Consider the following 57,357-nt stretch of genomic DNA (forward strand, 5'->3'; position numbering starts at 1 on the left):
GCGACCGCTCCGAATGCCGATACCGTGCGAATTACATTTACCGACGATGCTGCATGGAGAGACAACATTACCGGAGTTTATCTAAATGGCAACTCGGCTCCCATCCACAGCTCCAGGGTGAACAGATCTACCGCAGGAATGATTGAAATCAATCTTTCTGGTGCTTCGCTAAAACCAGGAACGCATCAATTTCTCATTAAAGCCGAAGGATATGCGGACGCCGTGGTTACGATTGAAGTGCCCGTACCGCTTTCAGCGCCGAATTTGACGGGGACCGCTCCGAACGCCGATACCGTGCGAATTACTTTTTATGATGATGCTGCGTGGAGAGATAACATTACCGGAGTTTATCAAGATGGAAACTCGGTTCCCATCCACAGTTCCAGAGTGAACAGATCTACTGCAGGAATGATTGAAATTAATCTCTCTGGCGCTTCGCTAAAACCAGGAACGCATCAATTTCTCATTAAGGCCGAAGGGTATGAAGATGTTACGGTATTGATTATTATGGATCGTTGATTATAATAAAGCATAGTTTTTATGATCGATATACTTGCTTCATTCGTGCGTACATTCAATTCAATTTCTATATGAATCAAATCGAGTTTGGAGATGTTCTAACTGAAAAAAAGAGGCCGACAAATCGGAGCGGATGGAGAAAAAAGCAGGGAGCTGCTTTTGAAGATCGCGGCAAAACAATTTGCTTTATATGGATTCCATGATACGAAAATCAGTGCGATCGTAGAAGAAGCCAACGTGACGCAGCCAACGTTTTATCTGTATTTCAAAAGCAAAGATGCCATTTTTCAAGAATTGGTTGATTTATTTAAAGCTAAGTTGCACGAACGGGTTGAGCAAAGCAGACTCGCTTCGGGTATTGAGACTGCAGGGCTGCTGCAACGAATCGCCAACAATATTGCCTTGATTTTTCAGCTGTTTCAAGAGAATGAACAGGTCGCACGGATTGGTTTTTTTCTCTCGGAGGATGCTGTCGAAATCAAAGAACGAATGGCAAAGCAAATTGAAGCAAACCTTGCTGCAGAAGTAGAAAATGGCTACTTCCATGCTGACATTGATTTAAGCATCGTTGCCTCAGCCATCGTTGGCGTGATCGGACATCTTACGTTAACAAAATTATGGGCAGGTTTAAAGACGCCGGACGAGCTTGCCCAGGAAGTAACCAGGCTCTTTTTGTATGGATTAATAAGAGAACATTAAATTGCCCCCCTGCTCTTGAATGACTAGATGCAAAAGACGCAAAGGAATTCTATTCCCTAGCGTCTTTTTTGCCCTGGTCATGTATATTCAGCCAAGTCTTCTTTTAAACGTCACTTATTTATTACCCAGTTGTTCCGCCAAACCGATTAGAAGTCCTTCATGGCTGCGAATGTAGCAGAGCCGATACGAGTCCCCGTACTGAACCACTTCGCCTACGAGCTGCGCACCATGCTTCGTGAGTCTGGATACCATTTCGTCAATGTCTTCAACGGTGAACATAACCCGTAGATAACCGAGGGCATTTACTGGAGCGGTTCGGTGATCGGATATCGTAGGTGGGGTGAGAAATCGCGAAAGTTCAAGCCGGCTGTGGCCATCCGGGGTAACCATCATAGCAATCTCTACAGACTGTGAACCCAGCCCGGTTACGCGACCAGCCCATTCGCCTTCGACAATAGTCCGCCCTTCGAGCTTCAAGCCGATCTCCTCGAAGAAAGAGATGGTGTCATCAAGGGATTCTACAACGATGCCAACATTGTCCATTCTTAGCAATTTGTTTTTGGCCATGGTTCGATCTCCTTATGTGTACAAATGGTATTACCTGATCATTTTCATATTTATTGCATCAAGAATCAATCTTTATTTCAAACATCCCTCCGTTGGCGGACTTGCTGCCGATTTCGTATTGGACCGTTCCAGCAGGACGAGACGCAACCAGTATCATTGCTCCACTTCGACTGTCGATTCCAACAGCTCATTCATGCATTCATAATACTCTTTCGTATTGGCCAGATATACATAGTGATCCGTATCCGACAGCTCGTAAAAACCTAAGCATTTACAAACCAGATAGCCATTTTCAAATTCTGCATCGTATGCACGAAAATGGAATGTGCAATAATGTCGGTTCAGATGATATGTTTGAGACAGGACTAAATATTACTATCTCAGGAATTGAACAATTAACTTATAAATTCCCCCCAACGATCTGACTCCCCAAGTACGCATTCCTCCAGCCATGTACAAGTGCGATTCCGTGCGCAACAACAAAAAAAGCCTGGCCGCTTCGCCCAGGCTTCGTTGCAAAACCTTCGAATTTTTTTGAATGTCGAATGGATGGGATCGCCCTTCCGCTTTGACCCCATTTTTTAAAAAACGGACTCTATCTCGTCACGGATTCGGGTCTACAGGATAAAACCCTAACTTTTTTAATGTATTCAAATAAATGACCAATTCATCAGTATGCATAATACTTTTTATATTCATTAAAGACTTCAAACAACTTGAGATTACGGCTTTCCGCGGATTCTCCGACATTGCTTCATTTTGCACAAATTGTAACAAATCAAGGGCGTGCTGCTTATTATCGTTATTCGCAGGAAGCTTCTCAATTAATTTCTTTAAATTCCCAGTACTTAACATAAGGTCATTATAAGGGAAATCTACTTGTCCTATGCTAAGTAAAGACTGTTCAAAGTCTTCAATATTAAAAAGCCGTATACGCTTATGTTTGAGTAATGGAAGTACTTCATCCACCAGACTAAAACAATAATTGCAAATTTCAATCATGGGTTTGGGTCGGATTTGAACATTATTTATTTCGTTGGCATTGTGCAGAATCCCCGTTAAAAAAATGGTAGCATCCGCAATATAATCCCGATATTCCGGGTAAATCTGCTTCATCCTTGTGAAGAACCAATAGGCCCATTGTTGCCTAATCTCTTTTAAGAAAGCAATAATTTCATTATCGTTGGAAACTAAAGCATCCATGAGCAATGCATCGACTTTTTTTTCTATGCGATAGCTCATCATAACTTCCAACTGACGAATAAAGATATCTTTGTTCGTTTCATCCTGTCCGATTAAAAGTTGATCCCGCTCCACATACATTTTTTCTTCGGAATACACCAGTACATCCCTAAATAGTTCTCCTTTGGTTTGAAAGTGTTTATAAAAGGTTCCTCTTGAAATATTGGTTTGGTCAAGAATGTCCTGGATCGATGTGGCATGATAACCTTGTTCAATAAAAAGACGGAGAGCCGTCATTAATATATCGGATTTTTTCACCTGCACCATTATCATCCTTTCTGTTAACATTATACACTACAAACTTCCTATTCAAATATATACCCTGAGTATATTTAGTGATTGATTTTTTGCTCATTCAAGTATAATATAGACCGAGTAAACTATGAGTTTAAAAATATACCCGTAGTATAAATAGCGAAAGCCGTAGCTCATTTCGCTGTACCGTGATGATGCTAGGCACTGTAATGGGTGTCATTTATTCCATTTTGAATAGGAGGAAACCAACATGGAGAAAGAACAGTCTCTCCCAACGTTTAAGCGGACTGTACTTGTGGTCGTTATGCTTGCAGGTGCATTTGTTACCATGTTAAATCAGACGCTACTCAATACTGCTTTGCCACAAATCATGAAGGATCTATCCATTTCCGCGAATACAGCTCAGTGGTTAACGACCGGGTTCATGCTTGTCACCGGGGTGTTGATTCCGGTTTCGGCTTTTCTAATAGAAAAATTTTCGACGAGAAGGCTATTTATTACGGCCATATGCCTGTTTGCGGCCGGGACATTGCTGGCTGCTATAGCACCAAACTTTCCTGTTTTAATATTCGGTAGAATTCTACAGGCGGTCAGTGACGGGCTCATGCTCCCGTTAATGCAAACGATTTTTTTAATGATTTTTCCTGTTAAGCAACGCGGGTCAGCAATGGGTATGGTGGGGCTGGTGATGGCTTTTGCTCCTGCGATTGGACCGACGTTTTCCGGTTGGGTTGTTGGCAACTTTTCATGGCGGGCACTCTTTTATATGATTTTCCCAATTGCTGTACTTATAATCATTTTTGCTTCGTTTATGCTTGAAAATGTTACGAAAGTGACTCGTCCAAAAATTGATCTCATGTCCATTATTTTGTCATCCCTTGGATTTGGAGGATTGTTGTATGGCTTCAGCAGCGCAGGTAATCATGCCTGGAACAGTTCAGAAGTGGTCATTGCTTTGATTGTCGGTACGGTCGCAATTGGTTTGTTTATTTGGCGGCAGCTGGCTGTTGAAAAGCCGATGCTTGAGTTCAGGGTGTTAAAAAACCGGACCTTCTCATTGACCTTATTCATCGGTATGGTTGTTATGGTGACGATGATCGGCGTAGAGCTTTTTCTTCCGCTTTATGTACAAACGGCAAGAGGCTTTACGCCGCTGGAATCGGGTTTGCTGTTGTTACCTGGTGCGATTGTGATGGGGGTTATGTCGCCGATTACCGGGAGGATCTTTGATAAAATTGGAGCACGACCGTTGGCTCTTATCGGTTCGGTTATCTTAGTAGGTACGACGTTCTTGTTCAGTAACATGACCGCTTCAACGCCATACATCTATATGATGGTGATTTACGCCATAAGAATGTTCGGAATATCTCTTATGATGATGCCAGTCATGACGGCCGGATTAAACCAACTGCCTGACCATTTGATTCCACATGGAACCGCAATGAGTAACACGTTAACGCAATTGGCCGCTTCTGTTGGAGCAGCCTTGCTGGTTACGGTTATGACGAACACTACAACGGCTGCCGTTCAGCAACAACTTCCCAATCCAATGATTCATGGGGTGTCCGTTGCCTTTACGTTCTCCACCGTTTTGGCCTTCTTTGCTTTAGCATTGTCATTCTTTATTAAACCGATGAACATATCTCAAAAAGAAGATACAAAAAACGAAGGCCGTTCTGCTGCTGAAAGCTAAAACGGCTCTGCGCGCTGCCAAGCGCACAAAAGTCCGCGAGCTTCGCGGACTTTTTGGCATTTATGTTACTCGTCTTTAGCTTGCTGATTTGTCTTTGTTGCTATCTGGTAGATTCTGAAACACTAATCTCTCTTTTACTTAATTTTTTAAATGCCGAGTAATCCTGATCGGACTTAATAAAACTTAATATCTTTTCGGCGCATTCTGTTGGATTCAACTCTTCAGTATTTACTTCAAGGTCATATTCATTAAAAGAATATATTTTGTCGTACTGGGAATTTGCTAGTCCAATCTCTCGATCTCCTCTGATTTGCTCTCTTCTTGTGAGTTCTTCTTTCGAGCATATTACACCAACAAATAATGTAGGATAATCACAAAGCACGTCAAGATAATCATTAAACCGCTTGTCATTGTCGATTACGGTATCGACGATGACATTCAGACCCATTTCTGAAAACAATTTAATTGTTGCATAATACACTGAGACTATGGGATCAAAAATGATTTGTCCGATATTATCCACTTCTTTTGTAGGTTCAGTATCTGGAAATTTATTATTAATAAAATCAAAGTAATTATGAAAAAAATCATCTATGGATAAATGATGAAAGGGAATCTCTTTCTGATTTTTCAGTTCCATAGAAATACTCGTCTTTCCTGCACTTGAAGTTCCGTTCAGAAACACAATAAGTCCTTGCTTCAAACGAATCACCCTTACCTATAAGATTTGCGTATCTTTCAGATAACGTTATAATCACAAAGTTCATAAAATTATCCAACTCAGAAAATATTCGAGAAACGATTCAACAATCCTGCCCTTGGCTAAAAAGGCGTTGATGCCGAATATATTAATGCCTTGCCTTCGACAATTTTTTATACTGAAAGAAACTAAATATACCTTACTGAGTTTAAGTTCATAAAGGAGGCTCTTATGAAGATTACTTGCATGGAGTCGGACTATGCTCATATTGGTTATGTGTATCTACAACCGCCATCCGAGAAAATCTCCCAGCAAACCAACTGCAAATTAAATCAGTCCATTGATATTTCCCAGATCCAAATCCCTTTTGCAAGAAAACCGGAACTGGGAACCTGCCTCGACAACTTGTCTATGCTCCCTTATTCGTTTCGAAGCGGATATGAACAAGAGAAGTTTGAAACGGAATACGGAGTAGATTTTGACCATTCCGGATATATTACCGGCTATGAAATCGGGTTGTCTCCAACGCAATTTATAAAACTCATTAAAAGCCATTCATACAGGCTATACGAATCGGTTTGGAAGAATCAAACCTACCATATCTTCTTATTTGATGAATATGATTCGGTCTTTTCTGAAAATAATATGATTTGTCCCATGAATCAAAAGGACGACGCTTATCTCATGATTCAATTCGTTGAACCTGCGGCGCTCGGCGTAACCTTCTACCCATCGGAAGAAAAGAAAATCGTCTTGATCAAGGGGCTTATCTCAGCGAATCCAGAGCTTTATCCATTGAGCTATTTATTGCACCCCGACTTTGAACTTATCGAAGACAAATAACTCTAAATACATGCTCCTATGCACGATTAGTTCATCCCATAGTATTTTCTCAATTCTGAATCCACAGTGAACCAGCAAAATCGCAAACGAAAAAGCGCTGATTCGAAAGGTAGAGATGAATACCCCTTCGGATCAGCCCCATGAATTCTTTTAAAAAAATATAGATAACCTTACCCGAATCGCACTTGCCCAGTGGTGGCGCCAGCGCGGCCAAACGGGCTATGAATTAAATTGTTCGCTCCCTGTGTTCACTTGGTTTTTCCGCCGTCCGGAACGAATGCCGTAACAAGAAGAAACCGATAAATCCGCAGATCGTGACCCCATACCTCCCCACGTCAGACCATAAACGGCTTGCCCGCTGGAGTGATATTCGCCGGGCACAAGATGCGAAGTAAGCTGTGTCCCAATTGTCACGAAGACTTGACAGCTTTCATCCATTATAGCTATTATAGACTCATAATATCTGTTATATAATCGTACTCACTTTACTAAGAGATCGTTATAAGGAAGAAAGAACATGATGAATCGCAAAACTTCAAAAGACCATGATGATATCTTCGATGTCGCGGTGGTAGGGGCAGGAGCTGCAGGGCTAAGCGCAGCATTGTTTCTCACTCGAGCCCGTCGTCGAACGGTCGTTTATGACGGAGGACCCGTTCGCAATTCAATGATCGTTAAGATTCATGAATACCTTGGGTACGAAGGAAGTACACCGGCCGAATTCCTGGAACGTGGGCGTTCCGAAGTGATAAGCTACGGCGGAGACATTCGCAGTGAGACCGTATTGAAGATCGAAGCAAGGCCCGATGGGCTCTTTGATGTCTGGGGCAGCAAGATGAAGATTACGGCTCGGGCCGTAGTGCTGGCCACAGGGCTAGTCGATGTGCTCCCTATGGTGCCTGGCTTAAAAGAGGGGTTAGGCAAGTACGTTCATCTGTGCCCATGCTTCAGCGGATATGAAGTTCGGGACAAACCTTTCGTAGCCTTTGGACTGCCGGAGCGCCTTGCCCAGCTTGGAAAGTTCCTGACCGCGTGGTCTTCATCCGTAACGGTCGTAAGCCCTCACGAGTTCGACTCCGAAACGCTGACAAGGCTTGATGGATTCGGAGTTAAAACCGTTCAAGACGAGGTGACCGGTCTGGTAACGGAAGGGGACCAACTCGTCTCCATCGCCACAGCGAGCGGCATGCAAGTGCCATGTGAAGCAGTTTTTGTGGCGGCCCCTTTCAAAGCCGCGTCTGAACTGGCTGCCTCTCTCTGTGAAGTAGACGAAGCCGGTTTCGCAATTACCGATACGTACGGAAGAACGAGCCGACCAGGAGTATGGGCGATCGGGAATGCAACTGATCAGCTTGCCCATCTCGTTCATTCAGCTGCATCCGGTGCTAATATTGGACCTTGGGTCGTCGACTATTTGCTTGAAACATCCCTGAATTCGAAAAAGAAAGAATAGGCAGCGATCATTTTTTTCAGCGCGCCCAGGTGCTGACGGTGAATCGGCTGACGGCAGCGCATTTTGGAAACGTAGACCACGCATCGATGGTAAAATTAATCGAGTCGCATACAAAAGTCCGCGAACTTCGCGGACTTTTCGGCATTTATATTACTCGTCTTCAATTGTTGTTGTAGCCCGTTGTTTCAACGACTTAACTAAATTGTTCGCTCTGCGTGTTCACCTGCTTCTCCGCCGTCCGGAACGAATGCCGTAACAAGAAGAAACCGATAAATCCGCAGATCGTGCCCCCGCAACAAATCCGGTACAATACGGAGGCGTCCAGATTCTCGAACATCCAGCCGCCGAGTATACCTGCGACGATGCCGGATACGCCTCCCCATGTCAGACCGTAAACAGCCTGCCCGCTGGAGCGATATTCGCCGGGCACAAGATGCGACGTAAGCTGGGTGCCAATGTAGTAATAACCTCCGAATGTGATGGAATGCAGCAATTGGATGAATATCACCTGTATGGCCGAAACCGCTAAGGACATCAATAACCAGCGCGCTGAAAAGAGCAGGCAGATGACGGTCAACCAGGTCAGCATTGTACGCGAATTTTTCTTCAAATACCGATCCAGCAATAAAAATACGGGTACTTCCAAAATGGCCGTGGCAAAGGCAGACCAACCGACAACCGTGTCCGATCCGCCCAAGCCCTTGATGTAAATACTGAGAAAGGTCGAATTGATCGAATTGGGGATCGATATGAGCACGCCCAAACAAACGAAGATCAAAAAATACTTGTTTCGAAACACCATGAAATAGCCTTTGTTGGTAAACTTCTCGGTCTGTGCTCTTTCATTGCCGCTTGGCATTAGGAAGGTAAAGAAAATGGCGAATAACAGCATCGCATCGAATACGATCCAGAGCTGGCTTATTCCCAGCCAACCGATGACCGGGCCGACTGCGACCGCAATGAGCGCCCACCCCAACGACCCCCACGCACGAAACTCTCCAAACTTCCGGTTCGTTCCTTCGATGACGTTCAGGATCAAGCTGTTGCTTTGCGTGAACAGCGGGCTCTGAAACATGAAATAAACCAGCATCAGACTATAAATCAATGTGTAGGATTCCGTCATAAATACGAATTGCATGCATGTGAAATTACCGATCAGGCAAATAATGAGAATGCGCTTGTTATTGCGAAACCGGTCTGCAAAATACGCCCAGAATGGATTAGCGACCAGCCCGATGAGCGGACCGCCGGCTACCAGAAGCCCGATTTGCACATTGGAAAACCCGGTATCCTTCAAATATAACGCGAAAAACGTGCTATAAATGGCTAAGGCCCCATAAAGCACAAAGTTGAACACCTTCAGCATGCCAAGCATATTCCGGCTAATCGTTCGATCCGACATGATTCCTTCATCCCTTACAATTTGACATTGGTCGACGCGGAATGCGTGATGATCTCATCAAGGGTTACTTCGCGTCCCAGCCGGTCGGACAGGTACACGCCTTCGCTGATCAGCATGGTTTGCAGCGCAATTTCTGCTGTTGGCAGGAGGGGAACTCTTCCCTGCAAGGCTGCGATCCAATGATGTTGCGAAGAACGGTAAGCGTCATAATCCGCCTTGAGCCGGCTCCAGCGAAGCTCCATGTCGTCCAGGTTCACGCTGCTGTCCAGGTCCATGTCCGCCACGGTCGTATGAAAGCTCAGTCCACTGTTCTGAGATGTGGAAGAATACGAAGGGAGCCGAATTCCGCCTTTGCTGCCTACGAGGCTGGACCCTTCAAAACCTCCCATATGTATCGACCACGCCTCGATGAGATCAAGCGTTACCCCGCCTTCGAACCGGATAAATCCAAGACCCAGCTCTTCGACGTCGAACCCGGATTCCGCTCTTCTCGCCGCATCCATATCCATTTCTTGATAGACTTTGCCGGATACGCTTTTTACCTTCGGCAAATCCAACAGATATAACATTTGGGCTATGTGATAAACCCCCATATCGAGCAAGGCGCCCCCTGCCGCGGTTTCCTTCCGGTTGAAAAATTTGGTGCCATAACCATCGACGAACGGACGTCCTCTGCGCCGAAATCCCGTGGATCGGGCATGATAAAGCTTGCCCAAGCTCCCCTCTTCGATCAGCGCTTTGGCGGCTTTCGTCTCTTTTCGATACAACGTGTTCAATTGGATATGAAGCATTTTATTGCACGTTCTGGCCGTTTCCAGCATCGAATTGCCGTCAACATAGGTCCCGGCGATCGGTTTCTCGCAATAGACATGTTTCCCTGCCTCAAGCGCTTCATTGGTTACAGGCGCATGGAAGTTGTTATGGAGGCAAACATCGACCGCATCGATGTCCGTGCGTTTCAGCATCTCCCTAAAATCGGTGTAAACATCCTTGATCTGAAATTCGCCGGCCACTTGTCGAGCCGCTTCTTCATTAATATCGCAGACAGCCACAACCTCGGCATCCGCGATATCCGCATAGTTTTTCAGATGCGTGATGCCGATTAATCCGACACCGACAATGCCGATTCGAATTTTCCCCATTGCTATTCGCTCCTTTAAGCGCAAATTTTCCGAAAGCTGATCTTGGCTCAACTGAAATAAGTTCTTGACATCGTGCGAGGTGACCGCTGTGGTTACGGATCGTTCTTCCGATCGCTGTTGTCTCCGAATTTCTTGATCTTATGTTTCAAAAAGGTAGAAATTCGAAGACAAAGGCGTATGCTTCCGAAGTAACTTTCCTGCGGAAAGTTTTTAGGCGAATGCTACCGCTTCTTCAGATCGATTCCGTTACATAAAATGAAATAAAGTGAGTGGTTTCTTTATTTCATTTTATACACCTCCGCTACTTCCTCTTTTTGTCAAACACTATTTGCGTTGTTGAGCCTTATTCATACCTGTTACTTTACCTTCGACAATACCTTTTTCATGCCGGCAAGAGCCCACTCCACCTCCACGTATTGATTATCCGGCGCATTATGTTCAATGGCCCAATAGTCTTTAAATCCGCTGTCATGCAGCGTCTGCGCAATTCGAATCGCCCGGTCCTCCGCGGCCAGCGTATTGCCTCCAAAATGGACATGGCAGGCCCACGGCGCGATGATCGAGTCTCCAAGTTCAGGATCAACCTTCCAGCGGTCTACATGCAGCAGAACACCGAAATTCGGATGGTTCACGGCCTCTGCGATCTGCTTCAGAAAATGAGGATTGAGCGACGGCCCCATATGATTCTCCGGGCCAACTTTACTGCCAAAATCAGCAGCGATCCGGCAATACTCCTGATATCTTTGTACGATATGCTCAAATTGTTCCTGACTCATATCGAAGAAATCACCATGGGGATCATTCGAATACGAGCCGCCTGTGTCGATTCGCACCGTCTGAGCACCCAGTATTTCCGCCGCGCGCAAATGCTTTAACGCATTTTGATATTGCAGTTCGCGTCTCTCTTTGTCCTGATCCCATAAGGAAGCCGTATCAACGGCTAAGTTCACGACGGTCATTTCTTTCTCATCCAAGGCTTCGCGGATTTTGCGAAGATAATCGTCATCCGCCAATTCCCATACGGGTCCGCTTTTATCGACAAAGAAACCGTTATACAGATCGACGACGTTCAGACCATAACGGTATTTTACCGTTTCCAGGTAGCCAAAAACGTCCATTTTACCTTGTACAAACGTGTTTTGAAACGAATATCCTCCAATCGATATCTTCACCCTAGCTCAACTCCCTGTCTTATTGTTTTTTTTCGCCCATTCATCTAATTGCCTCTGCTTCTCTGCGATCACCTTGTCAATGCCGGCGGCGCGAAGGGCAGCATTGAATTTAGGCAAATTGACTTCCGGATCCAGGGCACCATTCTCCAGACCGCTTTGGAATTGACGAACGACGTTTGTAATCGCTGCCAATTCCGTTTTCACCGGCGACGGGTTGTAGGTGAAACCGAGGGCGGCGGATTTTTTGGATTCCCGATTGTATCGATCCATCTCCTCCCACAGATCAGGATTGTCTGTGACCCAAGTATGGGAGAGAAGCTGATTGCCAAACATCCATCCTTGGCGCATGTTGTAACCGCTGTTCGTCGCATTGACGCCAGGCGGGAAATCGATTTGCTTTTCGCCGACCTTCACGTAGTGCTTGCCCTCAATCCCCCAGTCGATCAGGTTGATCAGATCCCGATCCGAATTCAGCAGGTTCAAGAACATCATCGCGCGTTCCGGATCTTTGGAATTGGCCGGAATGCCGAGCATAATCGCCGTAATATTGGTTGTGCTCGTGATTTGCTGGCCCAGATTAATCATCTCAAGCTTCGTACTCACACGTTGTTCCGTCTGCGCCAGCGCACCCGGCTTGCCTTTTTGAATGACTCCGAAACCGACGTTTGCCTTGATTAAATCGACCGCTGTTTCCTTGCTCGTCGCCGCGTCTTTGCTGATATATCCCGCTTCATACCAACGCCGGGCCGTTTTTACCAGCTTCTCGTACTCCGGCGTTTCGAATAAATTCACGACCTTGAGTTCATCCAGATTATCCAACACGCCAATGTAGTCCCCCAGAATGTCCCAGCTATTTTCCAGAACACGATCCACGATCGATGCCGAGGCGCCTGGTTTGCCTAGCGGCGTAATATTGGGCTCGTTTTTGTGAATGGTCTCCAGAATCGGGTCCAAATCGTCCAGCGTCTTCACTTTACTTGCATCGAGATGATATTTATCAAGCAGATCCTTGCGCATCATCACGGTGGTATTCGAGGCAAAATCCCGGATGCTTGGAATGGCATAGATTTTGCCGTCAACTTTGGTAGCTTCGAGGATTTCCGGCTGGAAGGCTTTCGTGATGTCTTGGCCATGCTTTTGAAGCAGATCGTCCAGCGGCAGCAGCTGCCCTTGCGCGACTTGCCTTGAAAAATCCGTGCCTCCCGTCACGATTAAATCGACTTGTTCATTTCCGGTGAGCATGAGAATGGTTTGCTGATCCCAGGCTGCCGGTTCGATTCGTTCCAGTTTCACGGTCGCATTGATTTTTTCGAGCGTAATTTTGCTCATCTCTTGTTCAACGAGTTCCAAATCCTTCTGAGCCGGTCCATAAAAAACAAGCTTTACCTCATATGGCGGCAGCTTCCCCTCACCGGTTTCGGTCGTTCCCTCCTCTCCCGCAACCGCATCCTTCGTATTCGTGTTCGACTCTTTGCCGCAACCTGCCAGCAGCAAACTGAGCAATGTCATGATCAATAACATCTTACCTGCCCTGTTACGCATATATGCCCCTCCCATTGTAATCATTTCAGATCCATGATAGACGGATGACTGCTTTAGCCTTTGACTGCACCAACGGTAAGTCCCTTGGCAAAATATTTTTGAAAGAACGGGTAGGTCACCAGAATGGGGATCACGCCGATGGCGGCAATCGCCATTTTCAAACCATGATTAGGAATGTCATCGGCCGCGACCATGTCTTCCACAAAATTCGTGTTGCTGGCCAAATATTGCGCATTTAACAGAATCGTATTGAGCAGCACTTGGATGCTGTACAGCTTGCTGTCCGTGATATAGATGAGCCCGTTGAACCAGTCATTCCAGTAATTGATCAATTGGAACAAGCCAACCGCGCCCAATACGGGAGTAGACAATGGAAGAACGATTCGGGCAAATATTTTGAATTCGCTCGCACCATCCATATAAGCGGACTCGATCACCTCGTTCGGAATATTCATGGTGAAAAAGGTCCGGATCAGAATCACAAAGAATGCGCTTACAAGCAATCCGGGAATCAGGAGGGCAAACAGCGTATTTTTGATGTGGAACACGTTCGTATACATTAAGTAGGTTGGAACAAGCCCCCCATTAAAAAGCATCGTGAAAAAGATGAAGAAAGAAACTGCATTCCGCAGCGGCATGTCTCTTCTTGAGATCGGATAAGCCAATAACGTCATCACGATCAAACTGGTCACGGTCCCGACGACGGTTATGAAAACCGATATTCCATAGGCCCGGATCAGCATAGCCGGTTCCTTCAATAAATAACGGTAGCTCTCCAGGCTGAATTCCGTCGGGAACAACGTGTAGCCGTTCCGGATAATCGAAGCCTCGCTCGAAACGGAGGATGCGACAAGCAGGATGAAAGGAATCAGGCAAAGGGATGAGATGGCAATAAAGACGATGTTAATAACCCACTGCTCCGTTTTCCTGGGCATCATGTGATCTCACTCCTTTTTTAGAACAGTGAATTGTCGGGGTTGATTTTTTTAACGACATAGTTAGAAATGAGAATGATCATAAACCCAACGATGGACTGGTATACCCCTGCAGCTGACGACATGCCGATGTCTCCGTTTTTGATCAGGGCCCGGTATACGTAAGTATCGATCACATTGGTGGTGGGCATCAGGACGCCCGAGTCAAGCGGGACCTGATAGAATAGGCCAAAATCGGAATAAAAAATACGGCCGATCTGGAGCAGGGTCATGATCATAATGACAGGCGTGATGAGAGGAATGGTGATTTTGAAAATTTGCTGCAGTTTATTGGCGCCATCTAGCGTTGCTGCCTCATAGTACTCGTGATCAATACCGACGACGGCGGCAAAGTAAACGATACTCAGATACCCTGCCGTACTCCATATTTTGACCAGGGTTAAAATGTAGGGCCAATACTTGGGGTCGTTGTACCACATGACGCCGTCCCGTCCCAGGAGCGGGAGAATCGTATTGTTGATAAGTCCCGTTTCCATACTGAGCAGCGAATAAACAAGGTAACCGATAATAACGGAAGATATTAAATACGGAAGCAATATGATGCTTTGATACAGCCGGGGTAAGAAACGATTTTTCAATTCGTACAATAATACGGCAAGTGCCACGGCGACAACCAGATTCAGGGCAATAAACACCAGGTTGTACAAAATGGTATTCCTCGTAATAATGTAAGCGTCCTCTGTTTTGAACAAATACTCAAAGTTTTTGAGCCCGACCCAATCGCTGTTCAAAATCCCCTTGGCGAAGTTAACGTCCTTAAAAGCAATCACGATGCCGAACATGGGGACGTAATTGTTAATCAGCAAGTAGACGACTCCTGGGATTAGCATAAGATACAGCATTTTGTATTTCTTTAACTTCTTTAAGCTCATGCCGCTTACCCGCGAAGACATGGTGGCGATCCTCCTTTCCGTCAACGTATTGTTGTTTCATTGACTGGCTCCATTGTAGCTAAGAGCACTCCGGCCGAACCACCACGATCCTGACGTCGTATTATTACAATTCTGACCTGCGGGATTTGCGGTATTGTTGTGGATTCATTTTAACCTCCTGCTTAAAGATCTTAGAGAAATACGAAAAATTCGAGTACCCCACACACAGTGCAATTTCACTGACGGACATATGGGTTGTTACGAGCAGCTCCTTGGCCATGGAAATTCGCTCTTCCACCATAAATTCCACAATGGACTTGCCTGTCTCTTTTTTGAACCGTCTCGACAAATAGTCCGGATGCAAATTGACATGTCGGGCAATATCCTCTCTTGAAATCGCCTGATCCACATGCTCCCTGATAAAGGCTATAATTCGATCCATTAGCGGCTTCGTATCCTCGGCACCATAACCAAACTGAGTAGTCTGATCCAGCGCATCCTTCACCCAGGCCTGTAGATCACTCACAGAACGTAAAGCCCGGGACAGCTGCTCCGCAGCTATCGCTTCCCCCAGAACCTCATAAGCTTGCCATTCTTTGAACTGGATAAAGGAATACAGCATTTGCAGGAATTTCTGCATAAATTGCCGCAGAACCTCCACATTCAATCCAACGACATCCTTCAGCGAGTTCAAATAACGTTCCGATTCGGAATACACGGCGTCATATGCGCCTTGCTCAAGCATTTTTAGCCAGACGTTCATTTGGATGACAGCGACGGATTGCGCGGTGTTGATGCCTTCGCTCACGAAAAAAACGTGATTATTCCGGTTCAAGTTGCTTTCCTTCAAGCAGATCAAGCGGTGATAGCGGGCCGCCATCTCATGGATCATCCCCTGCTCACCCACATAACACGAAATATCGCAGCGGAAATACCGGTTGCATGACTCGATGAAAGTTTTGCACATCCGCTCCATATCTTTCGTGTGGTCTTCGGTCCGTGTCCCTGCTGGCAGGATCGCTACATACATATCGCCGGTGATGCGTACCAACTGGCCCTGTTCCTCTCCGCGCAGAATCATATGGTCCGCGGCATTCATAAGCGCATATTCCATCAGCTTCCGGTCTTGGGTATTCAGCTTCTCCGCCCAGCGCTGAACGACAATCAAAATCGGCAGGAAGGAATCCGTCTCCCGGATGGGAAGGTTTCTGCTTTGCAGAACATCCCGTATCCGCTTCGGGCTTGCATCCCGCTGATCCAGCACATCCTGCCAGAACCGCTCCATTAAGATGGACCGATTCGTATGCCATAGCTTGGCGTAATATTGGCTTTCTGCTTTGCTGATGTGCTGCTCCCTTTTTTCATTCACTTTCTCTACGCCTTTCAGAACGACAGCCCGCAGCTCATTCCTCTTGACGGGCTTCAGGATATAATCAAGGCTTCCCAGTTGAATCGCTTCCTTCGCATAGGCAAAGTTCGAATGGCATGTCAAAAATATGGATTCCGTTAACAGATGCCGCTCCCTCACCCAGGACAACAATTCAATCCCGCTGCCTTGGGGCATCTCAATATCACAAATCATAATGTCAATCGGATGTTCGCCAAATATCCCCATGGCCTGCTTGATATTATGGGCCACATGGACACGGGAGATCGACAGCTCTGCCCAATCCACCGCCGCTTGAACGGCCCTCACCGCATGGATCTCGTCGTCAACGATCAGCAATTGATACATGCCATCCCTCCTCCGATGGATCTCCAAGCATGAACGGGAGCCAAACCTCAACCCTCGCTCCCCCGTCCGGGTGGTTGGATAGGCTCAACTTGGCCCTGTCTTGGTAAATCAACCGTAATCGGCGCCTGGAATTCCATATGCCAATATGCCCGCTGTTACCATGGGCTGATTCGTCTTCGGATTGCCATTCACTTAACGCTTCTTCGGAGAATCCTTTACCCGTGTCTTGGATCACGATGCATAGATAGGGCTCCTGATCCCCGCGAAGCTCTATGTCTACGTTTAACCGGATCGGTTCATCCATCGTAACCGCATGCTTAATCGTGTTCTCTGCGAAGGTCTGTATCATGAGCGGAGGTATTAAGGCTTGGGAAAGCGATTCGTCGCCGCTAATCCGATAAGTAAACGCATCCTCGAACCTCAGCGCCTGGATCTGCAAGTAGTTGCGGGTATGAGCGATTTCTTCCTCCAGCGTGACGAACTTCAGGTTGTTCTGAAACATAAATCTCATGTAATTGATCAAATGCTCCGACATGTCCTGGATCAGTTGGTAGTTTTGGAATTGGGCAAGGTTGTAGATGGTGTTCAGCGCATTCAAAAAAAAGTGGGGATTGATTTGCAGCTGCAGATGTTTAAGCTCTGCCTTCTGGATGAGCAGCTGCTCTTCATAGACCGTGATTTTTAAGGCCTTGATCTCCGAAACCATGCTGTTAAATACGTCATTCATCAGTTCAAACTCATAGGAAACGGGATATGGCTCGACCCGCTGCTCCAGATTTCCGTCGCGTACCCGTCTCATGACTTTTACGATCCGGTTGATCGGAAGCAGGATAATATGCCGCAAGAAGATATAAAAAATCGGAAGAATAATGAGGGCTCCCAGGATCAGCAGGTACCAAAGGCACTGCAGCAGCGGGAGACGTTCCAGGATGACGCTGTAGGGGATCAAAAACAACAGGGAGAATTTCCCTTGCTTGGAATGGGTGCTGACCTGCAAATAATCATCGTTGTTACCGATCGGTGCATTTCCGTTCATCGGTTTGAGCGTTTCCGTGACAAGCACCGATTTCCCTTCCGGCCTGACGTCCAGCAAGCTCAGCGGGATCATCAGCTTCGATGCCTTCACCCATCCCCCGACATACACATTCCCGATTTTTTGAATTTTCACGATATAGTACTCTTCATTCAGGTTGTAAGGAAACCATTTCTCGAATGCCTGCTTCTGCAGGCCCTTCCTCTCCTCAAGCATCTGAATCATGCCTTGCCGAATCGTCTTCAGTTCGGCCATCGTCGCCTCGGGCGGCTGATTCGTGATGAGCTCTTCATTGACGGAGGAATAGACGAATAGATAATCCATCTCTTTGTATGTATGAATATCCCTTTCCAATTTATTGAACAGATTGATCTTCGCCAAAAAATATTCGTCCATATTCACGTCCGCAGGCCTGTCCAGCACAATCAAATCATTCTCAAAAGCGACCATGGTCCGCAAATACTTATCGATCTCCTCCAAATTTCGGTCGATTTGATCCATGTATAAGGCTGCCAAATGCCGGTTGGAATTGGCCACTTGCTCGCGAACGACTTTCATGGCGTAGTAGTTATCGAAAATAAGCAGAAGCTGCAAGGGGATGACAAATAGAAGAAAGCCCGCAATCAACTTGAATCGAATTGATTTACTTGATAGCCGATGTATGAATTTCATCCTTAATTGACCTCCTTAGGCGAATGCCTAATGTTCGGAATTAGGATGTGGCACTTCCTCTTATTCCTTTCTTCCATAGATGCTCTTGTTCTCCTTCTTTCTCCAAGATTAAATATTTTATATTCATATGGTATAGATCTTATAGGAATTAGTGAAGTACACATTCTGTTTTTATTAAAGAAGAGGAGATATTTTGTTAACTGGTCGAGCGTAGGAAGGAGGGCTGGAGGGGGAGGTGAAGTTTAAAGAGCTTAAAGTGCATTGTGATGTTCCATTATCGGGGTAAAGATTGATTTTGTTGGTTATGAACTGGGGGTAACGCGGAAAGCAAACAGTCGAAAAATAAATTTTCGCAAATAAGCCAAACCGTGAAGACTTCACAAAGTCTGAGAACAAGCCCTGATGATTTTGAGTGACGGGTGCCTAGTAACACTAGAATCATTTTTCACGACCGATTTGATGATTGCTTCAGCTCCCACTTCAAATAAGAACTTACACCCACCTAATATATTTTCCAGTATCTGAGCAATAGCCTACGGAAATCCCCTTATAGAACCGCATAAGATTATTTTAACTATCAATTAAGGGGTTATAACGTATGCTAATCATAGTGAGAAATCCATAGATCTTCTTGCCTTCGGCAGGGTATTGCTAAAAATACGTAAAGAGAAATAGTTTACGCAAGATGAGCTGAGCATATATTCACGGGTCGACCGTTCCTATATTAGTGAACTAGAAAACGGAGAAAAAGCGCCCTCTCTGCTAACGATCACTGCATTAGCTAGGGCGCTTCAGGTTAAGCCTTCGGTTTTGATTGAGGGGTTTAGGAATAGAAGATTGTACCATATTTTTACCGATTTAAAGAATTTTCTGTATTTCCTTCATCAGATAGGTATAAGACAATGTAATAAAGGTCTCTCCTTGTGTTATCTATTTGATAAGGCTAAACAAGAAGAATTTTAATATCATTAAAACGTTAAACTGGATTAATTTTGCTATTCTGAATCATCTCATTAACAACTACAACAAAAATTGCTAAGAGCTTTGCTAATTGGACAACCTCACTTTCACTTATATAAGTTCCTGACTTATGTGCTCCTAAGTGTGCTGTAGATACTGCTGACCGAAACCTTTCAGGATCCAGCATATTTAATAGACTGTGATAATCAATTTTTGTAGATTTTGAGATTGCTTCAATATTTCGTTTGTGGCTCTTTATATGTTCAACAACTTTCACGACGCGGTCTTCAAACGAGGATATTCCGTTAAATAGATTGTTGAATTTACCCGATTTATTTATTGAATCAATACTCAAATCAAATATTGCTCTCAAAGAACATGAAATTAACTCAAGATAGTTTTTTAAGTTTAAACTATTAATTTGACTAATTAATTTATCAACAATGTTATTGTAACCAATTGCGTAGTCTTTTTGGGATGGTAATGAAATAAGCAAATCTCTTTTACTTCCCCCGATAATTTTTGACTGTGGTTTATAAAAGACTAAATTTAGGGATTCTGCTACTAATCCCGTTTTAGGATCTGTGTACAAATATTCAATGATTTCTTCTCCTGGCTCAATAACACTTGGTAAAATCCCACCAATAACCGGAGTCCCATCTCTTTTAATATTTATGGAATAGTTTCCTACAGGACTTCCTGTACTATTGTAAACTGATTCTAAATATTCATATAAATCAATTTGACCAGTGGGAATAGGTAATTGTACTAGATTAGTTCTCAGAGTAATTTTGGCAGGAGAAAGCGAAGGGCCTTGATTATCACTACCATGGACCACATCTCCATCTTCTAGAGAATTTGTTGGAGTTGTTGTATTTAATTCTTCGTTATGTAAATGGCTGTTTTCCAACTTTTCTTCATCTAATTTACTCTTTGGTGAAGTATCTTCACCTGCTGGCTGTTGGGTGTTGCTACCTTCCTTTGTAAGATCTCGTCTAATATTAACTACCTTATTTTTTGAATAGGCAAGGTCAATATTCAAAATAATGAACATGATTACACCCTTAAGAAGATACATCAATTTTACAAATACAGAGTCTTGTATAAAATCTGCTCTTTCATTGGAAATCTTGAGAAGTTCTCTTGTTTCATTAAAATGCGGCATGTTTACGAAACCAAAAACATTATGTGGTTTAAGCCGTGTAGCCTTCTTCCTCTGTGAGAAATCCGCTAAGCCCAACCAATCATGCTCTTCAGATAAATAATTGTACAAAGCAAAGTCATTTGTATAAATGTTTACTCCCGCACCATAATCCTTTAGCATACCACCAGCTGTCTTTTTCTCGAAAACTAACAATCTTCCTTCGAAAGTGGGTATACCTTCTATACTTTCTAAATCCTTAAAATTAATATTGTCGTTTGTTCGAGTTTTTATAGTCTTCTCAATATTGAACTTTTCTTTTAGTAGTTTTTCAATCGATAGAGTATCAAAAGATTTAATAGATATCTTTGACTTATTAATTTTTGGGTTATCCGATAGACACTGGAACATTAATTCATTCGTTTGACTGTCATAACTAAAATTCACGTCATAAAGCATGCCTTTCATTTCGGTAGAAAATAATAAAGGAGTTGGATCCCCTTCATCAATTGAAAGTGTAATTTTTGGAATTTCAAGTGTAGAATTCTTATATAGATAAGTTGATAAATGTCGTAACTTTTTAACTTCTGATTCAGACGTTAGTAGTGTCATAACCTGTGGATATATATTGTTTAAAACAATTTTGGTTCCTTTTTGAATACTCGAACTGATCTGCTCATAAGAGTAATTCTTCTCTCCTTTAGACCACCTTATTTTATATGCACCATCAGTATCGCTTTTTGTTTCAATTGTTAGATCATCACATAATGAAAATACTGACAGTAACCCTAGCCCTTTGCTACCGGTGTAAAAAGCCCCCTTATCATTAGTTAGATTTCCATTATGTTTTTTTCTTGAGTACCCTGGTTTAGATAGGTCTCGAATATCACTAAGAGAGAAGCCAAGACCATCATCAATTACAATTATTGATTGTGAGTTTCTAGAATAAAAAATATTAACATTATCTGCAGCAGCATCTATTGCATTTTTTATTAATTCAGAAATAACAATCAATGGACTACCTACGGTTCCTAAAATACTTGTTATAAAGGATGAATCAACAATTAATGTCTCTTCCATTGTTATTCCCATAAAATAAATTCCTCCTTAATTTTTTCTGTAAATTTTTATATACTCCTTACTCATAGATTTTACAGAACCTAAATTGGGGATATTTGAAACCTTTACCGGCATTCTTTTCCCCTGGATATTCCTAGTCAATTTAGCTTCCTCAATCAATCCATACCTATTCGCAAGCCTATCATTTAAAATATCAAAAGGAAACTCGTGGTTATCTACTCTTCGATTTCCTAGTGTTAAAACCAACCTCTTCCCTTTCTTCAAAATCCTCGCTAACTCTTCGAAAACTTTACAGTAATCATTAATAAAGTAAACAACCTTCTTAGCTTTTTTCTCACTTATCTCTTTAATCAAATCATTGTAAACAATTTCTACTTCAAACTGTTCTAAATTATAGTGACCACCTAAACTCATCCTATCAATTGCAGTGAATTTTTCTAGCATAGTTACATCAAATTCATCTAAATCATTTAAATCTATCCATAGTAGTGGCAATATCGAATATTGGCCATATGTAACAGTAGTATGGTTATCTCCATAAGGTGGTGAAGTGCAAATTAAATCAATACTATTGTCTGAAAAATTTTTGAGAATCTCTAAAGAGTTACCTGTAAACAAATTAATATTTGTTTTGTCAGTTTCTTTAATGTAATCTATATACAATGTTGAAACCTTATTAACAAAATACTGAATACAGTCATTGTCCATTGTTTCAATCTTCTCTTTTTCTTTTACATGTAGTTTAAATGTAGTTGATCGGGTGTTACTGTATTTTCTAATAGTATCTGCGAAGCAGACCCAGAAGAATCTTCTTATCTGTTTATTTTTTTCACAGATAATGGCTTTTCTTAATATGCTTAAATCTGCTATTATATCTTCTCGAAACCATTTACGAATGTTTGTAAATTCAAATAAATCTGTGTTACCTAAAAACAACGTAATATAAGTTTTTAATTGAGCAATACTTTCACGGATATTTTCTTCAGGAACGCCCTCTAGTTTGACGCGTGAAATAAGAATAGCAAGAGGATTGATATCAATACCGTAAGTATTTAGATTCAGATTATTACCTGCAGCCAGTACTGTTCCTGAGCCAGCGAATGGGTCAAGGATATTTTTAATATCTGGATCAAATTCTAAAATATCCAATAACAATTGCTCTTGCATAGGAGCAACCATCATGGCAGGATATTTTATAAGAGCTTTTTTATCTCTGTATTCCGTAAAATCCCAGTAATCCTTTCCATAACTATTCAATTTATCTAATAAAGTCCTCACTCTACTTCACCACTTCTTATGATTTTGGTTTCATTTTAAATTGTTGTTATTCGTGATAAATATTTGAAGTTTAACTTTATTTTTTAACCTATCTGTTATATACAAAACTTCTAAATTTAGGCGTTTATTCCTCAAAATTATTATTATATTTTACGAAATAAATAACGATTTTTTAACTCTTATTTCTGGCAAAGATATTCTACCAACTTAATTAAGTATAAGTTATAGTTACACCCCAATTAAAGTCTTTATTAATTATTTGAAATGTGTTCAGTGGAAAAGGACAGTTTTAAAACTTGAAGTTGCCTCTGATCTTTCTCGATTCCTCGCAAACAAAGCCACACTCTCCACATGCAAAGTCACGGTTAACATATCCCTACCGGCGTAACCTCCACCTTCCGGTCCATGCCATTCTACCCACCCGCAGATCACTTGCCAGCTTGGACGGATTACGGCTCACATAACACTACTCAATCTAGATTCATCTTCGAAATTGTTTCCCGACAGTTTTGAATCGCATCCCTTGCGCAGTAGGTCAACGAGAAATAACGTCTGCTTCGATGCCCTGCTCCTTAAAAAGGAAAGTTTTGTAGCACTCCTCATCAAGTTACAGTAATTAGTACTTCAGCTTTCAGGTGATTCAATAGCTCCGCGCAGCGTTGCTCCGGCGTGCTGAGCTTGATAATCGGATCTACGATGATATTGTACTTAAACTCTTTCTCCACATAATCGAACAAGAGCGCCTTCCGCTGTTTCTCCGTAGAGTTCACGCTGCATAGAATGAACGGATGACCGAACACTTCGTCATTTCCTGTCTCTTCGGCTTCCTCATTCCTTGCCTTGGTCGGCCGGTAGTATTGTCCGCGTACGAACGTAATGACCGTATCCCGTTCATACGTCGTGTCCGCCATCATTTTGTCCACGAGCAGCAGTATCAGATCCTGCCACTCCTCCGGATCGCCCGTCTGGATCGCTTGGTGAGGCAGCACCCGCGAAGGGTCTTTCTGGTCTTCCGTCTCCTCCGTAAACTTAAGCTCGAACAGCTTATGATCCAATTCGCCGGTCAGCAGCTTTTTGAAATTGCCCATGTACAGCTCCTGCTTCTCCCGGTCCACTAACCCAAAAGGACTCCGCTCCCAGTGATAAATTTCGTTCGTTTCCTTCATAATGTACACGTTCAGAATATCGTAAATTTGCATCAAATGATTGTCCAGCTTAAACTGCTTGCGTATGCGCGACTTCTTTCTTGTTCATGGTTCGTCAGACAATTCCCAGAAAGTAAATTGGCTGTATAAGTATAAACGATATTAAAAGAGAGGCGTCCCTCAGTCGTCATCTAGGATGACTGAGGGACACCCTCCGGTATTACTCAGGTGGTTCAATAGATCTATCAATCTACACATCTGTAATTTAAGAGTTGGTAAGTTGAATTCTTTCCAATAGATAGTTATGAAGGTTTTTATCTCTACAGTAAACATAGCACCCCTTCATCCCCCGAGATAATAGCACTTTATATATATTTTTGACCAGTTGGGTTAACTTTGCGGGATCTTTCTTTAATCCCTTCTTGCCAACCGTATCTTTATATTCATCATAATCGGCATAAAGAGTCATAGTTTTGGGATCAAACTTAAGATCATTGCCAATAATGACACCAACATAATCAAACTCAAGGCCTTGGGAAGTATGGATACAACCAATCTGATCGATACCATCGGGATGAACAGCCCAAGTAGTTGAAATCGCTCGCCCATTCCATGGCATGCTAAAATCATGCTCCTCGATAATGACATCATCGATTTCCCCGTTACGGTTTCCTTCATCTTCTTTAGTCCATGTCCAAGCAAATCCAGCCAGCATTCGAGACTTCATTCCGTTATTTTCCTTTTCCTTGATTTGCTTCAACAACTCATGGGGACTATCGAATAACTGAAATTCAAAGGTGGATTTATCCCAGCCATTAAAATTAGCTGTTTCCTTAATTTGAAGAGCATCATTAACCCAGTTCAAATAACCATCAGCCCCTGCACATCTAAACTGGGAAGTAAGTTCAATTTCATAAATTTCCGACTTATGAAGCGCTGCTATTCTTTTAATCTCCTCGACTGAGCCGATATCATCTGGCCTAATTCTTTGATTATCATCTATGAAAAACACATTTAATTTAGAGGCTTTAATAATATCTTCGATTTGATTGACACCTTTATACTGATAGGCTCCTTTCCCCTTCAGTCTATGTGCTTCATCTACGACTAAAACATCGTAAAAATTTGATTCACAATCATAGAACTGTCCAGATCCAGCAAATAACACTCTAGTACGTGTTTTGTCTCTTACTTGCTGCTTAGCTAGCGTGTCCACCATTACGGTTCGGAAAGCAGCGTTAGGAGCGATAAATTTAACGTTTTTCTTTTTAGAAAGTATTCCCCCAAGTGCGTTCATTGAGATCACGGATTTACCTGTTCCTGGTCCACCTTTAACGATAATAGTCCTTTTAGATGTTAGATCTTTAGTTAAGGACATTATTGTTTCATAAGCAACCTTCTGTTCATCCAACATGATAAAGTCGGGATTACCTTTGAACAGTCCGTTTATATGATCGATCAATTTCTTCGAAGGACGTATCTTCCCATTTTCAATTAAATAAAGAAGGTTAACTCCATTCCCTTTACCAACATGTTTATATAAAAACTTCTGAAGTTCCTTTGTATCATCTGCGTAAAATAACGGGGCTTCCTTAATAATAGAACTGTAGACTTCGTTTTTAAGAGGATCATACGTTTTAGGTTCATGGTAATTATGTAAGTAAGCGCATGAGTGTCCCTTTAAGTCATTGTTTTGGATAGCTTCATTCATGTCTGTTAAATACTGCCGGTAGGACCATGCTTGGTAAGAAGGATGAGGTGTTTCTCGGTTTCGGCGACGAATAAACGCAACTACAACATCTTCCTTCTCCGTAGCTTTAGCAGAATCCCATTGTTTAAGCTCAATAATGACAAAATTATCTTGTTCGTGTATATCTTTACCTGCAATAATGAAGTCAATTCTCTTGCTTGTTGAAGGAATATTGTATTCGATTAGAATACCGCAATCATCGGGTATTTCCGAGTTTCGAATCACTCGCTCCATAAATTGCATGGAATTATTCCATGCCATCCGTTCACCTTGGATTGGTCGTTTTCCCATTTTCTGAATATAAGCCTGTTCAATATCTAGCGTGATTTGATTAGTCTCAACAGCTTCTCTAAATTGTAAAGCGTTACTGCTGTAAATAATCATGTTGTGGCACCGCCTTAATGCTCTTTTAAATTTGTTCATTTTGTTTTGCTGAAATTTTCAAAGATATTAGTTCCGTTTTATTAAACTACACATTTCGACAGATCATTGGCATATCCTTCAATAGGGACTAAATAAATATACATATTTTGTGAGCTAGAAAACGGAGAAAAAGCGCCCTCTCTGCTAACGATCACTGCATTAGCGGGCGCTTCAGGTTAAGCCTTCGGTTTTGACTTGAGGGGTTTAAGAGGGAGTTGGGGGAATAGTTAAGCAGCCCCGTATCTTCCGATTCAGAGAATCTTCTGAATTTCCTTCATCAGATAGGTGTAAGACATTGCTCTTGGAAAATAGGCGTTAGGGTGATAATAGCGAATCAGAAAGGTCTGTACGTCTTCCCACCAAATATATTCCAGTCCGCCGGAAGTTTGCTTCCGCTCGTATGTCCAAGACCCCGTTTCTTTTAGTAACTTTTGAACACCATGGAAAATCACATCTCCGCAGCATAGGACAATGTGTGGATCCAGGATCCGGATTTGTTGAAGGAGGAGTGGCCCGGTCGACTGGATATAACGTTCAATTTCCGTATGTACCGCCTGCGAACCACCCGCAATTTTCTTCACGTTGGCAAAATAAACCTGACGTAAGAACTGATCTGCCTCTTCCTTAATATTCGCATAACGATTTTCCACTTCGAGGAATTCAGGATACCCATACAGAATCCCATACGTCCACCGGATGAGCGTTGGCCAAGTGCTGCTTTCCTTGAGGTATCCTTTCTCTCTAACAAACTGCTGCAGATTCCATCCAGCATCAGAAGAGTTTACTTCTTTCAGTAATACCATCAGTTTGAGTCGACAACCGGACCACGCTTCCTCGTCCACATGACCGTCTGGGATAAAAATCCCCTCTGCATACGCTTCGTGCATCTTCCACTGTTGAAACAGTTCATCGAGCTGGCTGTTGATGTTCATTATCCATACTTCCCTTTATGTTTCGAATCTATCATTCTTCTTCGAGTTGAAAATGCTCCGTGAGACGTTCAATCGTAAGCTGGTTTCTCAATTTACATGCAGAATTTTGGTTTTCGAACATCCCCCTCTCCCAAATGGCCTCATGCTTAGAAACAGTCTTTATCCATTCCACGCGTACAACGTACTCGCAAAGATCAGGATCATCGACGTCCTTATCCATTTTGATATGCAGGTCAACTTCCAAAAGCGGAACATTCTCTTCATTGATTGTCACTTGAAAGTCCTTTATGGGCACTACTTCCTCTTGTACGATACCGACACCAACATACCCCACCCTAGGAATACATGCAAAAATTCTGGCGCCTGGTTTCAGGAGGTTCAGCATATTGCTGTACCACCTCCCTTGCCCTGCCGATATAAAGCCATATCTTCTGCAATCCTCCCAGTTCCGATGTATACCATCGCCCAACGATACATAATAATCTTTGCCATTCCACGGAGCCTTACCTGTTTTCCGGATGACCATGCTGGATGACTTAGTCTCCAATTTATGGGGATCAATGAGCCAATTTCTGACCATGTATTCGTTATCTCCATCTTTAAAATAATGAAAAAAGACTGCATTTACCGGTACTGCAAAGCCCGTGAGATAGTCGATAATTCTTTCCGTTGCTGGGTCCAGCTCAGCAGAGACGATGATTAATTGATGAGATTCATTTAAAGCTTCCGGAAAGTCAGACTGAAAATGACCACAAAATCCTGTTCCAACTGCCGGCCCGGATTTTTCTCGCTATAGATTTCGATGATTTTCCAGTAAGTTATCTGTTGAACCCACGACGCATAATCCAACATTTGAGCAACGACTTCCCGCGGAGTCCTATTTCGCTTGAGTTCGATTACAACAAGGTTTCCTTCGGAATTCATCGTTAGAATATTAATATATTTTCCAAAAGCCGTGTTAATCTGTCTCCCAATTATTATTAAAGAGGGATCGATGATGCTTATATCATGGGTAATCACATCCTCAAGCTTCCGCTCGGTTTCAATACTGGAAAAATGAATCCTCTCGACAGCTCCGTTGATTTTCCAGACTCCTAACCTGTATTTATTCTCCTTTCGAAATTAAACAATAGACGGATAATTATTTTTTCATGTAACACTTCACCTAATACACTCTTTTACATATAATAGGAGATATTGTCGAAACAGTTCGTTAGCCTTATTGGGTAATTATACCTAATTAGAATACCAGAAAGGATCGATCCAAAGAATGAGAAAAATGGCGGCATTGTTTGTTGTATTAATTGGAACTGTGCTATTATCATCAGCTTGTAAGACAGCACCAAACCAATCTACTACATCCCAACAACTACAAACAACTGAAAAAGTACAACAAGAAGAAAAGAAGGTAAGTAATGATAGTTTAGCTAATTCGCCTGACAACGAGACAGATATAAATTCGTCACAAAGCGGCGAACAACAAACTGAGACGTCAAATATTGAGATACAGCCAGATAATACCTTAGATATTTCTATTAATGACTCTTTAATTCGTTCTACCGAAGGAAATAATTTATCCCAAGTAGAATGGAAGCCAGGTTCGGTCGATGTGTCTTTGCCAATGAAATTTGGTAAAACGAAAGCAGAATTAGTGCTTGGTTTAGACCATCCTAATGGGACTAAAGCTATTGTTTACTTTCCCTCTTCTTCGATAGGTTGGCCTCTTGATATGTCTGGCGCAGATAACTCGGGGGCATTCGATGATTACGGCGAATTGCAGGAGGGTTACAAAATACAAGCTGCTCTTCATGACTTCGATCAAGATGGTATTAAAGAATTAATTGTTGTTGCCGGCGACTCTTTGATTGATGAATGTATTTGGGTATATTCCTTTACTAGCGTTGGGGATTTGAGAAAAATTAATCCTATTAGGCAGGAGCTTTCAATCACTGGGCAGGCTTACATAGAGCTTGATGGTAAAGAACTCATAGCCCCATATGGATCCCAAGGATTATTCGAATCTTATAAATATGTGGATAAACAATTTATGCAACCAGTATCTTAAAATTAGCATTATCCTCGAAGTTGTCATATATTTAGCCTGATATTTATGAATTTGAAATGTACGTAAAAATTGCCGCTACCCATCAATGAATGGGGGAGCGGCAATACAAACAATTAGTTTATATCTTAAGTGCTTTTTCTTCTTATGCTCTCCTAGCTATTTCTACCGCTTCGCTTCACTTCCCGCCTTCTCTCATGCATAACCCGAATCTTCGGATCAGTAATATTTGCACCATTCAACGTTTGGTATAAAACCTGAATATCGGATTTCCGTAAGTACAGTGTCAGCCTTCTCGGCTCGAATACGATTCATTTTGCGTTGAATGTATTCGGACAATTCAACATCATAAAATACTGTTTTTTATTATTCTATTAAAAATCAATAAGGGGCTCAGTGGTTATTCTTTTGAACTACTAGTATATGCTCTTGCATCATAGTTTTTATTTCGTCATTTCTAGTTGCAGTTGAATTTATGTGATGTGGCATTCTTTTAAATGAATATTGTCTTTGTAACGAAGTTACTTGTTTGTAATTCATATGTTCAAACCATTCTTTTAAAACATTCACCATATTAACATTAATTTCTCCTAATACTGTTCTATGACCTACTATCCAAGCTTGAAGTCCATTTTTTTCCAAGTGTCTATCTGTCTCAACAACAACTTTGTATAAATCCTTGAAAAAGTTAATAACTTCGTTAATTCGTTTAGGCTGTGATTTAATTTTTCTCTTAATTGTCTCTTTTACGAATGGGAGTTTATCGACAATCTGGTTTAATCGACGATATTTTACTTTTTTATTACTACATTTTAGATCCTCAAGGACACGAGCACTTTCCTTCCTAGCAATCATTTTAGCTCTCTTATCAGGTAGGTGGCTTTTTGTATTTTTTATTTTTCTATAAATATCAAGTCGTATCCGTTCAGTGATTAGTTTTAATAACTCATTATTTTCAACTACTTGAATTGTTTGAAGATTCAATCGCGTATTTATCATAATATCAGACAGTTCATTTAATATTTTTTTTAAAGAATCTTCTTTATTTTTAGTTAGAGTCTGCATTTCAACAATTAAATCATTTAGTGTTTTCGATGTTAATATAACTTCTTCATTGAGATTAAAATCGGAATTCTTACCTCCTAGCAAATGTTCATCGCAATTTTCAGCATAAACATTTATCCCAAGATGAACTTGCATTAGGTCTTTCATCCATTGTAGTGATAGCTTAGAAAATTGTCCGTAGGCAACTGTACTTTTGGAGTCTCCATAAGGAGGAGATGTTAACACTAAATCTATTTTTTTGTTCTCTAAATAAAAGAGCGATTTGGCATTTGATAAATGAATTTCTGAAATTGTTTGCTTATTATATTGTTTATTTGTAATTTCCAATAATTCCAACAGGTTTTTGATTTTATTTTTAAATACATTTATTGCATTAACATTGAATCTTTCAATCTCAGATGGCGACATCTTATATAATTTAAATTCACCATTCCTAGTTAAAGATACCGATCTTATAGTCGAACTAAAAGCCGTTAGTAATATTAAGGCAAAAGTTTCTTTATATTTCTTGGTTCTTTTTTTGAGAAACCAATTAATCTCACTTTTGACAAATGAAAGTTCAATAATATTGTTTTTCTTAAACCAAAAGTCAATATTTTCAAATTTTTCTATTACATATGGAGCTCTTCCTTCACTATTTGACATATTCAATTTCTTCATAAATTCTGTAATTTGATGTCCGATATAGTCTGTGTTTTTTATTGCAAGCATTTTAACTTTAGATAGCAATACAGCTAATGGATTAAGATCAGATCCATAAAAATCCAAACCTAATACCTTAGATTCCAAACCCACCGTTCCGGTTCCTAGGAATGGATCAAGAACTGTTCTTACATTGTAATGAGTTTTTAAATTTATTAATAGGGAATTAATCATTTCCGGTACTGCCTTAGCTGGATATGAGTGTATATTAGCATTTGATGAAAAAAAAGAAGTAACATTGTTTTCTCCTGCATAATTTAAATCTAAGTCCCAAATATCCGACTTAACGTGATCTGCTAATAATTCACCTTTCAAAAAAACCATCTCCTTACCTAAAACCATGATTAGGCCGTGCACCAATTAATTATGCACGGCCACACACTGTTATGTAGAACTCACAAAAAGTTAAGCACCTGGGACAGATGTTAATCCTATTCTGCTCATATGATTCACTTTTGTTTGTATTAACTGTAATGTCCTTCTTGTCTCTAGTCTTCCAATCCGCTGTACTTCAAATTTTTTGTCTTCATAGTTAAGTTTAATAGAATATTTTAACCCTGCCATTAATGAAATCAGCTGATTAGAATCAGTAGCAGCTACAGCGCCTTCTTTGACAACCATTTCCTGAGGAATGTAATTACTAATTTCAAATACCTTGTTCATCCATATATTTAAGTTGTTTTTGTAATAATCGTTAAAATAATAGGTTTTATAATTTTTTATAATATCTTCGTTTATTAATAGGTTTGCCGATCCATCTTTGTTTAAAGAACAAAGATCAAGAATTCTTGAATCTGTTGTTAGTAGTTCACTTTTGGTATCCGGTATAAGCAATAGGTGCTGGTTCTCATGATAGATTGGCCACAAAACATCCTCGTCTTCCATTGCCTTTTTAAACTCTTCATTTGTTTCAGAATAAGCAATCGAATCACACAGAAGCAATGTTACTGCTTTGGCATTTCTATTACTTTCTTTTATTTCATTCCCTTTAGGTCGTACAGGTAGGTCACAGTCAGTAGTTACTAATATTCCGTATTTTTTTATATCAGGATTAAAGGTATTAAATACAAAAAGGTCTCCTGTCATTATATCACTATAATTTAAATTAATAGAGTAGTTAATCAAACCATATTCTGATAATCCTTTAAAAATAACTGGATCTGTTTTTTTCTTTGTGTTCTCCATTCGAAACTTTTTTATTCCTAAACTTTTAATTTCCTCTGAAATTCTTTTATTCTTACTTATTGATACAGTTAGTAAGTTTTCTATAAGACTAGAGTTGTCTTTAGTTAAGTCGTATTCAACTTTATTTAAAATACTCTGGTGGGTTCTTTCTAATATATCAAGAAAAATTTCTCCTTCAACAAATGCATCTTTGTATAACACTTCAAACGTTTCTTCTGGCAGTTTTATTAACTCAAGTGTTGCTTTCTGAGTCAAATTATGTTTTGCCTTAAGATAATCATGTAGTGAATATCCAAAGGCAGCCTTCTCTAAAGTTGTAGTAATTAAATCGAGTAACCTTCCGTCTACCTCTCCTTTGCTAATCGCCCATAGTTGAAAAGGTAACAAATGCTTTATAGTCTCATTGTCAATTCCGAGTTCTGGTTTATTTTTTTCTAAGTAAGCATCGACATATCTAACCTTAGTATCATGTTGATTGTACATTTCTAGTTTTTCATGAGAATATACTACCGCAATATCATGATTATTTGGGCGGGACTTACTTATTTCGAGTATAGTATTAATAACTACATCGTTATCCTGAGAATTATCACCCATATTCATATCCAATAAGAATAAGATTCTTCCATCTACATCTCTGACATCACCTACACTAAACTTATTAGGAAATCTTTTAACTGTTATTTCTTCTTTTTCTGCTATTTTTTCGAGTACTGCATTAAGCATATTTAAAGGATTACTATCTCTTTCCTTAATTATATGCTTCTCAAACATTAATTTTAATCGATCTAGTTCCTTACTCTGAGAATTAACGATTTCCTCAACAAGTATTATACCATTGTTAGATATATATATATCTTCCGGCTTTAATATATTTATCCCAAACATTTTTGAAAATTCGGTGTAATCTAATCTTAATAATTCTTGATATCTTTCTTCGGCTTCGGTTTTTAATTTATCTAAATCCCATTCATCGTCATATGAATAAATATGCTTAATATTTAAACTCTTTAAAAGCACATCTAATTCAGTTATATTTTCCTCTTTTCTATTTGCCACCAGCGTTTGAGCAACTCCAGTCATATTCATTCTTCACTCCTAATTCTCCTTGAAATTAATTATAAAACGATAATAATTTCCGTATTCATTTTTATTACTTTTATCTAAATAAATACTTGCGTTTATTGATTTTATTAATTCATTAACAATGTAAAGTCCTAACCCTCTTCCATCTGGTTTCATACTTTCATATGGTTGAAATAATATGTTCTCAATATCTCTGTGTATCCCCGGACCGGAATCATAAACCACAACTAAATTATTGTACGGATCTACCTCAAAATAAATTTCCTTGTCTTTTTCACTCATTGTAACCCAAAATAAGGAATTAAGGAATAAATTGTCGAATATCGTAATTAGTAAACCTTTATTACATTCTAATATCAGTTCTCCACCTGTAATATTAACAGCTATATTATTCTCACTTGCCTTTTTAGCCATAGGACTATTGTTGAAATATAGTTCTGTTAAAAATTTCGTTATATTTATTTTCTCCAATAAAAGTTTATTTTTTTTATATGTTGGTTCTAGATGTTCTAGTTGTTGCTGTAGATACACTACCTCTTGAATAATATTATCTTGGTACGAAGTTAACTCCTCGCTAAAACCACTTTTAATTTCGCCTATAATATCTCTAGAACTCTGTGCATAATGTCTAATATTTGACTCAATTCGATGCATTTCATGTGTCAATGCTTCTACTATCATTCCTTGACCTGCCAGACCAACAAGTGCCTGGAGATCGATTATTTTTTGCTGATAGGTAAAATTCTCCTGCATACGTTCTTCTCTATCTTCTAAATTTAACCTTTCAAGCTGCTCGATTTTATCCTCAATATCTTTAAGTATTGGATCAATGTTATCTTGCTTTTTATCCTTTAATCTCGAAGCCGCTTGTTTAACGTTTATCAAAATGGCTTGTTTTTCTTTATCTCTATCAGTTACTCTTTTAAATATTGTATTATTATCGGCAGACCTAATCTCAGTATCTGTTTCTCCTATTTCTGAAATATTAAAACTACTTCTCATTTTTATATCTTGTCTTGTGACAATCTCAGCAATTATTGAACGCATTATTGACAGAAAATTCTTACCATATTCATCTTCGATAAGTCCATTCCTATTTGTCTGCTCCACTAACTTTTCGCTACTAATACTATCTAATTGAACGTAACCTGCAACAGTATGATCTTTCAATGCATTTGCTTTTAATCTCTGAGATCTTGCTGTTACCCCAAGCCAGTCTACTCCTGGTCCATAAGGGAAGATACGAAAGTCGTTTCTAAATAAATATATACCAACAGCAGCTTGCCAAACGGCTTTTAATTCTTTAATTGTTTTAAAAGCCATATTATTGTTTTGTAATAACAACAGTGAAGTTCTATATGCATCATTTGATTGCTCACTAATAAACAATTTCCCTGTAAAGTCCCCAGGATAAGCTAATTCCTCGGCCCCTGTAATCATGTCATAATGGTTCTGTAACTTCACCTCTTTTAAATATGGAAAGTCCATATCAAATTGCTTGTTAGTAAGATCAATTTTGATCTTCTCTACATGATCTGTGTAAGGGTTAATGACTTCATAATTTTTAAACCCATGATTGTACATTCTACCAATTAGATCCTCTAATAATCTTTCAATGTAGTGCTTTCTAAATGAGATATCTAACTCGAGGACCTTATTTTTCAATTTAAAATCGACGAAAATGTCACTCATCATTTCCAGCACGTTTTCATTTATTTTTTCATTAGAGAAAATTTTATCGTCAATTTGCAAACTAATCTGAAATCGCTGAGAATTATTTTGAGCAAATGGATTTACCATTCCAAATATTTCCGTTCTAATTCTAGTTTCCATTCTTGCGCTTAAATACCAGAGATCTAAATTTCTTATTCCTTCAATAACAATTCTAGTACCATACTTAGGCATTTCATTGTAACTATATGAACATTTTGCTTTTATACTGGAAAGGTCACCATCAGAATCCTTAAAATCGTTCCAGTTAATTACTAATGTAGATTGATTAAATTTTTTTGAAAATTCTAAATCTTCTTTAGAAATGAATTGATCTATTCTATCTAATCGTGGCACAGTTACTAGAGTAAGATGGTTACCTAATCTTTGAATAGATAACCTTCCTAGGCCTTTTTCCCCAAGAGTCCTTCTTTTAAAATAAGGTGAATATTTATAAGTCTTTTTAAATGAAGTTGAAATCCTAAGAAAGTTATTAGTAATAATCTCCCTGGTCATTCCATTTCCATTGTCTTCAATTGTAATTCTCCCTTGGCCATAAGGAGTTATTGCTTTTGTATCCACTTTAATTTTAACTGTTATACAATCGGCATCATATGAATTTTTTATTAATTCTGCTAATGCAACAAACTCATCTGAAATTAGTTGTTCACCTAACTGGTAAATGATTCTAGCTGCTACGCTTACCCCGTACTCTTCATTTAGGCCCGAATTTTGCTCCCCTTCTGCCTGTTCTTCTAAACCTCTCATTATCTCACCTCAAATTTCTTGAACTTATAACTCCTCTTATTTTGAAACTCGGTCTCCAACATCATATACTGACGTAAAGTTCCATAGGCATAACAAATCTATATAATATCTAGCCCACTTAATTATAGCCTTCAAAATTTTTCCTGAGGTTATTATACATTTTACCATATAAATTTCCTTGGCAAATATATATGTTAAATCAAAAAGGTTATGCTTACTTAGTGATAAATAGCTATATTTTAAGACTTGATAATTTGACTAATCCAATTAAGGTAGGGTAATTATAACCACGGCCCCGTCATTTTTTGCCACTGGCAACCTGGTGATCGTAGCTTCGTCTTGAAGCCGCCTCTCCGTCTATCCGCGCAGCGCGTCGCTATGGTCTGCCCCAGATCCAATGGCGCTCCCTTCATCTCCAACACGATGGTCCAATTCACCAGCGGCAGAGCTTTTTTGGCGTGACAGATAATATAAGTGCCGAATGAGTGGGTGAGTCGCAAACATAAAAAAGCCCCTCACGGTAGACAGGCATAATCATAATACCTGTCTACCGTGAGGGGAGCACCCCACTAAGCCACTAGTGTGACCTACGCAAAATCCAACTCAAAGTCTTCTATCCCTTCAATCCGCCTTTTCCAATAACGTCTCTGTTGTGAGCGTAAAGCCCTCGATGACCGCATCTTCGTCAACCTCAATCATAATGCAGCGTTTGTCTTGAAAGCTCACTTGTTTGATATACCTTAAATCCTGTGGACTGATCGTAATCGTCGCTACCTTGGTATCGATCTTGATCGATTTGGACGTGAATTTCGGGATGACGCTTTTCGCCTTCAGTTCATAGTTCTTATCGTCCACGATGGTTTCAAACGCCCGTTCCACGGCTTCCTTGGTCACATTGTCTACGCCGCTTGCGGTCAGCACGCGTTCCACATCGGTATAATCCAGCTTCGGAGGTTCTTCCTCATCCTGGTGGGATTCAATCACATGATGAATCTCCTCGTACACGTGTGCGATCGTGGCCGAGTCCAGCTGTTCACCCGCACCTATTTTTGTAGAATGTAAAAAATAAGCACAAGAAAACCGTTTTTACTACATGAATGATGCGATAACAAACATAACTATAGAAACACGTAACCTACAGATCTCTAGATTTAGAAAAAATAGATTGTTCAAACTCCTAAATCAAAGTGACAACAACACTACCTCAAGATATAAAAAACGTGAATTAAATTTGACGCATTACCTTGTCAAAACAATCCTCGTTTTTTTATCGCTCATATATTCACTTAGAATCCTTATCAACCAATAGTCCAACTAGTTTATCCACCAATTCTTGCTTAACCCTTCTCGATTTCGAGCAGTAAACTCCCATTCGATACTTCTGATGATATTCATCGTCATATAGGTGTAAATTTTCCTTCCTCGTGCCGGTTTAACAATATTCACTTCTTCGACGACTCTACTGCCATCTACTTTTCTTACGATTCCATCACGATACTTATGCATCTCGCCAAGCGCCATGGGGAGGTTATGGTCAAGTCGATATTTTGGATCAAAAACATGTAATTCCCCTTCTATCTCAAGCACAATATGAGAAGGGATAAATTCGGATATTTATATAATTATTGATATAAAATATTTTTTGTTTATAGTTGTAATAAAAGGTTATAAAAGTTTTATACCCCTTTATTACATCAAGGTGGTGGAATATGGTGAAAAACATACGCAATCTTATTGGCATATTTTCAGTAATGATCATCGCTTTTTATGGAACAGAGTATCTTACTTATATTTTCTATAGCAAAAAAAGCAAATTGTTTATTCCTTGCTTTATCTTATTTTTACTAATGGTATCACTGTCTAATGGAATAATGAATAAATTCATCATTCTACCATACAAAATAATAATTGTACCTATTATCGTGCTATTTGCCGTCTTTATCAGCCTAGCCATATTGAAAGTTACACTTCCTTACTTATAAAATTGTTAAACAATCATAAAAAGGAACGGGGAATCGGTAGATTGATTACCGGAGATTGATCGCAAAAAGGCTGCTTTACAGTCATGAATCTCTCTACCGCAGAGCAGCCTGTACTTATCTTTAGGAAAAGAATATAAATGGATTACGCCGCGCTTCGGCGACCTGCGGAAGGGTAATCACCTCATCGGCCTTAAATAACAAAAGGTCAATAACCGCCTCTCAATGTGCGGTTTTTTCGTCCTCAATAAGTCTTCGCTTTTTAACAACATTAACTGTATTGATTTGATCGAAATACTTTAGCAATATCAGTATCAGCGTATAGAGAGTAATAGCTCTAAATTTAAATCTGGGTTAATACTAAGGCTTTAAGAAATACTCCCCTCACGCTAGACAGGTGAAATAAAACCTGTCTCCGTAAGGGGAGCATCTCAAAATCTCTTATCCCTTCATTCCGCCTTCTCCAACAACGTCTCCGTGGTCAACGTAAAGCCCTCGATGACGGCATCTTCATCAACCTCAATCATGATGCAGCGTTTGCCTTGAAAGCTCACCTGTTTAATGTACCTTAAATCCTGTGGGCTGATGGTAATCGTGGCTACCTTGGTATCGATCTTGATCGATTTGGACGTGAATTTCGGGATGACGCTTTTTGCCTTCAGTTCATAGTTCTTATCGTCAACGATGGTTTCAAACGCCCGTTCCACGGCTTCCTTGGTCACGTTTTCTACGCCGCTTGCGGTCAGCACGCGTTCCACATCGGTATAATCCAGCTTCGGAGGTTCTTCCTCGTCCTGGTGGGATTCGATCACATGATGAATCTCCTCGTACACGTGTGCGATCGTGGCTGAGTCCAGCTGTTCACCCGCCACTTCCTTCACGATGTCTTCAAAGATCGCTCGCTCTTCCAGCGCCGTCACGGACCGTTCCGCATTCAACACCTCGGAGATGAAGCGCTCATTCGGATCATTCGATTTCCCCGTACAATAGAGAACCCGGTTCACGTCGGAATAATTGTCCGTCACGCTGGGATAAAAGAACCCTTGCTCCGGCGTGCTAAGCTTGATGATCGGATCTACAATGATATTGTACTTAAACTCTTTCTCCACATAGTCGAACAAGAGCGCCTTCCGCTGCTTCTCCGTAGAGTTCACGCTGCATAAAATAAACGGATGCCCGAACACTTCGTCGTTCCCTGTCTCCTCGGCTTCATCATTCCGCGCCTTGGTCGGCCGGTAGTATTGTCCGCGCACGAACGTAATGACCGTATCCCGTTCATAGGTCGTGTCCGCCATCATTTTCTCTACGAGCAGCAGCATCAGATCCTGCCACTCCTCCGGGTCGCCCGTCTGGATCGCTTGGTGAAGCAGCACCCGCGAAGGGTCTTTCTGGTCTTCCGCTTCCTCCTGAAACTTGAGCTCGAACAGCTTATGATCCAATTCGCCGGTCAGCAGCTTTTTGAAATTGCCCATGTACAGCTCCTGCTTCTCCCGGTCCGCTAACCCAAAAGGACTCCGCTCCCAGTGATAAATTTCGTTCGTTTCCTTCATAATGTACACGTTCAGAATATCGTAAATTTGCATCAAATGATTGTCCAGCTTAAATTGCTTGCGTATGTGCGCGACTTCTTTCTTGTTCATGGTTCGTCAGACAACTCCTAGAAAGTAAATTGGCTTTACCATATAGAATAAATTAAAGTTTTTACTTGGCATTCCTTGATCCACAGGGAATATCCGTTTTAAAGATGTGACTTACTTTCATTCAATCTATATAGTATAAACGATATAAAAACCCTCCGCTAGAAGGGTTACGCGTCTTGCTTCTTTTCTCTATTTTATAGCCATCTGCATTGCCGCAACGAAAACTATTTTCCTCAACATGTACTGCGCCGCAATTCATAAAAATACTGCACAACGGGATGCTTTAACTTCATCTTCTCGGACATGTTCAAAATCCGCTTTTTTCCAACTCGTCTGTCTACCAAAGCCAGAATATTCAGTAAGATATCCCTGCTCTCGATGCTTTCTTCTATTGAAGTAGATAAAAATTGATTAGCGACAGCGACAAAATTGGATTTGCTTAATGAAGCCTGCGCCGACAAAAGCTCCTTGGCATATCCTGATATTTTTCGGTTTCTTGCAATGACTTTCAGACGATCCTCCGGAACGGTTCCTTTGGTATCTTTTCTGACCTTTTCCATTTCTTCATCGCTGATCGGAATTTGGATATCCGGGTCATTTTTAATTTCCAGCTCCGTCTGATACCACCTTATTGAACTCGTTTTATCATTCATTCGGAGTATGTCCTTTTTATCTACCGAAATATAACAAAGCCCTGCTTTATCCGGCAAGTAACGATAACCCGTTGCACGGTATTCAACCCTTCCATCTAACGCAGGACAGAGAAAACTCTCCAGCTGCTGCTTCAATTTACTCCAGGACATGGCTCCTCCTATATTTTCAAAACCTACCGATCCGTATATGCGGTTGTCAGGCTTTCTTCTTTTTAAAAAAATTATGCTTAAGAAGGCACAGTATCATTCTGCGCCGTCTTGTTCAGTATGAATAAACCCCTGCCAAAAAACAACCCATTGTGCGTGTACATGACCCACGATAACTTTTGACGATAAACTACCAACAAGGCGACTCCGGTTATGCCACACGGTAATCCACAAGCTCAGATTCACGAGACCAATTCTGAACGTGTCAATATTTTCCGAACCCTTTCTCGCATATAATATCCGTTTCAAGAATGTCGTAAAGGTCTTTTTTGGAATCCTCCAACTTTTTTTGAGCATTTTCGATTTCGGATATTTTCTCCAGAATAATGTGGGATTGATCCTCTTTGGACATTCCATTTTTCGAGATCATCGCTTTTATATCGTTAATGGAAAATCCCACAGCTAAACATTTTTTAACAACCTCTAGATAAGGAATGATTTCTGAAGCATAATCCCGGTAATTATTCTGTTCTCTCCGAACGTAATCATTAGTGATAATACCTATTTTCTCATAGTATCGGATCGTTGATATTGGAAGGTCTGCCATTTTGGCGACTTCACTAATCTTCATATGAATCACCCCAATTCCTTCTCTTGCTATAAAGTATACTTCATAGTTTACAATCCTCCTAGTGAGGTTGAGCGGCCCGAATCTCACAACAAATATAGATGAAGGAGAGAACAAACATGAGCACAATGACTGGAAAATTCCACGCAACTAACAATTTCAATGAAATTGTCTTGGGACGCCGTTCGGTAAAAGTATACGATCCCGAAGTGAAAATTAGCCGGGAGGAAATGACTGAAATTTTAACGGAAGCTACCCGCGCCCCTTCTGCGATTAACATGCAGCCATGGCGTTTCCTTGTTATAGATAGCGCTGAAGGCAAAGAAAAACTTGCACCTCTGGCATCCTTCAACCAGTCGCAGGTTCTGACTTCATCGGCTGTCATCGCGGTTTTTTACGATGCCAACAACATGGAATATATGGACGAGATTTATGGTAAAGCTGTAGAACTTGGATACATGCCGCAGGACATCATGGAATTGAATTTGCAGCAAGCGAAATCCTACTATGCGAATATATCCTCATCTGACCTGCGAGACATGAACTTGATCGACTCGGGCATCGTATCCATGCAACTCATGCTTGTTGCCCGCGCCCATGGATATGACACGAACCCGATGGCCGGATATGATAAGGAACGGATTGCTGAAGTTTTTGGTCTTCATAAAGACAGGTTCCAACCGGTCATGTTGATCTCGATCGGAAAAGCAGCCAAAGAAGGTTATCCGTCTTACCGCCTGCCAGTTGAAACCATTGCGACTTGGGCATAACGAAACATCAGGCTAAAAATGTGAAATCAGAACCCTAACCTGGACGCTTTACGTTTCATGTTTTTTAGGAGCCGGCCCGAGTGCAGTCAACGGATAGCGGCAGCCAAATCGCGGGACTGGCTTAGCTTGCGGTCTGATTTTTAATTACATCTACAAGCTTCCTGTGAAGCTAAATGGTAGTGGTTTTTCTAGGAGACGTTAAAAAGGAGGCCTCCGGATCCTATCCGAAGTCCTCCTTCCTTGCACTTATGCCGGTCATTCCCCTACGGATTCAAGACTCCCCAATATTTCGCTAAGGCTCAGCTCGGCGCACGCCATGGACGTGTCGGCCACTCCGTAATACATCCGGACGACGTCCCCGTGAACAGTCGCGCCGCAGGAGAACACCACCTCGCCAAAGAATCCATTGGTTTCATAATCCGCTTCGGGCTCCATCACCGGCTTGCCGGAACGGGCGATGACTTTGGACGGATCATTCAGGTCCAGCAGGACGGCCCCCATGCAGTACCGGTGATCCCGCGTCGCTCCGTGGTACAGTTCCAGCCAGCCCTGTTCGGTTTTGATCGGAACGGCTCCGCCGCCGATACGGCCGCTGTCCCACATGCCTTGACGCAGGCCGATCAGATGTTTGTGGTTGCCCCAATACAATAAATTGTCCGATTCGGCGATCCAGATTTCGGGGCGGCCTACGCTTTTGGTTGTCGGACGGTGCAGTGCGTAATACTTGCCGTTGATTTGCTCGGGAAAAATGATCACGTCCTTATTGTCCGGTCCAAAGATAAGGCCATGATGGGTCCAGGTCCGAAAATCCTTCGTTGATACCATCGCTTCCCCGATGCCTACCGGCGATACGGCCGAGAAATAAATGTAATAAGTGTCCCCGATTTGCGTAATCCGCGGGTCTTCGATACCGAACACCTCCAGCGGGTTGGAAGGGTAGATGAATGGCTTATCCTCAATAGTGAAATGATGTCCGTCCTTGCTGCGAGCGATCCGCAAATAAGACAAGGACGTGAGGTATTCAAACGCCGGAGCGTTGGCTTTCTTCACGATGACCCGGGGGTCGGAAAAATCATAGCTTTCATCATCCAGACGGATTTCCATGAGATCCAGATCCTGTGTCTCCGGGTTGTAAACCGGTGCCAGCACAATGCTCGGGTCAGGGCTGACCGGGCGCTCCGCAACGCGGAGCAGCAGGATCGTTTCGCCGTTATATTCGGCCACCCCGGCGTTAAACGTACCGATCACTTCAAAACCTTCACGATGGGGATGGACGTCAGCCGGCGTAATCAGCGGATTCTGTTCATAACGGTATATATTCATGGCATTTAGCTCCTTGTAGTCACTTTAGTTCATGAAATAAAGTACGGGGGTTCATTCCGGCCTTATTCGAATTTGGCAAAAGGATCGTCAATCACGATACGCTGCGCGTCGGCGTCGCCGATCCCCGCGTAAAGCACGGCAGTTCCGTCCTCCTTGCGGATAAGCCCGCCGCTAAACACAACGTCCTGCAGATCCGGGCGTTTGGACGGTCCAGGCAGAAAACGGTCGCGTACCGCGATGAGCTCCATGTCCGTAAAGGTCAAGTCGCTCGGGCTGAACACAAATGCCATCGGGTAATAATGACGGTCACCGCTTGGATCGTAGCAAGCCGCATGCCCAAGCACGCCTATCCGTCCGTCTTTGAGAAGATGGGCTTCATTCGCTCCTCCCCATTCTTCGTCGGTAAATTGCCCTTCCAGCAGCGGAGCATCGTTAATGACCTGAAGGGTCAGCTTTTCCAGGGATGGAACCTTGGCAAACCCGATTTTACCGCGTCCGCCCTTCTTGCCCTGCGGTCTTGTAAAAATGCCGATGCTGCCGTCCTTCAGCTCCACCAGGCGGAGATCCTTCATGCCGTCCGGTCCTTTGAAAAATTCCTTCAGCCCGTTAACGGAGCTCCCTTGGTAAAATACGGTGCGCCACATCAGCGCATTTTCTTTCTCGGGATGCGGATAAATCTGCACGCCGCCGACGATCAGCTTTCCGCCGATCCGGGTATGAAACGGATCCTGCAGATCGAATACCGGCGCGCCGGCGCGCGGCAGCCATTTTCCGTCCCGCTCCACAAAAAACATCACCTGGGAATGCTCGCTGTCCCGCGGTTCCACGCGTCCGAGAAGCACCAGTTCCCCATCATCCTCAAAAGGGGCCGCAATATTGTAGACATCCTTGTTTCCTATCCCGTCAAACACTAGCCTTTCGGCCTGTTCAGCTCTCGCCTGCTTGCTGTTATAAGAGGCCAACAGGGCCGAGCAGGTCAATGCTTCTCTTGGTATACTCATGGTTTCTTCCTCCAAATCCGGTTTCCAATAACTTCTTCTATCTACTTACTTCAAACTGAACTGCATGCCCTCCTGAAACTTCTTGCCGAAAATAATAAACATGATGATAATCGGCAGCGTCAGCAGCGCGGATGCCGCATAAAGCGGACCCGGATAGGAGCCGTAAGGGCCGAACATTTGCGAAATGAGCACGTTCAGCGTGAGCATCCGATCGCTATTGACGACGATCATATCCCACAGCAGCTCCGTCCACCGCTCCATCAGGAGGAACAGGAAAATGACGGTGGTGATCGACTTGGACATCGGCAGCATGATCTTATACATGATCTTAAGGTCCGAGGCCCCGTCCAGGCGGGCGGCTTCGATAAAGACGGTCGGTACGGCTTTAAAGAAATTGGTATACATAAAAATCGCCCATAAACTGACGGCTTTAGGCAGAATCAATCCCAAATAACTGTCATATAGACCTACTCTCTGAATGATCAGGAACGTCGGAATCAATAGAATAATCGCCGGGAAAAACATATGGAACAAAACGAAATTGTTGATGGCGTTCCGTCCGAAGAAATTCAGCTTGGACAGCGCGTAAGCGACCATCACGCCGAAGATCATCATCAGTACCGTGGAAGCAAGCGAAACCATGACGCTGTTCAGAAAAGCATGCAGCCAAGGACGGGGGATCCCCGTTTCCCCGCCGGTAAACAGCCATTCGTACGATTTCAGGCTGTATTTCGTCGGGAGCAGCTGCTTATCGATGTGCGCCCAGTCGGCAAAAGAGTTCAGCACCATATACAGGTACGGATAAACCATCACGAGGAGCAGGATCATGGCGAGCGCATACCGGACCGTGCGTCTGATGCCGCGATTTCGATTAGACCCAACCATTTCTCTTCCCCCATATCTCCAGTAATTTGCGAATGATAAAGATCGAAATAAAGGTGGCGACCGAAGCGAGCAAGGCTACGGCCGACGCATAACCGGCCTGCAGGTTCGTAAATGCCTGTTTGAAGATTTCCATCTGCCAGGTGTTGGTCGCATTGTTGGGGCCGCCGCCCGTCAACTGATACACCTCGGTGAAAATGCCGAACGTGACGCCGAATGCCAGAATCAGCGTTGTATAGAGCGACGGATACAGCAGCGGCAGCGTAATGCGCCAGAAACGCTGACGGTCGGTAACGCCGTCGATGGCGGCTGCCTCGTACACTTCCTTATCGATGCTTTCCAGGCCCGAGGTCAGGATCAGCGCATAATAGCCGGTGAATTTCCAGGCCAGAATCAGGCCGACAATACCTAGCGCAGATAACGGCGTGCCCAGCCAGTCGATATCGAGCCCCATTTTTCGCAAAAATACGTTCATCGGGCTGGTGTAAGAAAGAAGGCCCTTGGCGATAAGCGATGAAACAACGCCCGAGGACAGGTAGGGCAGAAAAAAACCGATCAGGAACAGGCTTTTAAAGCGCGGCAGCCCGTGCACCAGCACGGCGACGGCCGTCGCCAGCACCGTTACAATCGGTACGAAAATAATCATGAACTTATAAGTCACCCAGAAGGCCGAATGTACGCTTGGCGATTTTAGGGCATTCGCAAAGTTCTCGATCCCGACCAGATTGAAAGTCGGAGCGATCAGATTCCAATCCGTGACGGACAGGAAAAACGACCAGATCAGCGGTCCGAAAAAGAAAATAAGCGAATAGAGAAGGTAGGGGCTGGTAAATAACCAGCCCATTTTATTGTTTCTATGGTCCATCATCGGTCATCCTCCCTTATTGAAGGGCGCCTTCAATCGCTTTCTGCATGTTAGCCCAACCTTCGGCCGGAGAAATTTGCCCTTTGACGACTTTGTTAAAAGCTTCGGTTCCGATGATGGTTTGCAAATCGTTGTATTTTGCGTTATCCATCGGCGGAATGGCATTGGGAACATTCTCCGCATATGGCTTCAGTTCCGGCTGTTTATCCAAAATAGCTTTGAAGGAATCGTTGGTTTTCAAATCGTCTCGCGCTGGCGGCAGATTGGTCTGCTCAAACCACTTCGCGTCGTTAGCCGCATCGGAATATACCCATTTTATGAAGTCAATCGCGGCTGCCTGCTGTTCTTTCGTAGCGGAGGCATAAATGACCAGCCCTTTGGTATCCGCAAAGGTTTTGCTGTCTTTAGGATCCATCCCGTCCGGCACCGGAGGCATGGTCAGTGCAAAGTTGTCGCCGTATTTCAGATTCGGATATTTCTCTTTCCAAGTTGTGAACGTCCACGGACCTACGTCCGTAAAGACGCCGACGCCATTTTCAAACGGATCCGTCACCTGGCGGGCCAGGAGTCCGTTGGCCTTCCGCAAATCGTCCATGAAAGCAAGGACTTCTTCGCCGGCTTTCCGATCGCCGGTAAACCGGCTGCCTTCAATGAACTTGTTGCCGCCGGACGCCGCATTATACAGCATGTAGAAGTCAAACCAGCGTTTCCAGGCCGTAGGATCGGCCAAGTCGGCTTTCGCCCACAGATATTTTTGGTCGCCGTATTTGTCTTTCAGCTTCTTGGTCAGCTCCACGATTTCGCTGTAGGTTTGCGGCGGTTCGTTATAGCCAAGCTCTTTCAGGACATCCAGTCTCCAGCCGAACAGCATGGCGTTGGAATAGATCGGCAGCACGTATTGGTGTCCATCCGCGAATTTCCAAGGTTCGATGGTGCTGTTCATGTTGCGTTCCTTGACGATATCTTGGAATCCGTCCAGCGTATCGAGCGGAACCAGCGCTTTGCTGTCCGCCAGCTGTGCGCCGAAGCCCCGGTTAATGTTCTCGGACATGGTCGGAGCGCTCTTCGCCGCAATCGCGGATTGAATGCTCGCTTCGGATGTCGGCGATTCTTTGATGGCACTGACATTAATTTTGACGTTGGAGTGTTCCGATTCATAGGCTTTGGCCATTTCCTGCCAGTAGGCCTGCTGCGTCGGGTTAGGAGCTGCCCAGAATTCGATGGTTGTCACTCCGCCCGAAGCCCCTCCATTCCCACTGCTTTCCGTCGAGCCTTGACCGGTGGAGCATGCGGACAACATCGTGGCAGCTACGGCGGCCAGCAGTAGTGCACCAAGTGATTTTCTCATCATTTGAACATGACCTCCAATAGAATGTAATTTCAAAGTCAAACCAAAATCCGCAAAATAACATTACAAAAAATTATTTTTATTTCATGTAAGCGCTTATGCACCTTATTATTACCTTGATTCGGATGCTTGTCAACTCATAATAATGATTACACTCTATTGTACACAACAAAAATCAGTTTACATTTCTATTTTGTAACGTTACAATCTTATCATATAACTAAGCTTGGATAAGGTACGGATTCAGACCCTCGAATGCTTGACAGTCGTCTCCGGAACTGAAAAAATGAAATCGAATGCAAGACCGGTTTAATGCCCTTCCGGTTGTTGCTCGACGGAGGTTGAATTCATTTTGAAAAATAAAGTTACCATGCAGGACATCGCAGACCATCTTCATATATCCAAAAATTCCGTCTCCCAGGCTCTGACGGGGAAGGACGGGGTCAGCGAAGCAACGCGCGCCCTGGTGAAGGAAACCGCTGAACGGCTGGGCTACGTCTATAGGAAAAGCCGCCGCGGCCGGCAAAACGAAGCTGCCGCTTCCCCTGCTTCCATCGATCCTTCTGCGGTCCTTCAAGACGGCGGCACCATCGCCCTCATTGCTTCGGATTATGCTTTCTCCAGAAAATCGTTTTTTGGAGACATTTATTTAAGTGTAGATAAAGAATTGAAAAAGTACGGCTATGAACTTGTCATTCAGTCCATCAGCCCGGAGGACGCAGAAGCGCTTCGCCTGCCCGCTTTTGTTGAAAACCGGTCGGTAGACGGCATTTTGATCCTGAGCCACATTACGACGCCCTATGTACAAGCCGTGTTGGATACAGGCATTCCTGCCGTCCTGATTGACCACCACCATCCCTCGCTGCAAGCCGACAGCATCCTTACGAACAACCGTTTCAGCGCGTACGAGGGGGTGCGACATCTGATCGAATTAGGCCATAAGGACATCGGTTTCATGGGCGATATCGACTATTCTCCCAGCCATTACGAGCGGCTTGAAGGCATGCGTCTCGCCGCCTTCGAAGCCGGCATCCGGCTTCGCGAAGACTGGCTTATTCAAGACGCCGTCGAAGACAGCAGCTATGTACACGGTGCCATTGCACAAATGCAGGAACGCCCGACCGCCTGGTTCTGCGTCAACGACGGCTTCGGCTTTATGATTACGTCCGCTTTGCAGCATCTGGGCGTGAAGGTGCCCCAAGAGGCTTCTGTGGTCAGCTTCGACAACGGGTATCTGTCGCAGGTTTGTACGCCCCCGACCACAACGCTGGATGTGAATCGCAGGTTATTTGCGACATATGCCATTAAGCAGCTTTTCTCCCGCTTGGAGAATCCGGATCAGCCTTATACGGAAATTTTGCTGCCGACGCAGCTGCTGGTCCGGGAATCCACAGCACCGCCTCCAGGAAGAGCAGAGGAAAGATTACTATGAAGCAGCATGTAATCCAGGACGCCTATCGAGTAAACAGGGGCGGCTCCTACGTTCTGCACATTTGACAAGATGCATGCACTCACAAAAAAAGAACAGCCCATCCATTCGGGCTGTTCTTCTCAGGCTGTCGAGCAAACCAAAGTACATTTTTTACCACAGATCCGGTTTTTCCTACGTCAAGGAATAACCGGATTTTCTGTATCAAAAACATGTTTTGGGTATGGTCTTGGGATCCGCGATTGTTCCGGAAGACTACTGGTTGTCCCGGACCGGTGCGGTCCCGGTTCCGACGTAAATCCACTTTTCTGTATCCGGATTAACCTTCACCTTTTCATGCTTTGGATGATCCCCTGGAGGATAGTTCAGGGACTCCATCCGGGTCCGTTCGCCCCCGGATCGTACGTCTTGCGGGGTTGTCCCTGGGTGATTTTTATCACTTTTCCGGCTATCGCAGTGCAGTATACTGTTTCTGACAGTCCAATGACAACGCGGAAGTATGTTGACCTTTACGACAAATAACTCACGAAACGGGGGAGAATCATGAATGACAACGTGACGGAGCCGTCCTTGAGTCATCAGCCGTCCATGTTCTGCTTTCAATGCCAGGAAGCATCCAAAGGAACAGGCTGCACCCTTGTCGGCGTATGCGGCAAACCGCATGACGTGGCGAACCTGCAGGATTTGCTGATTTATCTGCTGAAAGGCATTTCTTTTCTCAGTCTGGATGTCCGGCTGCCGGAAGGGCTTGAACAGCGCGTATCGATGTTTATCATGGACTCCTTGTTTGCAACCATTACGAACGCCAACTTTGACCGCGAGGTTTTTGTAGGGAGAATCCGGGAAGCGATCGCGCTCCGCGGCGAAGTGCGCGCCTATTATAACGAACAATATCCGGAAGGTACGGCGAATCTCCCGGATGCTGCCGTCTGGGAAGCGGATCATGAAACCGCAATGGATGAAAAAGCACGCACGGTTGGCGTCCTCTCGACCCAGAGCGAAGACATCCGCTCGCTGCGCGAATTGATTACGTACGGCTTGAAGGGGATGGCCGCTTATACGTACCACGCGCTTCATCTGGAGAGAAGTGACGGCGAATTGAACCGGTTCATGCGCCGTGCGCTTGCGGCTACGCTGGATGACAGCCTTGAAGTGCAGGAATTGGTCGCTTTGGCGATGGAAGCCGGCAAATACGGCGTAACCGCCATGGCGATGCTTGACGAAGCGAATACTTCCGTTTACGGACATCCGGAAATGACGAGGGTCAATATCGGGGTTCGAAACCGGCCCGGCATTCTCATTAGCGGCCACGACCTGAAGGATTTGGAAGAACTGCTGAAGCAGACGGAAGGAACCGGCGTGGACGTGTACACGCACAGTGAAATGCTGCCTGCCCACTATTATCCGGCATTCAAGAAATATGAGCATTTTGTAGGCAATTACGGCAATGCCTGGTGGAAGCAGAACAGCGAATTTGCAGCCTTTAACGGGCCGATTCTGATGACGACCAACTGTATCATTCCGCCGAAGGACAGCTATAAGGACCGTATTTATACGACGGGCAACACCGGCTTTCCGGGCGTACGCCATATCCCGGAGGGAATGAACGGTGCTGCCAAGGACTTCTCCGCCCTGATCGAGCAAGCGAAAAGCTGCCCGGCCCCAACGGAGCTTGAAACCGGCGAAATCATCGGCGGCTTCGCCCATGCCGCTGTGATGAACGTGGCCGATCAAATCGTCGATGCCGTGAAATCCGGCGCGATCCGCCGGTTCTTCGTCATGGCCGGCTGCGATGGACGGATGAAATCCCGCCATTATTACACCGATTTTGCGGCTCAACTTCCGAAAGATACGGTCATCCTGACCGCAGGCTGTGCCAAATACAAATACAATAAACTGGACTTAGGCGAAATCGGCGGTATTCCGCGGGTTCTGGATGCCGGGCAATGCAATGATTCCTACTCCCTGGTCGTCATTGCATTGAAGCTGAAGGAAGTATTCGGCCTTGAAGATATCAACGATCTGCCGATTTCCTATAACATTGCCTGGTACGAGCAAAAAGCGGTGATCGTGCTGCTTTCCCTGCTGTATCTTGGCGTCAAAAATATCCATCTGGGCCCTACGCTTCCTGCATTCCTGTCGCCTAACGTGGCCAACGTCCTCACGGACAACTTCGGGATCGGCGGCATTACCAATGTGGAAGATGACATGAGCATGTTCCTGGGTGCCTGATTTCAGCATCCAAACCAAAAAGAAGGCACGCAGGAGGATCCTGTTGTCTTCTTTTCTTTTAGACTTTTATCCCAGCACTAACTCAAAACGAGCGAAAATATCTTCTTCATACCACATCGTGAAATTCGTTCCCCATGTGGTGTTCAAGAGTGTAAACGTAAATTTATGGTTGTCTGGATGGTATTTGTTGTTATAGCTTAGATTGTTATTGGTTCCGATTCCCAACAGAGGGGCATCAATAGGTTTAATCTTGATTTTTTTATCGCTGCCATCGTAAATCAACTCTTCAATCATGTGCTGCAGCTTATTTCCGTGACCTACCACTGCAAAAGGTGAAATCACGGTATCCATTTTACGAATCTTCGTTAAATACGGCGAATTCAAACGTGGTGTCATGTCAAAAGAATAAATTTCCGGATAACGAATGGCATCTTTATCCTGTAATAAAACTGCCACTTCAACTTTTTCTCCAAATTGATATTTAACCTTTGCCACTCTTGGAGCACCATACTCCTCCACAGCTCTTTGGCTATATTTTAAAGTGGCAATCATCGAATCATTTTCCTTCACTAACTTCACAACATGTGGTGTGAAATGTTCATTCCATTGAATGCGTTTTTGAATCTCCATTCCTGGCTTTAGGAAGTCAATGGCCCACCAATTATGCTGCAATTCGCGCAAATAGTTGTACCGCAGGTTGTCATAGTCATTTTGCCCGGCAATGATATAGCTCAGCACCCCGAGTTTGTTGTCCTGATCAAAGTAAAGGATTCCATCCTTTTCTAAGTGGTTGATGGAACCATCGCTAGCAAACATCACTTGATACCCGTTGATCGAAATCAATTCTTCCAAACTACATTCAATCCCTTGGTTATCAAAGATATGATATGGAACTTCGATCCGTTTTTTAATGTGATGTTGATCTTCAGGCTCCAAACAAGCGATTGCACGATCAATGTTCTTGCGTTGTTCTTTCCATGAGGACTCATAAAATTTGTACGAACGATCCGTCCACTCATTATAAGTGAATTTCATTTCGCCAACCGTTGCATCTTTAACAATGCCATAAGCGTAGGTTAAATCGGCATCGGTAATCTGGTCTAAACTGCGCGCTCGCTGGAAGTCTTTCTTTTCATAATTCATATAGTCACTAAAATAACGTTTGATATCCATTCCCCAAGTATGCTCTGGAACTAACATCGCATAGAAATTCGCATCATCATTTTCTATTTGGTGATCCAACATATAATTCGTTAAAATCCGGTAATCACGAATGATTTTCGGATCAGACATCGTTCCGTGAATCCAGGTGTCCCCAATCTCCTCTGTAATCACTGGCAGTTGGTCGCGTACTTCCCAAAGCTCATTGGCGAACTGATCCATGGAAGTCATTTCAAGCCCATAGTCTGGATACTCATTTGCCATTTTTGACAAGTAAGCGTTAATTTTCTCTTTTGTTCCTGGACCACTATTATCATGCGTATGCATAAACGCCAGCTTGTTATCCATGCAATCCACTCCGATGACGCCGCCATAGTCGTCCGAATAAGAGACAATGATCTCGCTTTCGCCATGCTTCCATAGAAATGTATCCGGAACTTCCGGAATGGAGCTTGAGCCATTTACACCGATGTGCAGGAATTTAATTCCTTGACGATATAACTCATCGACAATCCCGATCGTATGTCCTGGGACGTCCGTCATTTTTGCGCTTGTTGTTGTGTATCCATAACGAGCATCTAACTTCTTGGAGATGGAAATGATGTAATGTAACGTTTGAGATGTCATCGCTTCAGAGTGAAACGTACACGGGATGGCGTGCCAGCGTATGTAACCTTTCTTTATGGCATCATCTAGCTTTTTACAGGCTTCTTCATCCATGTTTTTGAAGTAATATTCAATGATAAAGCTGCCTATTGTCCAAACAAATTCTTTGCCCTCTTTTCTTAAGTCTTCCGCTAAAGTGATTGCGTTTTGAATGTATTCATAGCAATACTTGTGCAAGACATTTTCTGCCAAATCGGTAAAACCAATGTCCAAATGAGTTTTGTTTACCACATAGATTTTTTTCATCTCTATCATCACGCCTTTCTTAGTCATCATATGTCGTGAATATCTACCGACGAGAACATGAAGTTAGATCGTGTTATCTGATATGATAAACGCCCAAACCATATTATTCTTTGAACTAATGAGACAACATTTTGTATTGTGCGGACATGATGATAAATGAATGATGGTCGTACCGGCGATGTACTCCGCATTATTCTGCGCTGCCCGTTTACTTTAATAAGAAAAACGTCTATCGACGCACCTTCAAAGAAGACAGACCGCGTTTAGAGGAAGTTTTTCTTGCAATATCAGGAAGCCATGGCTCTGGAGTTTATACTTTCTGATATTATAAATAAGGAACAGCTGCCGGCCCGGCATTCTGCTTCCTTATGTTGAATTATCGTTTCCCGTTAGGCATCCTTCGTTAAATTAAATTTGTATTCGGTCAGGCCAGGACGGTGCACATTTAGCAATCCATGAGAAACGAGCATGTTGTTGGATGATAAAATGTAGACATAAAGGAGGCTGCATATGGAACGTGTAATTTTGATGATGAATGTGCGAGAAAACCAGGAGGGAGAGTCAATCGCATGGCAAAGATCGTTTTCGCATTAAACCAGTCTCTGGACGGATTCGTCGACCACGACCACCCGGCATTTCAGCCCGACCCCGTGCTATTCCGTCATTTCATCGACGACGTGCGCGGCCTGGCGGGCTGCCTGTACGGGCGCCGCATGTACGAGACCATGCGGTATTGGGACGGAGACCATTTTGAATGGGATGCGCCGGAACGGGAATACGCAGCGGCTTGGCAAAGCAAACCGAAATGGGTGGTGTCGAGGACGTTAAAGTCCGTCGGTCCGAACACTTCTCTGATCGAGGGCGACCTTGCAGCGGCCATACGTGGGCTGAAGACTCAGCATGAAGGGGAGATTGAAGTGGCCGGGCCGGAGTTGGCGCACAGTCTAACGGAGCTCGGTCTCGTTGATGAGTATCGACTCTATCTCCATCCAGTCGTGCTGGGTCACGGCAAGCCGTTCTTCGCTGGGCCGCGGCCGCCGCTGCGCCTCGTGGCAAGCGATCGAATTGGCGAGAAGGTGATCAGGTTGACCTACGTTCCATGAATACCGAGGAAACATTGCAACCACACCTTTTAGTTCAATTGGGAATTACAAATTCTAAGGCTCCAAAAAACCCTTCTCAACTGCATCATTAACAAGATTTTCAATATAACTCCACAGGATGGTAGAACCATTCTCAATTCTTCTATTTCTTGATAATACTTTCTCTCTTGTGACACCCAACATTTTCCATTGTAGGCCACTAGTTCTATAGTTATGGAGGATCGGCATAAAGCTGTCCATTGCTTGGGCATGCCGCCGGAAGAACGCAATTCCTTATGGAGATTTTTTAAACTTCCGGAAATGCAGAAACGAATTGAGAATTGGGAGGAAATTGCTCAAAAATCCTTGGCCCAATTTCAAAGGACATATGATAGGTATGCAGGGGATTCGTTATTCGAGGAGTTGGTTGAGAAGCTGCAAGCGGTTAGCCCTGATTTTAAACGTATGTGGTCGAATCACGATGTACTGGGGAAAGGCTCCGGATATAGGGAAGTAAACCACCCGTCAATAGGGAAAATGGCATTCCAGCATTGTACTTTTCAGGTTTACGAGTCACCTGATTGAAATTCTTTTTGTATGTACCTTTACAAAAATTCGATACAATTAGGAAATTACAAGTAATTATTAATGAATACCGTAATAATAAGAAGCAATTTCATGAATAAACCAGAGTCGCCGATGAAGCAAAATAGCTTGTGTATCAAGTTCACGGAGCCCGTGGACCATTGCTTCTTCTGGTTATAGTCTAGCCGTCGAGAAGCGTCATCTGTTCTTTCATATAACGCGTGCCGTGAACGACATTCCTGGGGCTGACCTGATCGATTCGTTCGAGATCCTCCTTCATGAGAAGGATATCAGCCGCGGCCGCATTTTCCTCCAGGTACTTGATACGCTTCGTACCCGGACTTAAGGGACATGCACATGGTAATGCCTTCCTTTTACCGCCTCTTGATATGCCTGTGATGTATAGACGCTGCCTTAATCGCGTTGGAGCATGGTACCATTGGTGGAAGGTAGCTGACTCAGCGTATCTAAAAAAATTGCCGTGTCTTGTTTGTCCGCTATACTGTACGCCACAATCTCCCTTTCACCTCCTGTTAAAGATCCAGCCGCTTCAACAGGTCATCTCCCATTTCGATCAACAGCACGATGCCGATGTCCTCAGAATTGCTATTTTTTAATCATGAGTTACTATGTCAGGATCATCTTAAACTCAATAGCTCATCACGGAGTTCGTAATAAGCATCATTCCATCCCATCTTTGCATAAAAGCGTAATCCGATCAATCCATTATAATAGGTTGCACCCATGAACCTCTCTTTAAAATTCGGTATGTCCATGCCTATTTCTTGCTGATAATCTTGGTATATTTGGACCACATCGAGCTTCAAATGTGTTTTGATGTGCCAGTCCAATGTGGCAAGGTCGATCAGAAAATCTCCATATTTGCCGTTGCTATCAATGATCCCGGTTATTCGTTGCCCGTCCGATAAAATGTTGTACTGGTGAAAATCGCCGTGAATAAAAAATCGATGCGGTTCATTGTACGTAGCATAGGCTAACAATCTGTTGTAACATTCATCAAACACGTCTTTCTCCAGACAGGATGTTTCGAACAAGCTGTGCCAACCTTCCCAGAAGCTATCCGCTTGTTCCTCAGCGAAGGTCGCAATAATATGTTCCCTCCAGGAACTATAAGTACCATCACCACTAGCATTTATCGTCCCATATCCTTTGGTTGTTTCTGACTTTACCTGGTTCATTCGCGTTAAAATTTGAACGACCTCCGGAAGCATTCGCTGTTGCTGCTCATAAGAGAAGTCGTTCAGAATCCGTCCCGCGATTTTTTCCGAAATCAGGTAGTTCATTGATTTAAATTTCCCTAGCTCCATGCAGCGGGCAAACGGAACTCCCTGCGAGGATAAAAGGTTTGAAATCAATTTTTCCGTTTCAAAACTCCCGGTTAAATCGCAAAATTTAATGATGTATTCCTGATCCAAACATGCGAAGGAGAATACCGCGCTTATATTCCCGCCTTCCAATGGCGTTATTGCGGTTACATCTGATCGAAAATGCTTGCGCAATACAGCTTGCACTTCGGAAATTTCCACTGTTGGTTTATTATACGCCGCCATCTATTTCATCCTTTTTATCTTCGTCTTTTTTCCTGCACATACAACGTGTATGAAAAGCATAGCATGGAGTTACCGTTAAAATATAGGTAAAGTACAATTATAATGATCTGCCCTTTCGTATAACAAAAAACAGCAGCCAATTACTTGACTGCTGTCATCCTGTCAGCGTAGCAACAGGTTGCGTATCTAAACCACGGGGCAAGAACCATTATTTTAACGAATAATCAAAGGAAACCGAGCTTGGTTTACTTACAACCCTATGAACGATTGAAAATAAACGGGTTGCAAGATCACCTTTAACATTAAGTCTATACCCACCTCGGACCCTATCCACGAAGCCCAGTTCAATGCAATCCACGATTACCTTGTCAAAATTCATGTCCGAGGGCAGCCGGGAGCGAAGGATCGATTCTTCTACTGGAGTGAAATCTGGCTGCAGGTTCTCATTGTTAACCAATAACTCATATAGAACCGTAATCATATCGGCAGGTAAAACATTCATTGGAAATTCTACGGATTCATGCATTGCATCTGTAGCTTCGTTTAAGAAACGCGATGTTGCGATACAAACCAATCTGTCTTTAGCCCACAAACCTAATCCAGTTGGACCTAGCTGGATTTGAGTTAGTGATGGGTGTGATGCCGGTGTCTGCGCATGATGAGATGTAGCAGCAATCACCTCGCCCAAAAAATTAATCTGTTCCTCTTGCGTCGTCTTCCGGAGTTCCATTCTGATTTGAGGTAACATCGCTTGCAAATGGCTGCCTCTTCCGAGCAGGTAGTCTGTAGTGCAGTCAAAAACGTTTGCCAACTCCGTCAAAAGAGAAATATCGGGCAAGGAGTCCCCTTTTTCCCATTTGGAAACCGCTTGTGCGGAAACATTAAGAAGCAGCCCTAATTTTTCTTGGGTCATGCTTTTGCTATGACGCAGCTGACTGATTCTTTCACCAAAACGATTCGCATCCTGTACCATGGTTTACCATACCTCCCTTAATTTATAAATTGATTATATCCGATCTGTATCTTGATGATATCGAGGCGTAATTTTAGAACTTAATCACTGGTTGGAATTCTAAAACGCTGGTTGAAACGGACTGCTGAATGCTCATAATCTGCCCTTCCATACAACAGGTCAACGCAAAAAACTCCATCCCCTAAGGGACGGAGTTGCTCCGCATTCCTTATTTAACTTTCTCCACCCTCATCCATATGCTGCGCAAATTCGTCCAGAAGCGCGCGTACTTCATCGGTAGACTTCGTGCTCATCAATCGATTTCTTAGTTCGCTTGCTCCTCTGAACCCTTTGACATAAATCTTGAAAAAGCG

General features: G+C 43.0%; 44 protein-coding genes and 4 pseudogenes. 12 read left to right on the forward strand and 36 right to left on the reverse strand.

Translation table 11 applies throughout. The features are described from left to right. Both GQY55_RS20010 and GQY55_RS20015 read left to right on the forward strand, forming a co-directional pair. Positions 1-519 (forward strand): hemoblobin-interacting domain-containing protein (locus GQY55_RS20010; protein ID WP_160043643.1); only part of this gene is annotated, 519 nt, incomplete at its 5' end. 159 nt (positions 520-678) lie between these two features. Further along, a complete protein-coding gene (locus GQY55_RS20015; protein ID WP_236575737.1) occupies positions 679-1,218 on the forward strand; it encodes a TetR/AcrR family transcriptional regulator in 540 nt (179 codons plus the stop codon). 114 nt (positions 1,219-1,332) lie between these two features. On the opposite strand, the gene GQY55_RS20020 is transcribed toward GQY55_RS20015, so the two are convergent. Together GQY55_RS20020 and GQY55_RS20025 are read right to left on the reverse strand one after the other, a co-directional pair. After that, on the reverse strand, positions 1,333-1,785 hold the full coding sequence (locus GQY55_RS20020; RefSeq protein ID WP_160043644.1) for a VOC family protein: 453 nt from the start codon (positions 1,783-1,785) through the stop codon (positions 1,333-1,335). 603 nt (positions 1,786-2,388) lie between these two features. After that, positions 2,389-3,285, reverse strand: a complete 897-nt coding sequence (locus tag GQY55_RS20025) for a TetR/AcrR family transcriptional regulator (RefSeq protein WP_160043645.1) — start codon at positions 3,283-3,285, stop codon at positions 2,389-2,391. A 247-nt stretch (positions 3,286-3,532) separates the two neighbouring features. Between GQY55_RS20025 and GQY55_RS20030 the strand changes: the two genes are divergently transcribed. Next, positions 3,533-4,975 (forward strand): DHA2 family efflux MFS transporter permease subunit, encoded by a 1,443-nt coding sequence (locus GQY55_RS20030; RefSeq protein ID WP_160043646.1) that lies wholly within the window; start codon positions 3,533-3,535, stop codon positions 4,973-4,975. A gap of 100 nt (positions 4,976-5,075) precedes the next feature. Here the strand turns inward: GQY55_RS20030 and GQY55_RS20035 are convergent, their stop codons facing one another. Beyond that, positions 5,076-5,678: a chloramphenicol phosphotransferase CPT family protein gene (locus GQY55_RS20035; protein WP_160043647.1), complete on the reverse strand. Its 603-nt coding sequence runs from the start codon at positions 5,676-5,678 to the stop codon at positions 5,076-5,078. A gap of 228 nt (positions 5,679-5,906) precedes the next feature. Between GQY55_RS20035 and GQY55_RS20040 the strand changes: the two genes are divergently transcribed. After that, positions 5,907-6,518 carry a hypothetical protein gene (locus GQY55_RS20040; protein ID WP_160043648.1) on the forward strand — a complete coding sequence of 204 codons (612 nt, stop codon included), beginning with the start codon at positions 5,907-5,909 and terminating at the stop codon, positions 6,516-6,518. Between the two features lie 517 nt (positions 6,519-7,035). Then, entirely contained in the window at positions 7,036-7,971 is a 936-nt protein-coding gene (locus GQY55_RS20045; protein ID WP_201452192.1) for an NAD(P)/FAD-dependent oxidoreductase, read from the forward strand. Between the two features lie 193 nt (positions 7,972-8,164). Here the strand turns inward: GQY55_RS20045 and GQY55_RS20050 are convergent, their stop codons facing one another. The 8 genes from GQY55_RS20050 to GQY55_RS20085 form a co-directional block, all read right to left on the reverse strand. After that, a complete protein-coding gene (locus GQY55_RS20050) occupies positions 8,165-9,373 on the reverse strand; it encodes an MFS transporter (protein WP_160043649.1) in 1,209 nt (402 codons plus the stop codon). 14 nt (positions 9,374-9,387) lie between these two features. Further along, positions 9,388-10,515, reverse strand: coding sequence for a Gfo/Idh/MocA family protein (locus GQY55_RS20055; RefSeq protein WP_160043650.1), 1,128 nt, complete (start codon positions 10,513-10,515; stop codon positions 9,388-9,390). A gap of 356 nt (positions 10,516-10,871) precedes the next feature. Then, positions 10,872-11,687, reverse strand: coding sequence for a sugar phosphate isomerase/epimerase family protein (locus GQY55_RS20060; RefSeq protein ID WP_160043651.1), 816 nt, complete (start codon positions 11,685-11,687; stop codon positions 10,872-10,874). Between the two features lie 6 nt (positions 11,688-11,693). After that, the gene (locus tag GQY55_RS20065; protein ID WP_160043652.1) at positions 11,694-13,229 is read right to left on the reverse strand and encodes an ABC transporter substrate-binding protein; all 1,536 of its coding nucleotides are present in this window, start codon (positions 13,227-13,229) and stop codon (positions 11,694-11,696) included. A 53-nt stretch (positions 13,230-13,282) separates the two neighbouring features. Then, positions 13,283-14,167 carry a carbohydrate ABC transporter permease gene (locus GQY55_RS20070; protein WP_373309263.1) on the reverse strand — a complete coding sequence of 295 codons (885 nt, stop codon included), beginning with the start codon at positions 14,165-14,167 and terminating at the stop codon, positions 13,283-13,285. 17 nt (positions 14,168-14,184) lie between these two features. Further along, positions 14,185-15,117, reverse strand: a complete 933-nt coding sequence (locus tag GQY55_RS20075; protein WP_236575738.1) for an ABC transporter permease — start codon at positions 15,115-15,117, stop codon at positions 14,185-14,187. Positions 15,118-15,220: 103 nt separating this feature from the next. Continuing rightward, positions 15,221-16,831 carry a response regulator transcription factor gene (locus GQY55_RS20080; RefSeq protein ID WP_160043653.1) on the reverse strand — a complete coding sequence of 537 codons (1,611 nt, stop codon included), beginning with the start codon at positions 16,829-16,831 and terminating at the stop codon, positions 15,221-15,223. Continuing rightward, a complete protein-coding gene (locus GQY55_RS20085; protein WP_236575739.1) occupies positions 16,809-18,458 on the reverse strand; it encodes a sensor histidine kinase in 1,650 nt (549 codons plus the stop codon). Before GQY55_RS20085 ends, GQY55_RS20080 begins: the two co-directional genes overlap by 23 nt. A 768-nt stretch (positions 18,459-19,226) precedes the next feature. Between GQY55_RS20085 and GQY55_RS31515 the strand changes: the two genes are divergently transcribed. After that, complete coding sequence (locus tag GQY55_RS31515) at positions 19,227-19,499, forward strand: helix-turn-helix domain-containing protein (protein WP_268895037.1); 273 nt, start codon at positions 19,227-19,229, stop codon at positions 19,497-19,499. 13 nt (positions 19,500-19,512) lie between these two features. Here GQY55_RS31515 and GQY55_RS20095 read toward each other — a convergent pair whose 3' ends face one another. From GQY55_RS20095 to GQY55_RS32130, 8 genes and pseudogenes are all read right to left on the reverse strand, one after another. Next, positions 19,513-21,729, reverse strand: a complete 2,217-nt coding sequence (locus GQY55_RS20095; RefSeq protein WP_160043655.1) for an ATP-binding protein — start codon at positions 21,727-21,729, stop codon at positions 19,513-19,515. A 15-nt stretch (positions 21,730-21,744) separates the two neighbouring features. Beyond that, positions 21,745-22,995, reverse strand: a complete 1,251-nt coding sequence (locus GQY55_RS20100) for a DNA methyltransferase (RefSeq protein WP_160043656.1) — start codon at positions 22,993-22,995, stop codon at positions 21,745-21,747. Between the two features lie 659 nt (positions 22,996-23,654). Next, positions 23,655-24,249: pseudogene (locus tag GQY55_RS20105) on the reverse strand (DUF4317 family protein); the annotation flags it as partial. A gap of 156 nt (positions 24,250-24,405) precedes the next feature. Next, positions 24,406-26,274, reverse strand: coding sequence for a DUF2075 domain-containing protein (locus GQY55_RS20110; protein ID WP_160043657.1), 1,869 nt, complete (start codon positions 26,272-26,274; stop codon positions 24,406-24,408). 290 nt (positions 26,275-26,564) lie between these two features. Further along, positions 26,565-27,245 carry a hypothetical protein gene (locus tag GQY55_RS20115; RefSeq protein WP_160043658.1) on the reverse strand — a complete coding sequence of 227 codons (681 nt, stop codon included), beginning with the start codon at positions 27,243-27,245 and terminating at the stop codon, positions 26,565-26,567. 31 nt (positions 27,246-27,276) lie between these two features. After that, a complete protein-coding gene (locus tag GQY55_RS31050) occupies positions 27,277-27,825 on the reverse strand; it encodes a hypothetical protein (protein ID WP_201452193.1) in 549 nt (182 codons plus the stop codon). Positions 27,826-27,962: 137 nt separating this feature from the next. After that, entirely contained in the window at positions 27,963-28,097 is a 135-nt protein-coding gene (locus tag GQY55_RS31835) for a hypothetical protein (RefSeq protein WP_268895035.1), read from the reverse strand. Between the two features lie 39 nt (positions 28,098-28,136). After that, a pseudogene (locus tag GQY55_RS32130) lies at positions 28,137-28,265 on the reverse strand (endonuclease NucS domain-containing protein); the annotation flags it as partial. 250 nt (positions 28,266-28,515) lie between these two features. Here GQY55_RS32130 and GQY55_RS20125 point away from each other — a divergent pair. Beyond that, positions 28,516-29,310: a hypothetical protein gene (locus GQY55_RS20125; RefSeq protein ID WP_160043659.1), complete on the forward strand. Its 795-nt coding sequence runs from the start codon at positions 28,516-28,518 to the stop codon at positions 29,308-29,310. A gap of 390 nt (positions 29,311-29,700) precedes the next feature. On the opposite strand, the gene GQY55_RS20130 is transcribed toward GQY55_RS20125, so the two are convergent. The 8 genes and pseudogenes from GQY55_RS20130 to GQY55_RS20160 all read right to left on the reverse strand — a co-directional run bounded on the left by GQY55_RS20130 (position 29,701) and on the right by GQY55_RS20160 (position 40,960). Further along, on the reverse strand, positions 29,701-31,389 hold the full coding sequence (locus tag GQY55_RS20130; RefSeq protein WP_160043660.1) for a DNA adenine methylase: 1,689 nt from the start codon (positions 31,387-31,389) through the stop codon (positions 29,701-29,703). 90 nt (positions 31,390-31,479) lie between these two features. Further along, positions 31,480-33,348, reverse strand: coding sequence for a hypothetical protein (locus GQY55_RS20135; protein WP_160043661.1), 1,869 nt, complete (start codon positions 33,346-33,348; stop codon positions 31,480-31,482). Positions 33,349-33,357: 9 nt separating this feature from the next. Continuing rightward, positions 33,358-35,823, reverse strand: a complete 2,466-nt coding sequence (locus tag GQY55_RS20140) for a sensor histidine kinase (RefSeq protein WP_160043662.1) — start codon at positions 35,821-35,823, stop codon at positions 33,358-33,360. A gap of 621 nt (positions 35,824-36,444) precedes the next feature. Then, positions 36,445-36,873 (reverse strand): annotated as a pseudogene (locus GQY55_RS20145) (DUF4317 family protein); the annotation flags it as partial. Positions 36,874-37,137: 264 nt separating this feature from the next. Next, complete coding sequence (locus GQY55_RS31520; RefSeq protein ID WP_236575740.1) at positions 37,138-37,410, reverse strand: hypothetical protein; 273 nt, start codon at positions 37,408-37,410, stop codon at positions 37,138-37,140. Positions 37,411-38,251: 841 nt separating this feature from the next. Then, positions 38,252-39,442 (reverse strand): DUF4317 domain-containing protein, encoded by a 1,191-nt coding sequence (locus GQY55_RS20150; protein ID WP_160043663.1) that lies wholly within the window; start codon positions 39,440-39,442, stop codon positions 38,252-38,254. 233 nt (positions 39,443-39,675) lie between these two features. After that, positions 39,676-40,245 (reverse strand): SF0329 family protein, encoded by a 570-nt coding sequence (locus tag GQY55_RS20155; protein WP_160043664.1) that lies wholly within the window; start codon positions 40,243-40,245, stop codon positions 39,676-39,678. 262 nt (positions 40,246-40,507) lie between these two features. Continuing rightward, on the reverse strand, positions 40,508-40,960 hold the full coding sequence (locus GQY55_RS20160) for a MerR family transcriptional regulator (protein ID WP_236575741.1): 453 nt from the start codon (positions 40,958-40,960) through the stop codon (positions 40,508-40,510). 38 nt (positions 40,961-40,998) lie between these two features. Between GQY55_RS20160 and GQY55_RS20165 the strand changes: the two genes are divergently transcribed. Further along, positions 40,999-41,640 (forward strand): nitroreductase family protein, encoded by a 642-nt coding sequence (locus GQY55_RS20165; RefSeq protein WP_442953640.1) that lies wholly within the window; start codon positions 40,999-41,001, stop codon positions 41,638-41,640. A 255-nt stretch (positions 41,641-41,895) separates the two neighbouring features. Here the strand turns inward: GQY55_RS20165 and GQY55_RS20170 are convergent, their stop codons facing one another. From GQY55_RS20170 to GQY55_RS20190, 5 genes are all read right to left on the reverse strand, one after another. After that, positions 41,896-42,963 carry a BtaManbiosPhlase gene (locus GQY55_RS20170; protein ID WP_160043666.1) on the reverse strand — a complete coding sequence of 356 codons (1,068 nt, stop codon included), beginning with the start codon at positions 42,961-42,963 and terminating at the stop codon, positions 41,896-41,898. A 62-nt stretch (positions 42,964-43,025) separates the two neighbouring features. Next, positions 43,026-43,964, reverse strand: coding sequence for an MTP-1 family protein (locus GQY55_RS20175; RefSeq protein ID WP_160043667.1), 939 nt, complete (start codon positions 43,962-43,964; stop codon positions 43,026-43,028). A 45-nt stretch (positions 43,965-44,009) separates the two neighbouring features. Further along, positions 44,010-44,849, reverse strand: coding sequence for a carbohydrate ABC transporter permease (locus GQY55_RS20180; RefSeq protein ID WP_160043668.1), 840 nt, complete (start codon positions 44,847-44,849; stop codon positions 44,010-44,012). Beyond that, positions 44,836-45,711, reverse strand: coding sequence for a carbohydrate ABC transporter permease (locus tag GQY55_RS20185; RefSeq protein WP_236575748.1), 876 nt, complete (start codon positions 45,709-45,711; stop codon positions 44,836-44,838). The genes GQY55_RS20180 and GQY55_RS20185 overlap by 14 nt, the downstream gene beginning before the upstream one ends. A gap of 16 nt (positions 45,712-45,727) precedes the next feature. Then, complete coding sequence (locus tag GQY55_RS20190) at positions 45,728-47,059, reverse strand: extracellular solute-binding protein (protein WP_160043700.1); 1,332 nt, start codon at positions 47,057-47,059, stop codon at positions 45,728-45,730. Between the two features lie 352 nt (positions 47,060-47,411). Here GQY55_RS20190 and GQY55_RS20195 point away from each other — a divergent pair, with 352 nt between their 5' ends. Both GQY55_RS20195 and hcp read left to right on the forward strand, forming a co-directional pair. Next, complete coding sequence (locus tag GQY55_RS20195) at positions 47,412-48,491, forward strand: LacI family DNA-binding transcriptional regulator (RefSeq protein WP_160043670.1); 1,080 nt, start codon at positions 47,412-47,414, stop codon at positions 48,489-48,491. Positions 48,492-49,031: 540 nt separating this feature from the next. Further along, complete coding sequence (gene hcp / locus GQY55_RS20200; RefSeq protein ID WP_160043671.1) at positions 49,032-50,720, forward strand: hydroxylamine reductase; 1,689 nt, start codon at positions 49,032-49,034, stop codon at positions 50,718-50,720. Positions 50,721-50,786: 66 nt separating this feature from the next. Here the strand turns inward: hcp and GQY55_RS20205 are convergent, their stop codons facing one another. Next, entirely contained in the window at positions 50,787-52,820 is a 2,034-nt protein-coding gene (locus tag GQY55_RS20205) for a DUF5054 domain-containing protein (RefSeq protein ID WP_236575742.1), read from the reverse strand. A gap of 542 nt (positions 52,821-53,362) precedes the next feature. Here GQY55_RS20205 and GQY55_RS20210 point away from each other — a divergent pair. Beyond that, positions 53,363-53,896 (forward strand): dihydrofolate reductase family protein, encoded by a 534-nt coding sequence (locus GQY55_RS20210; protein ID WP_160043673.1) that lies wholly within the window; start codon positions 53,363-53,365, stop codon positions 53,894-53,896. 249 nt (positions 53,897-54,145) lie between these two features. Continuing rightward, positions 54,146-54,460 carry an MmyB family transcriptional regulator gene (locus tag GQY55_RS20215; protein ID WP_236575743.1) on the forward strand — a complete coding sequence of 105 codons (315 nt, stop codon included), beginning with the start codon at positions 54,146-54,148 and terminating at the stop codon, positions 54,458-54,460. Positions 54,461-55,098: 638 nt separating this feature from the next. Here the strand turns inward: GQY55_RS20215 and GQY55_RS20220 are convergent. From GQY55_RS20220 to GQY55_RS31525, 3 genes and pseudogenes are all read right to left on the reverse strand, one after another. Beyond that, the gene (locus GQY55_RS20220) at positions 55,099-56,031 is read right to left on the reverse strand and encodes a phosphotransferase family protein (RefSeq protein ID WP_160043675.1); all 933 of its coding nucleotides are present in this window, start codon (positions 56,029-56,031) and stop codon (positions 55,099-55,101) included. 208 nt (positions 56,032-56,239) lie between these two features. After that, positions 56,240-57,004, reverse strand: a complete 765-nt coding sequence (locus GQY55_RS20225; protein ID WP_160043676.1) for a helix-turn-helix domain-containing protein — start codon at positions 57,002-57,004, stop codon at positions 56,240-56,242. A gap of 212 nt (positions 57,005-57,216) precedes the next feature. Beyond that, positions 57,217-57,357: pseudogene (locus GQY55_RS31525) on the reverse strand (tRNA-dihydrouridine synthase); the annotation flags it as partial.

It is taken from the genome of Paenibacillus sp. USDA918EY (genome assembly GCF_009870825.1).
Lineage (GTDB): Bacteria > Bacillota > Bacilli > Paenibacillales > Paenibacillaceae > Paenibacillus_AQ > Paenibacillus_AQ albilobatus.

What these genes read in the sequence shown, in the direction of transcription:
- GQY55_RS20125 (WP_160043659.1), top strand. Translation starts at nt 28,516, where the DNA reads ATGAGAAAAATGGCGGCATTGTTTGTTGTATTAATTGGAACTGTGCTA.
- GQY55_RS20055 (WP_160043650.1), bottom strand. Translation starts at nt 10,515, where the DNA reads ATGGGGAAAATTCGAATCGGCATTGTCGGTGTCGGATTAATCGGCATC.
- GQY55_RS20155 (WP_160043664.1), bottom strand. Translation starts at nt 40,245, where the DNA reads ATGTCCTGGAGTAAATTGAAGCAGCAGCTGGAGAGTTTTCTCTGTCCT.
- GQY55_RS20225 (WP_160043676.1), bottom strand. Translation starts at nt 57,004, where the DNA reads ATGGTACAGGATGCGAATCGTTTTGGTGAAAGAATCAGTCAGCTGCGT.
- GQY55_RS20150 (WP_160043663.1), bottom strand. Translation starts at nt 39,442, where the DNA reads ATGAACAAGAAAGAAGTCGCGCACATACGCAAGCAATTTAAGCTGGAC.
- GQY55_RS31835 (WP_268895035.1), bottom strand. Translation starts at nt 28,097, where the DNA reads ATGTTGGATTATGCGTCGTGGGTTCAACAGATAACTTACTGGAAAATC.
- GQY55_RS20175 (WP_160043667.1), bottom strand. Translation starts at nt 43,964, where the DNA reads ATGAGTATACCAAGAGAAGCATTGACCTGCTCGGCCCTGTTGGCCTCT.
- GQY55_RS31050 (WP_201452193.1), bottom strand. Translation starts at nt 27,825, where the DNA reads ATGGTCAGAAATTGGCTCATTGATCCCCATAAATTGGAGACTAAGTCA.
- GQY55_RS20020 (WP_160043644.1), bottom strand. Translation starts at nt 1,785, where the DNA reads ATGGCCAAAAACAAATTGCTAAGAATGGACAATGTTGGCATCGTTGTA.
- GQY55_RS20205 (WP_236575742.1), bottom strand. Translation starts at nt 52,820, where the DNA reads ATGACTAAGAAAGGCGTGATGATAGAGATGAAAAAAATCTATGTGGTA.
- GQY55_RS20220 (WP_160043675.1), bottom strand. Translation starts at nt 56,031, where the DNA reads ATGGCGGCGTATAATAAACCAACAGTGGAAATTTCCGAAGTGCAAGCT.
- GQY55_RS20045 (WP_201452192.1), top strand. Translation starts at nt 7,036, where the DNA reads ATGATGAATCGCAAAACTTCAAAAGACCATGATGATATCTTCGATGTC.
- GQY55_RS20140 (WP_160043662.1), bottom strand. Translation starts at nt 35,823, where the DNA reads ATGAGAGGTTTAGAAGAACAGGCAGAAGGGGAGCAAAATTCGGGCCTA.
- GQY55_RS20040 (WP_160043648.1), top strand. Translation starts at nt 5,907, where the DNA reads ATGAAGATTACTTGCATGGAGTCGGACTATGCTCATATTGGTTATGTG.
- GQY55_RS20215 (WP_236575743.1), top strand. Translation starts at nt 54,146, where the DNA reads ATGCCGCCGGAAGAACGCAATTCCTTATGGAGATTTTTTAAACTTCCG.
- GQY55_RS20110 (WP_160043657.1), bottom strand. Translation starts at nt 26,274, where the DNA reads ATGATTATTTACAGCAGTAACGCTTTACAATTTAGAGAAGCTGTTGAG.
- GQY55_RS20170 (WP_160043666.1), bottom strand. Translation starts at nt 42,963, where the DNA reads ATGAATATATACCGTTATGAACAGAATCCGCTGATTACGCCGGCTGAC.
- GQY55_RS20070 (WP_373309263.1), bottom strand. Translation starts at nt 14,167, where the DNA reads ATGATGCCCAGGAAAACGGAGCAGTGGGTTATTAACATCGTCTTTATT.
- GQY55_RS20030 (WP_160043646.1), top strand. Translation starts at nt 3,533, where the DNA reads ATGGAGAAAGAACAGTCTCTCCCAACGTTTAAGCGGACTGTACTTGTG.
- GQY55_RS20185 (WP_236575748.1), bottom strand. Translation starts at nt 45,711, where the DNA reads ATGGACCATAGAAACAATAAAATGGGCTGGTTATTTACCAGCCCCTAC.
- GQY55_RS20165 (WP_442953640.1), top strand. Translation starts at nt 40,999, where the DNA reads ATGACTGGAAAATTCCACGCAACTAACAATTTCAATGAAATTGTCTTG.
- GQY55_RS20080 (WP_160043653.1), bottom strand. Translation starts at nt 16,831, where the DNA reads ATGTATCAATTGCTGATCGTTGACGACGAGATCCATGCGGTGAGGGCC.
- GQY55_RS20075 (WP_236575738.1), bottom strand. Translation starts at nt 15,117, where the DNA reads ATGTCTTCGCGGGTAAGCGGCATGAGCTTAAAGAAGTTAAAGAAATAC.
- GQY55_RS20095 (WP_160043655.1), bottom strand. Translation starts at nt 21,729, where the DNA reads ATGGGAATAACAATGGAAGAGACATTAATTGTTGATTCATCCTTTATA.
- GQY55_RS20190 (WP_160043700.1), bottom strand. Translation starts at nt 47,059, where the DNA reads ATGAGAAAATCACTTGGTGCACTACTGCTGGCCGCCGTAGCTGCCACG.
- GQY55_RS20115 (WP_160043658.1), bottom strand. Translation starts at nt 27,245, where the DNA reads ATGAACATCAACAGCCAGCTCGATGAACTGTTTCAACAGTGGAAGATG.
- GQY55_RS20210 (WP_160043673.1), top strand. Translation starts at nt 53,363, where the DNA reads ATGGCAAAGATCGTTTTCGCATTAAACCAGTCTCTGGACGGATTCGTC.
- hcp (WP_160043671.1), top strand. Translation starts at nt 49,032, where the DNA reads ATGAATGACAACGTGACGGAGCCGTCCTTGAGTCATCAGCCGTCCATG.
- GQY55_RS20050 (WP_160043649.1), bottom strand. Translation starts at nt 9,373, where the DNA reads ATGTCGGATCGAACGATTAGCCGGAATATGCTTGGCATGCTGAAGGTG.
- GQY55_RS20135 (WP_160043661.1), bottom strand. Translation starts at nt 33,348, where the DNA reads ATGAATATGACTGGAGTTGCTCAAACGCTGGTGGCAAATAGAAAAGAG.
- GQY55_RS20180 (WP_160043668.1), bottom strand. Translation starts at nt 44,849, where the DNA reads ATGGTTGGGTCTAATCGAAATCGCGGCATCAGACGCACGGTCCGGTAT.
- GQY55_RS20065 (WP_160043652.1), bottom strand. Translation starts at nt 13,229, where the DNA reads ATGCGTAACAGGGCAGGTAAGATGTTATTGATCATGACATTGCTCAGT.